53 protein-coding genes and 2 tRNA genes (2 of these 55 cut by a window edge) are annotated in these 57,671 nt (G+C 59.7%); 48 read left to right on the top strand and 7 right to left on the bottom strand.

The window, feature by feature from the left end:
• The 6 genes from plsX to ffh all read left to right on the top strand — a co-directional run.
• Positions 1-399: the end of a phosphate acyltransferase PlsX gene (gene plsX / locus DW925_RS03555; protein WP_117790379.1), read on the top strand. The gene continues 621 nt to the left of window position 1, outside the view; only the last 399 of its 1,020 coding nucleotides appear in the window; its start codon lies beyond the left edge, outside the window; it ends in the stop codon at positions 397-399.
• A gap of 124 nt (positions 400-523) precedes the next feature.
• On the top strand, positions 524-766 hold the full coding sequence (locus DW925_RS03550; RefSeq protein ID WP_006234023.1) for an acyl carrier protein: 243 nt from the start codon (positions 524-526) through the stop codon (positions 764-766).
• A 3-nt stretch (positions 767-769) separates the two neighbouring features.
• Positions 770-1,495 (top strand): ribonuclease III, encoded by a 726-nt coding sequence (gene rnc, locus DW925_RS03545; protein WP_117629289.1) that lies wholly within the window; start codon positions 770-772, stop codon positions 1,493-1,495.
• 10 nt (positions 1,496-1,505) lie between these two features.
• Positions 1,506-5,042 (top strand): chromosome segregation protein SMC, encoded by a 3,537-nt coding sequence (gene smc, locus DW925_RS03540; protein ID WP_117790378.1) that lies wholly within the window; start codon positions 1,506-1,508, stop codon positions 5,040-5,042.
• Positions 5,042-5,959: a signal recognition particle-docking protein FtsY gene (gene ftsY / locus DW925_RS03535; protein WP_117790377.1), complete on the top strand. Its 918-nt coding sequence runs from the start codon at positions 5,042-5,044 to the stop codon at positions 5,957-5,959. Before smc ends, ftsY begins: the two co-directional genes overlap by 1 nt.
• Positions 5,960-5,969: 10 nt before the next feature.
• Complete coding sequence (gene ffh, locus DW925_RS03530) at positions 5,970-7,445, top strand: signal recognition particle protein (RefSeq protein WP_117790376.1); 1,476 nt, start codon at positions 5,970-5,972, stop codon at positions 7,443-7,445.
• 120 nt (positions 7,446-7,565) lie between these two features.
• Here the strand turns inward: ffh and DW925_RS03525 are convergent, their stop codons facing one another.
• Positions 7,566-8,324, bottom strand: a complete 759-nt coding sequence (locus tag DW925_RS03525) for a DUF134 domain-containing protein (RefSeq protein ID WP_117790375.1) — start codon at positions 8,322-8,324, stop codon at positions 7,566-7,568.
• A 166-nt stretch (positions 8,325-8,490) separates the two neighbouring features.
• Between DW925_RS03525 and thyA the strand changes: the two genes are divergently transcribed.
• From thyA to DW925_RS03505, 4 genes are all read left to right on the top strand, one after another.
• Positions 8,491-9,339, top strand: a complete 849-nt coding sequence (thyA, locus tag DW925_RS03520; protein WP_117774243.1) for a thymidylate synthase — start codon at positions 8,491-8,493, stop codon at positions 9,337-9,339.
• Between the two features lie 9 nt (positions 9,340-9,348).
• Positions 9,349-9,867 (top strand): dihydrofolate reductase, encoded by a 519-nt coding sequence (locus DW925_RS03515; RefSeq protein ID WP_117774244.1) that lies wholly within the window; start codon positions 9,349-9,351, stop codon positions 9,865-9,867.
• Between the two features lie 103 nt (positions 9,868-9,970).
• Positions 9,971-10,885, top strand: coding sequence for an RNA methyltransferase (locus DW925_RS03510; protein WP_117774245.1), 915 nt, complete (start codon positions 9,971-9,973; stop codon positions 10,883-10,885).
• A 125-nt stretch (positions 10,886-11,010) separates the two neighbouring features.
• Complete coding sequence (locus tag DW925_RS03505; protein ID WP_117637755.1) at positions 11,011-12,360, top strand: MATE family efflux transporter; 1,350 nt, start codon at positions 11,011-11,013, stop codon at positions 12,358-12,360.
• 22 nt (positions 12,361-12,382) lie between these two features.
• Here DW925_RS03505 and DW925_RS03500 read toward each other — a convergent pair whose 3' ends face one another.
• On the bottom strand, positions 12,383-12,868 hold the full coding sequence (locus DW925_RS03500) for a cob(I)yrinic acid a,c-diamide adenosyltransferase (RefSeq protein ID WP_117637754.1): 486 nt from the start codon (positions 12,866-12,868) through the stop codon (positions 12,383-12,385).
• A gap of 92 nt (positions 12,869-12,960) precedes the next feature.
• Between DW925_RS03500 and ftsH the strand changes: the two genes are divergently transcribed.
• The 3 genes from ftsH (at position 12,961) to DW925_RS03480 (ending at position 15,826) form a co-directional block, all read left to right on the top strand.
• Entirely contained in the window at positions 12,961-14,853 is a 1,893-nt protein-coding gene (gene ftsH, locus DW925_RS03495; protein ID WP_198019956.1) for an ATP-dependent zinc metalloprotease FtsH, read from the top strand.
• 76 nt (positions 14,854-14,929) lie between these two features.
• Complete coding sequence (locus DW925_RS03490; protein ID WP_117564140.1) at positions 14,930-15,391, top strand: DUF523 domain-containing protein; 462 nt, start codon at positions 14,930-14,932, stop codon at positions 15,389-15,391.
• Positions 15,392-15,598: 207 nt separating this feature from the next.
• Positions 15,599-15,826, top strand: a complete 228-nt coding sequence (locus DW925_RS03480) for an integrase core domain-containing protein (protein ID WP_255413152.1) — start codon at positions 15,599-15,601, stop codon at positions 15,824-15,826.
• 115 nt (positions 15,827-15,941) lie between these two features.
• Here DW925_RS03480 and DW925_RS03475 read toward each other — a convergent pair whose 3' ends face one another.
• Both DW925_RS03475 and DW925_RS03470 read right to left on the bottom strand, forming a co-directional pair.
• Positions 15,942-16,544 (bottom strand): Type 1 glutamine amidotransferase-like domain-containing protein, encoded by a 603-nt coding sequence (locus DW925_RS03475; RefSeq protein ID WP_117790374.1) that lies wholly within the window; start codon positions 16,542-16,544, stop codon positions 15,942-15,944.
• 514 nt (positions 16,545-17,058) lie between these two features.
• Positions 17,059-18,141, bottom strand: a complete 1,083-nt coding sequence (locus DW925_RS03470; protein ID WP_117790373.1) for an iron-containing alcohol dehydrogenase family protein — start codon at positions 18,139-18,141, stop codon at positions 17,059-17,061.
• Positions 18,142-18,650: 509 nt separating this feature from the next.
• On the opposite strand from DW925_RS03470, the gene ileS reads away from it, so the two are divergent.
• The 11 genes from ileS to DW925_RS03415 all read left to right on the top strand — a co-directional run bounded on the left by ileS (position 18,651) and on the right by DW925_RS03415 (position 31,132).
• The gene (gene ileS / locus DW925_RS03465) at positions 18,651-21,428 is read left to right on the top strand and encodes an isoleucine--tRNA ligase (protein ID WP_369831906.1); all 2,778 of its coding nucleotides are present in this window, start codon (positions 18,651-18,653) and stop codon (positions 21,426-21,428) included.
• A 337-nt stretch (positions 21,429-21,765) separates the two neighbouring features.
• On the top strand, positions 21,766-22,293 hold the full coding sequence (gene lspA, locus DW925_RS03460) for a signal peptidase II (RefSeq protein WP_233540221.1): 528 nt from the start codon (positions 21,766-21,768) through the stop codon (positions 22,291-22,293).
• On the top strand, positions 22,293-23,306 hold the full coding sequence (locus DW925_RS03455; protein ID WP_117790370.1) for an RluA family pseudouridine synthase: 1,014 nt from the start codon (positions 22,293-22,295) through the stop codon (positions 23,304-23,306). Before lspA ends, DW925_RS03455 begins: the two co-directional genes overlap by 1 nt.
• 83 nt (positions 23,307-23,389) lie before the next feature.
• Positions 23,390-24,685, top strand: a complete 1,296-nt coding sequence (locus DW925_RS03450; RefSeq protein WP_117773846.1) for a glycosyltransferase family 2 protein — start codon at positions 23,390-23,392, stop codon at positions 24,683-24,685.
• Between the two features lie 80 nt (positions 24,686-24,765).
• Positions 24,766-25,188 carry a prepilin peptidase gene (locus DW925_RS03445; RefSeq protein WP_117790369.1) on the top strand — a complete coding sequence of 141 codons (423 nt, stop codon included), beginning with the start codon at positions 24,766-24,768 and terminating at the stop codon, positions 25,186-25,188.
• A 31-nt stretch (positions 25,189-25,219) separates the two neighbouring features.
• Positions 25,220-26,467: a deoxyguanosinetriphosphate triphosphohydrolase family protein gene (locus DW925_RS03440; RefSeq protein WP_117790368.1), complete on the top strand. Its 1,248-nt coding sequence runs from the start codon at positions 25,220-25,222 to the stop codon at positions 26,465-26,467.
• Between the two features lie 60 nt (positions 26,468-26,527).
• Positions 26,528-27,877, top strand: coding sequence for a replication-associated recombination protein A (locus DW925_RS03435; protein ID WP_164473304.1), 1,350 nt, complete (start codon positions 26,528-26,530; stop codon positions 27,875-27,877).
• A 95-nt stretch (positions 27,878-27,972) separates the two neighbouring features.
• Complete coding sequence (locus DW925_RS03430; RefSeq protein WP_117790366.1) at positions 27,973-28,560, top strand: hypothetical protein; 588 nt, start codon at positions 27,973-27,975, stop codon at positions 28,558-28,560.
• Positions 28,553-28,930, top strand: coding sequence for an ATP-binding protein (locus tag DW925_RS03425; RefSeq protein ID WP_117790365.1), 378 nt, complete (start codon positions 28,553-28,555; stop codon positions 28,928-28,930). Before DW925_RS03430 ends, DW925_RS03425 begins: the two co-directional genes overlap by 8 nt.
• Before the next feature lies 1 nt (position 28,931).
• Positions 28,932-29,723, top strand: coding sequence for an RNA polymerase sigma factor SigF (locus tag DW925_RS03420; protein WP_117790364.1), 792 nt, complete (start codon positions 28,932-28,934; stop codon positions 29,721-29,723).
• Positions 29,720-31,132, top strand: coding sequence for an AI-2E family transporter (locus DW925_RS03415; RefSeq protein WP_117790363.1), 1,413 nt, complete (start codon positions 29,720-29,722; stop codon positions 31,130-31,132). Before DW925_RS03420 ends, DW925_RS03415 begins: the two co-directional genes overlap by 4 nt.
• A 15-nt stretch (positions 31,133-31,147) precedes the next feature.
• Here DW925_RS03415 and DW925_RS03410 read toward each other — a convergent pair whose 3' ends face one another.
• Positions 31,148-31,585: a hypothetical protein gene (locus DW925_RS03410; RefSeq protein ID WP_117790362.1), complete on the bottom strand. Its 438-nt coding sequence runs from the start codon at positions 31,583-31,585 to the stop codon at positions 31,148-31,150.
• A gap of 194 nt (positions 31,586-31,779) precedes the next feature.
• On the opposite strand from DW925_RS03410, the gene alaS reads away from it, so the two are divergent.
• The 14 genes from alaS to DW925_RS03340 all read left to right on the top strand — a co-directional run bounded on the left by alaS (position 31,780) and on the right by DW925_RS03340 (position 44,976).
• Complete coding sequence (gene alaS / locus DW925_RS03405) at positions 31,780-34,437, top strand: alanine--tRNA ligase (protein WP_117790361.1); 2,658 nt, start codon at positions 31,780-31,782, stop codon at positions 34,435-34,437.
• A gap of 17 nt (positions 34,438-34,454) precedes the next feature.
• Positions 34,455-34,883: a Holliday junction resolvase RuvX gene (gene ruvX, locus DW925_RS03400; RefSeq protein ID WP_035138185.1), complete on the top strand. Its 429-nt coding sequence runs from the start codon at positions 34,455-34,457 to the stop codon at positions 34,881-34,883.
• Entirely contained in the window at positions 34,876-36,309 is a 1,434-nt protein-coding gene (gene mltG, locus DW925_RS03395; protein ID WP_231500808.1) for an endolytic transglycosylase MltG, read from the top strand. The genes ruvX and mltG overlap by 8 nt, the downstream gene beginning before the upstream one ends.
• Position 36,310: 1 nt before the next feature.
• Entirely contained in the window at positions 36,311-36,808 is a 498-nt protein-coding gene (locus tag DW925_RS03390; protein WP_099431674.1) for a YqeG family HAD IIIA-type phosphatase, read from the top strand.
• 8 nt (positions 36,809-36,816) lie between these two features.
• Positions 36,817-37,350, top strand: coding sequence for a shikimate kinase (locus DW925_RS03385; protein ID WP_117790359.1), 534 nt, complete (start codon positions 36,817-36,819; stop codon positions 37,348-37,350).
• The gene (locus DW925_RS03380) at positions 37,347-38,456 is read left to right on the top strand and encodes a hypothetical protein (protein ID WP_117790358.1); all 1,110 of its coding nucleotides are present in this window, start codon (positions 37,347-37,349) and stop codon (positions 38,454-38,456) included. The genes DW925_RS03385 and DW925_RS03380 overlap by 4 nt, the downstream gene beginning before the upstream one ends.
• A 132-nt stretch (positions 38,457-38,588) precedes the next feature.
• Complete coding sequence (locus DW925_RS03375) at positions 38,589-39,719, top strand: Xaa-Pro peptidase family protein (RefSeq protein WP_117790357.1); 1,131 nt, start codon at positions 38,589-38,591, stop codon at positions 39,717-39,719.
• 159 nt (positions 39,720-39,878) lie between these two features.
• Positions 39,879-40,442 carry an elongation factor P gene (efp, locus tag DW925_RS03370; RefSeq protein ID WP_006233983.1) on the top strand — a complete coding sequence of 188 codons (564 nt, stop codon included), beginning with the start codon at positions 39,879-39,881 and terminating at the stop codon, positions 40,440-40,442.
• A 24-nt stretch (positions 40,443-40,466) separates the two neighbouring features.
• The gene (locus tag DW925_RS03365; RefSeq protein WP_117790356.1) at positions 40,467-40,829 is read left to right on the top strand and encodes an Asp23/Gls24 family envelope stress response protein; all 363 of its coding nucleotides are present in this window, start codon (positions 40,467-40,469) and stop codon (positions 40,827-40,829) included.
• A gap of 3 nt (positions 40,830-40,832) precedes the next feature.
• Positions 40,833-41,420, top strand: coding sequence for a transcription antitermination factor NusB (gene nusB, locus DW925_RS03360; RefSeq protein WP_117639362.1), 588 nt, complete (start codon positions 40,833-40,835; stop codon positions 41,418-41,420).
• Between the two features lie 2 nt (positions 41,421-41,422).
• Positions 41,423-41,689: an exodeoxyribonuclease VII small subunit gene (locus DW925_RS03355; protein ID WP_089571754.1), complete on the top strand. Its 267-nt coding sequence runs from the start codon at positions 41,423-41,425 to the stop codon at positions 41,687-41,689.
• 8 nt (positions 41,690-41,697) lie between these two features.
• Positions 41,698-42,501 carry a TlyA family RNA methyltransferase gene (locus DW925_RS03350; protein WP_117790393.1) on the top strand — a complete coding sequence of 268 codons (804 nt, stop codon included), beginning with the start codon at positions 41,698-41,700 and terminating at the stop codon, positions 42,499-42,501.
• A complete protein-coding gene (locus tag DW925_RS03345; protein WP_117790355.1) occupies positions 42,498-43,358 on the top strand; it encodes an NAD(+)/NADH kinase in 861 nt (286 codons plus the stop codon). The genes DW925_RS03350 and DW925_RS03345 overlap by 4 nt, the downstream gene beginning before the upstream one ends.
• Positions 43,348-44,976 carry a DNA repair protein RecN gene (locus tag DW925_RS03340; RefSeq protein WP_117790354.1) on the top strand — a complete coding sequence of 543 codons (1,629 nt, stop codon included), beginning with the start codon at positions 43,348-43,350 and terminating at the stop codon, positions 44,974-44,976. The genes DW925_RS03345 and DW925_RS03340 overlap by 11 nt, the downstream gene beginning before the upstream one ends.
• 221 nt (positions 44,977-45,197) lie before the next feature.
• Here the strand turns inward: DW925_RS03340 and DW925_RS03335 are convergent, their stop codons facing one another.
• Positions 45,198-46,055: a MurR/RpiR family transcriptional regulator gene (locus DW925_RS03335; protein WP_117655428.1), complete on the bottom strand. Its 858-nt coding sequence runs from the start codon at positions 46,053-46,055 to the stop codon at positions 45,198-45,200.
• A 273-nt stretch (positions 46,056-46,328) separates the two neighbouring features.
• On the opposite strand from DW925_RS03335, the gene DW925_RS03330 reads away from it, so the two are divergent.
• From DW925_RS03330 to DW925_RS03285, 10 genes are all read left to right on the top strand, one after another.
• Complete coding sequence (locus DW925_RS03330) at positions 46,329-48,332, top strand: fructose-specific PTS transporter subunit EIIC (RefSeq protein WP_117790353.1); 2,004 nt, start codon at positions 46,329-46,331, stop codon at positions 48,330-48,332.
• A gap of 526 nt (positions 48,333-48,858) precedes the next feature.
• A complete protein-coding gene (locus tag DW925_RS03325) occupies positions 48,859-49,122 on the top strand; it encodes an HPr family phosphocarrier protein (RefSeq protein WP_022094575.1) in 264 nt (87 codons plus the stop codon).
• Between the two features lie 133 nt (positions 49,123-49,255).
• A complete protein-coding gene (gene ptsP, locus DW925_RS03320) occupies positions 49,256-50,959 on the top strand; it encodes a phosphoenolpyruvate--protein phosphotransferase (RefSeq protein WP_117790352.1) in 1,704 nt (567 codons plus the stop codon).
• A 74-nt stretch (positions 50,960-51,033) separates the two neighbouring features.
• The gene (locus tag DW925_RS03315) at positions 51,034-51,966 is read left to right on the top strand and encodes a 1-phosphofructokinase family hexose kinase (protein WP_055250439.1); all 933 of its coding nucleotides are present in this window, start codon (positions 51,034-51,036) and stop codon (positions 51,964-51,966) included.
• A 184-nt stretch (positions 51,967-52,150) separates the two neighbouring features.
• The gene (locus DW925_RS03310; RefSeq protein WP_117564111.1) at positions 52,151-53,083 is read left to right on the top strand and encodes a 1-phosphofructokinase family hexose kinase; all 933 of its coding nucleotides are present in this window, start codon (positions 52,151-52,153) and stop codon (positions 53,081-53,083) included.
• A gap of 164 nt (positions 53,084-53,247) precedes the next feature.
• The gene (locus DW925_RS03305) at positions 53,248-54,642 is read left to right on the top strand and encodes a CCA tRNA nucleotidyltransferase (RefSeq protein WP_117790351.1); all 1,395 of its coding nucleotides are present in this window, start codon (positions 53,248-53,250) and stop codon (positions 54,640-54,642) included.
• A 128-nt stretch (positions 54,643-54,770) separates the two neighbouring features.
• Positions 54,771-54,847, top strand: a tRNA-Glu gene (locus DW925_RS03300).
• 22 nt (positions 54,848-54,869) lie between these two features.
• Positions 54,870-54,946 (top strand) — tRNA-Glu (locus tag DW925_RS03295).
• A 150-nt stretch (positions 54,947-55,096) separates the two neighbouring features.
• On the top strand, positions 55,097-56,404 hold the full coding sequence (locus DW925_RS03290) for a lysylphosphatidylglycerol synthase transmembrane domain-containing protein (protein ID WP_117716070.1): 1,308 nt from the start codon (positions 55,097-55,099) through the stop codon (positions 56,402-56,404).
• A 116-nt stretch (positions 56,405-56,520) separates the two neighbouring features.
• Positions 56,521-57,132 carry a TetR/AcrR family transcriptional regulator gene (locus tag DW925_RS03285; protein WP_158551920.1) on the top strand — a complete coding sequence of 204 codons (612 nt, stop codon included), beginning with the start codon at positions 56,521-56,523 and terminating at the stop codon, positions 57,130-57,132.
• Positions 57,133-57,243: 111 nt separating this feature from the next.
• Here the strand turns inward: DW925_RS03285 and DW925_RS03280 are convergent, their stop codons facing one another.
• Positions 57,244-57,671 carry the 3' portion of an ABC transporter ATP-binding protein gene (locus DW925_RS03280; protein WP_117716072.1) on the bottom strand. Its footprint extends 889 nt past the window's final position, so 428 of the gene's 1,317 nt are visible here — the last part of the coding sequence; the start codon falls outside the window, past its right edge; its stop codon occupies positions 57,244-57,246.

The raw sequence follows: 57,671 nt of genomic DNA, 5'->3' as shown, positions 1-57,671 counted from the left end.
GCCGTTCCCGGCTTTGTGGGCAACTGCGAAGGCACCGACCTCACCTCGGGCAATTTCGATGTCGTCGTTGCCGATGGCATGTCGGGCAATATTGCGCTCAAGGCCACCGAGGGCGCTGCCAAGTTTTTGCTGCAGGAACTCAAGGGTGCCTTTATGGCCTCGCTCGGCACCAAGATCGCCGCGCTGTTCATCAAAAAGCAGATGCGCGAGATTAAGGCCAAGCTCTCTGGTGATGCCAAGGGCGGTGCGATTCTTTTGGGCCTGCGTGGCGTGGTCCTAATCGGCCATGGCGCCACCTCGGTCGAGGCTGTTAAAAACGGTACGCTCGCGGCGGCTGAAGCCGTGCGCGCCGGGCTGGTCGAGAATGTCGCCAACTCTATGGACGGTATCGTTTTATAAGAGCGAGTTAGAGCGCTGTTATGTGCCTCGCGGCGCACGTCGTGGGGTAGAATCAAAACCGTGTCTTGGTGCCGCCCGCGCGGTGCCAATCTTTTGGTATTCATGCACTATGAGAGGAAGCGCTATGGACCGCTCCGAAATCTTCGACAAGATCGCCGAGGTCGCTGCTGACGTTCTGGGCGTCGATGTTGCCGAAATTAGCGATGAGACCACCTTTGACGACCTCGATGCCAACTCGCTCGAGCGCCTGCAGCTGGTTACGGCTATCGAGGACGAGTTCAATCTCGAGATCGATGATGAGACCCTGCTCTCGCTCAACTCTGTCGCCGACGCCGTCGACGCTATCGAAGCTGCCAAGGAGGCCTAGGTCTTGGCTTTGTCTGAACGACTTACGCGTGCCCAGGAAATCCTGGGCCACGAGTTCAATAATAAGGTGCTGCTGCGCGCGGCGCTTACGCATCCCTCGGCGGTCGAGGGCCAGCCGGTTTCTGCCAGCTATGAGCGCCTTGAGTTCTTGGGCGATTCCATTTTGGGCGCCGTCGTCGCCCGTTCGCTCTTTGAGTCCTATCCCGAGTTTGACGAGGGTAAGCTCACCCGCTTGAAGGTGTCGCTCGTCTCGGGCGCCACGTTGTCGGAAGTGTCCCACGAGCTGGGTATCGACGACATCATCATCTTTGGTGCCTCCGAGACCGGAACGGGCGCACGCGGCCTGCATTCGGCGCTCGAGAACGTCTATGAGTCGCTCGTGGGCGCGCTATACCTGGATGCTGGTTGGGATGCCGCGGCGGAGTTTATTCACCGCACGCTTAAGCCGCACTTGGCTTCCGAGCGTGCCGAACACCCTGCGAACCCCAAGTCGTTTTTGCAGGAGTGCGTGCAGGCCGACGGCCACGAGCCTCCGGCATATAAGCTGGTCGGCTCCGAGGGCCCCGCGCATGCGCCCACCTTTACCGCCGTGGTGCTCATCGACGGTATTCGTCAAGGCCGCGGCACCGGTTCCTCCAAGAAGGAGGCCGAGGGAGCTGCCGCGCTCGAGGCGCTCGACCGTATGGGTTACACCACTAACGGCGTGATTCTTAACAAGAAGCCTGTTTAAGCGAGGAACCGTGTATCTTAAGTCCCTCACGCTCAAAGGGTTCAAGTCGTTTGCCGACCGCGCCCATATGTCATTTGAGCCGGGCCTGACCGTCATCGTCGGTCCCAACGGCTCGGGAAAATCGAACATCTCCGACTCGATTCTGTGGGTCCTGGGCGAGCAGAGCGCCAAGCAGCTGCGCGGCCAGGCCATGGAGGACGTCATCTTCTCGGGCTCGTCGGCGCGCAAGCCGGTGGGTGTGGCCGAGGTCACGCTGGTGCTCGATAACTCGGACCATATGCTGCCCGTCGACTTTGATGAAGTCGCCATCACCCGTCGCATGTATCGCTCGGGCGAGAGCGAGTACCTCATCAACTCGAGTCCGTGCCGCCTGATGGACATTCAGGACATTCTGCACGATTCGGGCCTGGGCAAGGATACGCATTCCATCATCAGTCAGGGCAAGCTCGACGCCATTTTGCAGAGCCGCCCCGAGGAGCGCCGCGCCCTCATCGAGGAAGCCGCCGGTATCTCCAAGCACAAGCGTCGCAAGGAACGTGCGCTTAAAAAGATCAAGTCGATGGACGAGCACCTGACCCGTGCCCGCGACATCAATAAGGAAATCGCCCGTCAGCTGCGCCCGCTTGAGCGTCAGGTCGATCGTGCGCGCAAGTACAAAGAGCTGTCCACGCGCGCAAACGAGCTTACGCAGATGCTGGCCGTTGACGAACTGCGTTCGCTGCAGTCGCAGTGGAACGATCTGGAGAGTCGCTCCAAGGAGGGCGCGGCCGAGCTTGAGCTTGCGCAGTACCGCCTGGGCGAGAAAGAGCGCGAGCTCGAGAAGCTCCAAGTTATGCTCGAGGAAAAAGGCCTGTTTGTGGGCGACCTGGGCGAGCAACGCCGCCATATGCAAGACGTGGTCGGACGCATTAACTCCGACATGCGCCTGCTCGAGGAAAAGGGCCACAACATGGTGTCGCGCCTGTCCGACATGCGCGGGCAGATCTCGGGCTCCGAGCATCAGCGCCGTCGCGTGGTCGAGGAGCTCGAGGATGCGCGCGCCCAGCTCGAGGAAGTGACCGGCGCGCATATGCAAGCCCAGGAGGACGTTGACGCCGTCGGACCTGCCGCCGCCGACCTCCACGAGCGTCGCGTTGCGCTCGACAATCAGATTTCGCAGCTTACGCGCGAGCAGCGCGATGTGCAGCGCGTTGCCGATGATGCTGCGCTCGAGCTCGCCAAGGTAAAGGATTCGCTTTCCAATGCCGAGGTCGAGGACAACATGTACGCCTCGCGCCTGGAGCAGATCGATGAGCAGCTCGAGGAGGTCACGGCATCGCTTGATAGCCGTCGCGACCGTGCTGAGGAGCTTGAGAGCGCTCTTGAGGCGGCTCATCAGGCCCAGATTGATGCGCGCGAGGCCACCGAGACGGCGCGCGCTGCCCTCAAGGACCTGCGTGCCCGCGAGAGCGAGGCGCGCAACAAGCTGTCTGAGGTTCGCTCGGAGCTTGCCAGCCAAAAGAAACTCGATGCCCGCATGGCTGATAGCTCGCCGCTCGTAAGCCGTCTGGTGGGCGCGCTGGGCGACGATGTTTCGGGCCGTCTGGGCGATGTGCTCGAGGCACCGCGTGAGCTCGAGGGCTTGGTCGAGCAGCTGCTTGCCGGCGATATTGATGCTCTTTTGTTTGATGACGCCGCTACGCTTGAGCGCGCCGGTCGCGCTGCCCTGGATCAGAAGAAGGCCTCGGGCGAGGCGCTGCTGGTGGCGCGCGGCGTGAGTGGCTCTGCGGCCGCCGAGGGTGCCGCCGGTACCCGTCTTGTTGACCGCCTGTCCGTGCGCGCCGGTTATGGTCCGGTTGTCGAGGCACTGCTCGGCGGCTATTACGTGGTCGATGATTTGGCCACCGCGCTGGCCGCGCCCGTCGTTGACGGTGTGACCTACGTGACGCCCGATGGTGCCCGCGTGAGCTGTGGCGGCCTGGTTCGCGTGGGGCTTGATGCCGGCGAGGCTTCGGGTGCCTTGGAGCGTAAACGTCGTATCCGCGAGCTGGAAGGCCTGGAGCCCGATCTCGCTGCCGTGTTTGAGCATGTTTCGGATCAGGTCGTCGAGGCCAATACTGCCGTTGAGGAGGCCCATGCTGCCGAGGGCGATGCTGCCGGCGAGATTGCCCGCCTTGAGGGCGAGCGTCGCTCCCTGCTGTCCGAGATCGGCCGCCTGGAGCAGAGTGCCAACAATGCCGAGGTCGAGCGGGTACGGATTTCCAAGCGCCGCGAGCAGGCTGCCGAGGCCGTACGTGCCGCACGTCCGCGCGTGGATGAACTTACCCGTTCACGTGACGAGGCCCGTGCGCAGGCGAGTGACTTGGGCTTGCAGATTGCCGAGGCCAACGACGATCTCGATCGCGTTCGGCGCGATGACTCCGAGGCCGCCGGTAAGCTCGCCGACGCTAAGGTGCGCCTGGCTCAGACGAGCGAGCGCCTGCGTTCGCTGAAGGGCCGCGTGCCCGATCTTGAGCATCGCCTTGAGGGTATCGACCGTCGTATCCGCGGGACGCGTCAGGCCTCACGCTCGCTCGAGCTGCTGCGCCTTCGCGTCGATCCCATGCATGAGCGCTATTCTGCCCTGTTGGAGCGCGCCTCGGACTGGGCTGCGCGCCTGCGCGATCAGGCATCGCTTGAGGAGGCGGACTCGGCTTCGCTTAAGAAGACCATCGAGGACGCCAAGACCGAGGTCGCCCGCGCCAAAGAGAGGGTCGATGTTGCCGCCACGACGCAAAATGAGTTCAAGGTGGCGCGCGGCAAGCTCGAGGTGCAGGTCGAGGCTGCCATCAAGGCCATCACCGCCGACGGTACCACGGTGCTCGAGGAAGCGCTCATGCTGCCGGCGCCCACCGATCGCGATGCCGCCGAGCGCGAGCTTAACCAACTCGTGCGCCAGATCAACAACCTGGGTCCTGTGAACCAGGTCGCCATGGAGGAGTACGAGCAGCTCAAGCGCCGTGCCGATTACATCGAGGAGCAGCTGGCCGATCTTGAGAGCGCGCGCAAGGCGCTTACCAAGATCACCGTGGCGATCGATCGCAAGATGCGCAAGGCGTTCCTAGTGACGTTTGAGAAGGTTGATGCGAATTTCCGCGAGATCTTCGCCATGCTTTTCCCAGGCGGTCAGGCTCACCTTGAGATGACCGATCCCGAGCATCCGGCCGAGACGGGCATTGAGGTCGTGGCGCAGCCGCGCGGCAAGCGCATCACCAAGATGATGCTCATGTCGGGTGGCGAGAAGAGCCTGACGGCGCTTGCCCTGCTCTTTGCCGTGTACCGTACGCGCACAGTGCCGTTCTATGTGCTGGACGAGGTCGAGGCGGCACTTGACGACGCCAACCTGTCCAAGCTCATCGGCGCGCTCGACGTGTTGCGTTCCGATACGCAGCTCTTGGTCATTTCGCATCAGCGCCGTACTATGGAGGACGCTGACGTTCTCTATGGCGTCTCGATGCAAGCCGACGGCGTCAGCCGCGTCGTCTCGCAAAAACTCGATCGCGAAACCGGAAAGGTCGTGAATGCATAATGGGATTCTTTGACGCTCTCTCGCGCGGACTTGAGCGCAGCCGCGAGGCCCTCAACGAGGTCTTCTACTTTGGCGGCGAGGTCGACGAGGATTTTTGGGAGGACCTTGAGGATACCCTCGTTATGGGTGACATGGGTGCCGAGGTCGCCATTCAGGTCTCCGATGATCTGCGCGAGACGGCCGCCAAGAAGAACCTCAAGACCGCCCCGCAGCTCCGTCGCGCCCTGGCTGAGCAGCTCGAGCAGCATTTTGTGCCCGCCGAGCGCGATCCGTTCTCCGACACGCCGAGCTGCGTGCTGTTTGTAGGCATTAACGGCGCCGGCAAGACCACGACGGTCGGCAAGATCGCGAGCGCCATGGCCGCCCGCGGCAAGAATGTCGTGATCGGTTCTGCCGATACCTTCCGCGCCGCTGCCATCGAGCAGCTCGATGTGTGGGGTCAGCGCGCCGGCGTCCCTGTCATCAAGCGCGATCGCGGCTCCGACCCGGCAAGTGTTTGCTACGACGTGCTCGATGAGGCCGATAAGCGCGGCAGCGACCTGGTGCTGATCGACACCGCCGGCCGCCTGCACACGAGTCCCGAGCTCATGCGCGAGCTTGCCAAGGTGGTTAACGTGACGCGTAAGCGCGCCGCCAATATGGCCGCCGACCCCATGCCCGTCTCGGTCGTGCTCGTGATCGATGCCGCCACCGGCCAGAACGGTCTGAACCAGGCGCTCGAGTTTAACGAGGCGCTGGGTCTGGACGGTATCATCATGACGAAGCTCGACGGTACGGCAAAGGGCGGCATCGCCATGGCCGTGGCCGAGAAGCTCAAGCTTCCGATTCTGCGCGTGGGCGTGGGCGAGCAGGTCGATGACCTACAGGAGTTTAACGCCAAAGATTTCTGTCGCGCCCTGGTGGGCGAGTCCAATTAAGGAGTGACTAGTGTTTGATTCTCTGAGCGATCGCCTCAATGACACATTTGACCGCCTGCGCGGCAAGGGTAAGCTGACCGAGGCCGACATCACCTCGGCCATGCGCGACATTCGCATGGCGCTGCTCGAAGCCGACGTCAACTTTAAGGTTGTCAAGGAGTTCGTCGCCAAGACCAAGGAGCGCTGCATGACCGCAGAGGTCATGGAGTCGCTGTCGCCGGCGCAAAACGTCGTCAAGATCGTGCTCGACGAGCTCACCGAGATGCTCGGCTCCACCGAGAGCAAGCTCGTCTTTAGCAACCGTATCCCCAACGTCATCATGCTCGTGGGCCTGCAGGGCTCCGGTAAGACCACGGCGGCCGTAAAGCTGGCCTACCTGCTCAAGAAGCAGGGCCGCTCGCCGCTGCTCGCCGCGTGCGACGTCTACCGTCCCGCCGCAGCCGACCAGCTGGCCACGCTCGGTGGAGAGATCGGCGTGCCGGTCTTCCGTGGCGACGGTGCACACCCGGTCGACATCGCCAAGGGCGCCATCCAGGAGGCCGTCGACCACCTGCGTGACGTGGTCATCGTCGATACCGCCGGTCGTTTGCAGGTCGACGAGCAGATGATGCAGGAAGCCGTGGACATCAAGAAGGCCGTCAAGCCCGATCAAGTGCTGATGGTCGTCGATGCCATGACCGGCCAGGATATCGTCAACGTGGTCTCGACGTTTGCCGAGCGCACCGACTTTGACGGCGTGATCATCTCCAAGCTCGACGGCGATGCCCGTGGCGGCGGCGCGCTTTCCGTGCGCCAGGTGACCGGCAAGCCCATCAAATTCGTGAGCATGGGCGAGAAGCCCGATTCGCTGGAGCCGTTCTATCCCGATCGCATGGCCAAGCGTATTCTGGGTATGGGCGACGTCGTCGGTATTATCGAGAAGGCCCAGGAGGCAGCCGATGCCGAACAGCTCGAGGCTGCCGAGCGCATGCTGCGCGAGGGCTTTACCATGAACGACATGCTCGACCAGATGAAAGCCGTCAAAAAGATGGGCGGCATGAAGGGTATCCTGGGCATGCTCCCCGGTGGCCAGCGCGCGCTCAACCAGATGGGCGGTAACCTGGACGAGGGCATCTTCGACAAGAACGAGGCCATCATCATGTCGATGACCAAGGAGGAGCGTCTGCGTCCCTCCATCATCAACGGCCAGCGTCGCGCGCGTATCGCCAAGGGCGCCGGTGTGACCCCCACCGAGGTCAATAGCCTTATGAAGCAGTGGGGCGAGATGAACAAGATGATGGGCCGCATGCGCACGATGGCCAATCAGGCACAGGCCGGCGGCAAGAAGGGCAAAAAGGGCAAGAAGGGCAAGAAGATGCGCATGCCCAATATTCCCGGTCTGGATGCCATGGGCTTGGGCGGCATGGGCGGCCTGGGAACGGGTGGTCCTAAGTCCGATATGGACCTGCTGCGCCAGATGGAAGCGCAGATGCGCAATAAGAAATAGGGCTGTAATTCCAGCTTGATATGGCAAAGGCCACTCGGAAGCTACCGGGTGGCCTCTGTTGTTGGCTTTGATAGTTGGGCTGCGTTCAGCGTCGCGCCCCGAGCTCGCGGTGCCGTGCCGTTAGTGGCAGCCGCAGCCCTCGTGGCCCTCGTGCTCGTGATGGCCGTGGCAGCTGCAGGACTCGCCATGTTCGTGGGCGTGGTCATGGCCGTGGCAGCCGCACGTGGCCTCGCCGTTCTGTGCGAGCGTTCCGGCGATAAGGGCCTCGACACAAGCGTCGCAGCTGCCCTGAGCTCCTGCGTACACCGTGATGCCGGCTTGGGCAAGCGCGTTGATGGCGCCACCGCCGATGCCGCCGCAGATGAGCGTGTCCACGCCACCGTTGGCGAGCAGGCCCGCAAGGGCACCGTGGCCGGTGCCGTCGGTGCCCACGACCTGCTCGTTGAGTACCTTGCCATCCTGAATGTCGTAGATCTTGAACTGCTCGCTGCGGCCAAAGTGCATAAAGATGTTGCCGTTGTCGTACGTGGTTGCCACCCTCATGGTGTCGACCTCCTTTGCTGGCCATGCGGCCGTCGTTGCGGTGATGGGGGAGTACGCGATATTGCCGCCCTCGATGACGAGCGCCCGCCCGTTGACCAGAGCGTTTGCCACCTTGCGATGTGCGCGGCTGCAGATGGCCGCCACGGTGGCGCGGGCGATGCCCATTTGCTGGGCGACGGCCTCCTGATTGAGGCCTTCCAGGTCGCACAGGCGCAGTACTTCGAGCTCATCGACCGTCATCTCGATGGCGTCTCCGCTGGCAAGGCCGTCGGGGGTAAAGCCGCGATATTCGGGGATGATCCCAACACGGCGTAATTTTTCGCGTCTTCCTGCCATACGTGCTCCAAATCTGACATATGTCAACAATAGAATAGCGAACGTGCGGATTTGTGCAAGGAATTTCTGGCATATGTCAGAAAATGAGGGCTTATGTTTGGGCTGTGGGGCCGCGTGCGCCTGGGCTACAATAAAAATTGCTTATAGGCGACTGACAGGAGGGTCAATGAGCAAGGCTGATCAACAGTTTGTAACCATGTGCCGCGATATTCTGGACCATGGCACCACCACCGAGGGCCAAAAGGTCCGTCCGGTGTGGGAGGATGGCACCCCTGCCTATACCATTAAAAACTTTGGCGTTACGGCGCGCTACGACCTGCGCGAGGAGTTTCCCGCGCTTACCTTGCGTCGTACGGCCCTCAAATCTGCCATGGATGAGATCCTATGGATCTATCAAAAGAAGTCCAATAACGTGCATGACCTCAACAGCCATATTTGGGACGAGTGGGCCGACGAGACCGGCTCCATCGGCAAGGCCTACGGGTATCAGATTGGCCAGAAGAGCCATTATACCGAGGGCGACTTTGACCAGATGGACCGTGTGTTGTACGACCTTGAGCATACGCCGTACAGTCGCCGCATCATGACCAACACGTACGTGTTTAGCGACCTTTCCGAGATGCACTTGTATCCGTGCGCCTACAGCGTGACGTATAACGTGACACAGCGACCGCAGGATGACAAACCGACGCTCAACATGATTCTCAACCAGCGCAGCCAGGACATTTTGGCCGCGAATAACTGGAACGTGTGCCAGTACGCCATCTTGCTGATGATGGTCGCGCAGTCGGTCGATATGATTCCCGGCGAGCTGCTGCATGTGATTGCCGATGCCCACATTTACGACCGCCATGTCGACATCGTCCGCGAACTTATCGAGCGTCCGCAGTTTGCGGCGCCCAAGGTAACGCTTAACCCTGATGTGCACGATTTCTACGCGTTTACGACCGACGACCTGATCGTCGAGGGCTACGAGCACGGCCCGCAGGTCAAGAGCATCCCCATTGCGGTATAGGTGGCAGGTATGACGTGTAAGCTTTCTGCCATCGTCGCCGTGTGTGACGACTGGGGCATTGGCTGCGAGGGCGATATGGTCGTGTCCAATCGCGCCGACATGCGCCATTTTGTGGCGTGTACCAAGGGCTGTCCGGTCATCATGGGACGCAAGACGCTGCTGAGTTTTCCCGGTGGACGTCCGCTCAAGAATCGTCGCAATATCGTGCTCACGCGCGACGAGGATTTTACGCCCGAGGGAGTCGACGTGGTGCATAGTATCGGCGAGGCGCTCGCCGCGGTTGCCGATGAGCCCGTTGCCTGGGTGATCGGCGGCGGCGATGTCTATCGGCAGTTTTTGCCGTACTGCGTGGAGGCCGAGGTCACGCATAACCACTGCGTCCATCCCGTGGACACGTACTTTCCCGACTTGGACGCCGATCCCGCGTGGGAAGTTGCGCGGCGCGAAGGGGTTGCCACGATTGCCGCGGGCGAGGGTGACGAAGGCCTCGATTATGAGTTCGTGACGTATCGTCGCGTTAGTGCTTAAATCACCTTTTGCCACGGTATTATCGGGTTGGAATGATTGAGGGGCGACGCCTGGCGTCGCCTCGTTGTATATAGATGCTGCTATTGGAAGGGTTCGGGCTGCTATGACTGATGCCGTTGAGGTGCTGCGAATCGATTCGCTCGAGGACGAGCGGCTCGATGCCTACGTGCGACTGACCGAGCGCGAGCTGCGCTGCGTGCTGGAGCCGCAAAAGGGCATCTTTATCGCCGAGAGCGCTAAGGTTATCGAGCGCGCGGTTCGCGCCGGATACGGGCCGGTGAGTTTTCTGTTGGGTGAGCGCTGGCTCGACCAGATGATGCCGCTGTTTGAGCGCCTGGTTGTGCGCGAGGGCGCGGGTCCGGTTCCTGTGTTCGTTGCCTCCATGGAGCTCATGGAGCAGCTGACGGGCTTCAATGTGACGCGCGGTGCGCTCGCGGCATTTCGTCGCCCGCGACAGATTCCGGTTGATGAGTTCTTGGGCGGCGTCGTCGAGGCGGCGGGGGAGCGCCCGGTGCGCGTGTGCGTGCTCGAGGGCATTGTCGACCATACCAATGTGGGCGCAATATTCCGCTCGGCGGCCGCGCTCAACGTCGACGGCATTTTGGTCAGTCCTACGTGTTGTGATCCGCTGTATCGTCGTTCGGCCCGCGTGAGCATGGGCACGGTGTTCCAGGTGCCCTGGACACGCATTGGCAGCGAAGCGCGCGTATGGCCGCATGATGGGCTGGCGGCGCTACACGATGCCGGCTTTTCGTGTGCCGCTATGGCGTTGACGGATGATTCGGTGTCGCTGGACGATCCCGCGCTCCAGGAGATTGACCGCCTGGCAATCTTTATGGGCACCGAGGGTGCTGGCTTGGGCGCCAAGACCATTGCAGGCTGCGACCGCGCCGTGCGTATTCCGATGGCGCATGGGGTCGATTCACTCAACGTGGCCGCGGCAAGCGCTGTTGCCTTTTGGCAGCTGTGCCCGCATGTGAGCAACGAGTACCACTACCAGCCGGGGCTGTATCACTAGGCAGATAGTTAGCACCGGGCTCTGGTTCGGGGCGTTTCGGCCGACGTCGGTCGGTGCTAAGCTGGTATTGGCTTTGGTCTTAAATTGCCGTTTTGTTGTTTGACGTACGCTGGTGGGGAGGGCGTGTGGCTAAGAAATCTACGGCTATCGATGTAACGCAGGGTGTCATTTGGCAACAGCTGCTGTCGCTGTGCGTCCCTATCTTCTTTAGCTCGTTTTTTCAGCAGGCTTACACGCTTATTGGTACGTATATCGTCGGCCAGTTTGGCGGCAAGCTCGCACTGGGTGGCATTCAGGCCACGATGGTGCTTACGGAGCTCTGCATTGGTTTTTGCGTCGGTGTTGGTGCTGGCTGTGCCGTTATTACCGGCCAGTTTTTTGGTCAGCACGATGACGAGCGCTTGAGCCTATCGGTCCATACGGCCATGACGCTCGCGCTGGTGGGCGGCATTGTCATTTCCATTCTGGGCATGGTGTTTGTCGAGCCGATGCTTGTGTTGATGAATACGCCGCATGAGCTGCTGGCCGAGGGTGTGGCGTATGCCCGTTGCTACTTTGCCGCCATGTTTGCGGCGCTGCTGCTCAATATGGGGACGGCGTTGTTGCGCGCCGTGGGCGACACGCGCGGTCCGGCGGTCATTATTGCCTCCGGCTGCTTCGTCAACGTTGCACTCGACATTCTCTTTGTCGCCGTGCTGCACATGGAAGCGCTGGGCTGCGGCATCGCGGTGGCGCTGACTATCTGCACCAATGCCACGATGATTGTGATCCGCATGATGCGCGCTCCGGGGGCGTGGCGGTTGTCGCTATCCAAACTCGGTATCGATCGCGGCATTTGCAAGAGCATGCTTTCGTGCGGTTTGCCGCTGGGCGTTCAGTCTGCGGCGTATTCGATCTCCAACGTTTTGATTCAGGTGTCGGTCAACTCGTTTGGAGCCGATGTCACGACCGCTTGGGGTCTTTCCGGTCGCCTGGACGGCATTATCTGGATGGTGACCGAGGCACTCGGCGTGTCGATCACCACGTTCTCGGCGCAGAACTTTGGTGCGCGCAATTACGAACGCATGCGAAAGGGATACCACACGTCGCTCGTGCTGTCGTTTGTGCTTATCGGTGGCCTGTCTGCCGTGCTGCTGGTATTCTCGGGCCCGCTTTCGCGTCTGTTTATCGACGATGCCGCAATTTCGGCCTACACCACGACGATTCTTCATTTCATCGCGCCGTTCTACGCGATCTTCTCGATTATCGAAAACGCGTCCGGCTCCATCCGTGGCGCTGGCGTGAGCTTCCAGCCTATGATGCTGACGATATTCGGCACGGTCGTGCTCCGCGTGGCGTGGGTGTTCGCGATTATGCCGCTCGACCCCTCGCTCGAGCATCTGCTGCTGGTCTACCCCGTAACCTGGGTAATAACCGCCACGATGTTCACCGTCTATCATCACAGCGGCAACTGGCTAGGCCGCGCCACTGCCTAGCCATTGGGGACGTCCGCAATGGCTAGTATTCGATGCCTTGGCGGGCTAGGAGGCCTTCGTCGAAGTAGTGTTTGACGGGGCGCATTTCGGTGACCAGGTCTGCCAGATCGGCGAGGGGCAGCAGACCGCGGCCGGTGAGCACGAGCTCCGTGGTGGCGGGCTTTGTCGCGATCAGCGCTTCGACATCCACGCGCGTCACAAATCCACGGCGCATGGCCTCGCCAAATTCGTCCAGAATCAGAACGTCGACTTGGCTAATCTGCTCGCGCGCCAGCTCCATGATCTGTGCGGCACAGGCTTCGGGCGTGTCGCGGTCGGCTTGTACGATGCGCAGACCTAAACGGGGCGCCGCATCATGCTCGGCGCAGTGCAGCTTCTTGGCAAACTGCAGCATAAGCACGTTAAGTCCATAGCCCGTGGCGCGCAGTGCAAGCCCCAGCGCAGCCGTCGTCTTGCCCTTGCCGTCGCCCGTGTAGATCTGAACCTTGCCGACTTCCAGTGATGCCATCTCTGTCCTTTCGTGCCCGGCGTCGGTTTATCGTCGCTCGGGTTGGGTATTCTAGAAAGCATTATCAACCCCAGTAGATGGAGTTCAAGCAGATGGAGATGGATGACAACAAACGTAGACGGAATATGATCCTCTACGTGCTCATCGCCTTCGTCGTCTACCTCGTGCTCTCGACCGTTCTGTTCCCCAACATCGGTCACACGCAGCAGATTACGAAGACCGATTACTCGACCTTTGTCAAAGCGCTCGATAAGAAGAGTGTCGACAAGGTCGAATACAATACGGACGATTACACGATTTATTACACCAAGAAGGGCGAGGACGAGAACATCGCCTACAAGACGACCGGTGTGCCAAACGATGCGGGCTTTACCGATCGCGTGCTTGAATCCGGCGCCTCGCTGGAATCTGTTGTCCCCGATAAGAACTCGGGTCTGATGACTTACTACCTGCTTACGCTCATTCTTCCCATGGCTATCTTCTTCCTCATCGGTTGGTGGCTCAATCGTCGCATGAAGAAGGCCATGGGCGATGACGGTCCGTCGATGAACTTTGGCGGCGGTGGTTTTGGCGGCGGCGGACTGGGCAAGTCCGGTGCTCGCGTTATCGCTTCCAAGGATGTGGGCGTGACCTTTAAGGACGTTGCTGGCCAGGAAGAGGCCAAGGAATCCCTTAAGGAGGTCGTCGACTTTCTGGAGAAGCCGCAGCGCTACGAGGAGATCGGCGCCAAGCTGCCGCGCGGTGCTCTTCTTGTCGGCCCTCCGGGTACCGGTAAGACCCTGCTTGCCAAGGCTGTGGCCGGCGAGGCCGGTGTTCCGTTCTTTAGCATTTCGGGCTCGGAGTTTGTTGAGATGTTTGTCGGTCGCGGCGCTGCTAAGGTGCGTGACCTGTTTAAGCAGGCCAAGGAAAAGGCCCCGTGCATCGTTTTTATCGATGAGATCGATACCATCGGCAAGAAGCGCGATGGCGGCGGCTTTAGTGGCAACGACGAGCGCGAGCAGACGCTCAACCAGCTGCTGACCGAGATGGACGGCTTCGATAACCACAAGGGTATTGTCGTTCTCGCTGCTACCAACCGACCCGACAGCCTTGACCCGGCCCTGTTGCGCCCCGGTCGTTTTGACCGCCGCATCCCCGTTGAGCTGCCCGACCTGACCGGCCGTAAGAACATCCTTGAGCTGCATGCCAAGAGCGTGAAGACTCAGCCGCCGATCGACCTGACCGCGATTGCCCGCGCCACGCCCGGTGCCTCGGGCGCCGACCTGGCCAATATCATCAACGAGGGCGCCCTGCGTGCCGTCCGCGAGGGTCGCAAGCGCGCCACGCAGGACGATTTTGAGGAGTCGGTGGAGGTCGTCATCGCCGGTCAGCAGCGCAAGTCCACGGTGCTGTCCGATCACGAGAAGCAGGTCGTTTCTTACCACGAAATCGGCCATGCCATCGTTGCCGCTCGCCAGAAGGGCTCTGCGCCGGTCACGAAGATTACCATCGTACCGCGCACGAGCGGTGCTCTGGGCTACACCATGCAGGTCGAGGAGGATGAGCGCTTCCTGACCACACGCCAGGAGGTCCTGGACAAGCTCGCCGTCTATTGCGGTGGCCGTGCAGCCGAGGAGCTCATCTTTGGTGAGATGACGACCGGCGCAGCCAACGATATCGAGCAGGCCACCAAGCTCGCCCGTAACATGGTGACGCGCTTTGGTATGTCCGATGAGTTTGGCATGATGGCACTCGGTACCGTTCAGAATGCGTACCTCAACCAGGACACGTCTCTCACCTGCGCCCCCGGTACGGCCGAGCGCGTGGACGCGATTGTCGCCAAGCTGATCGAGGATGCGCATGACCGCGCCCTGCAGATTCTCAAGGAGAACAAGTTTAAGCTCCACGAGCTGGCTCGTTATCTGTACAAGAAGGAGACGATCACGGGTGAGGAGTTTATGAATCTCCTCACGCGCGAGAACCCGCTGATGCCAAAGCAGCAGTAATACTAGTTGCACAGTGTCAATCGCCCCATTTGAGTGTCCATCTCAAATGGGGCGTTTTGCGTGGGGAGAGTTGTATATGAAGATCGTGGTAAGTGCCTGTTTGATGGGCGAGAGCTGCAAGTATAACGGGCTCGACAACTACCATCGCGAGCTGGTCGAGGCTTGCGAGCGTACGGGGACCGAGGTCCTGTTGGTATGCCCTGAGGTTTTTGGTGGCTTGCCTACACCGCGCAAGCCGTCCGAGATTGTGAACGGAGAGGTTCGTACCTGCGAGGGCGTGTCGGTTGATCGCGAGTTTCGCCAGGGTGCTCAACGTGCGCTCGATATGTGCGAGCAGGCGGGCGGCCCGTCCGAGATTGTTGCGTGCATTTTGCAGGATCGCAGTCCGTCGTGCGGCGTGGGCCATATCTACGACGGATCCTTCAGCGGCACGCTCACAACGGGTAACGGTGTCTTCGTTGACCTGCTCCTGCGCCACGGCTACCGCGTGATCCCGGCAAGCGAATTCGATCCCAGCATGCTGGAACATTGTCCATAGCACTCGAACCCAACACTTCCTCACGGGTGACCGTTTTGGCATCATCCGTGAAGTTGATATTGAGTACGACCCGGTCATCAAAGACGTAGACCGAGTTGACAGGCGCCGTACCCAGGCAGCCCCTCCCCGCGGCCCTCACGCAGGAACGCGCACACGGCCTTCCCGTCTCTTGCGCCCCTCCCGGAACTGTCCACATCAGTGTAGCCAATCCAGTCCGCCAAGGGCTGCAGCCCGGACAACGCCGCGATGGAGGGCTTCTTCGGCCTGCTCAAGAGGGAGTTCTGGCACGGCAGGGACTGGTCGGGCTGGGCCCCCGCCCGCTTCATCGAGGAGCTCGGGGCCTGGATCGGCCGCTACAATACGGAGAGGCGCAGCGATGCGCTCGGCGGCCGCACGCCGGCCGAGTTCCGCGCCGCGCTGGGAAGGGCCGCGTAGCGGTCCAAGAAATCGTCCGCAGTCCCCATTCTTGCCCCTTTGGGACAGCTTCTTGTTGGGGCGTGCCCGCCCCAAACCCTGCTAGGAATGAGTACAGCAAACTGAAATATTCAAATTAGTCTTTGCAAATTACCTTTGAACATTCACCATCAATTACAATTCCCTGACGGTTGTTAATTGGGCATAGATTCAAATCCGAAAACTCAGTCATTATCTTCTCGGTAACTTTCTTAAATGGTGCTGTAAGATAATGCGGAAGAACATAGAAATCAATCAAATTAAGCCCTGCATCATCTTCTTGTGAGTAGTCCTCCGGCTTTTCATCCATTTGCTCGATATATTGGATGCTTGGAGCGCATACAATCGCACCTGCCGATTCACCAATCATCAGTTTTCCCTTTGCCAATTCTTTCTTCAACAGCTCATCCGTTCCCGTTTTACGGAGCTGGTCTATAAGGAAAAAAGAATTTCCGCCGGTAAAATAGATCACATCCGCATCTTCAAAAAGAGACTGTATCGTTGAATAAGCCTCCGTTGAAATATCAATTTCAGTTACGATTGCTCTCAACTTTTTGAATAATTTTCGAGCCGAGCCGACATAACCGGTGTAGCCTTCACGCAGCGAAGCTGTTGGAATAAATGCGACTTTTTTATTTTCAATTTCTTCCTTTATCAGACTTCCTACACTTGAAAAGTGAGAACATAAAAACAGTTTCATCAATATTCTCCTTTATATATAAATTCTTATTTGTTGAACTAAGCCGTGTATACCATACTCTCCAATGAAAGAACGCCCTGATATAGCGAAATTTTGCCGTTTTCCTGCGTACGTGCGTACACACTCCACAGGAATTCTAAGGGGCCTGCCCCCTTAGCACACGGACTTTGGAACAAAGTCTAGTGTGTTACGCCTTGCCAGAGGTGTACAGGCTCCCGGTATGCACGTACGAAGCAATTGCCATCAATGCGCCATATAAGTGGCGATCAAGTTCGCATAAAGCGACCTTGATCCCGCAAAACAAAAGGCAGGATACCATCACCATGATGATACCCTGCCTCTGTTCGTTCCTGTTTACCGTTCCGAGTAGTCCTTCCGCAGAATTTCCGATAAACAAAAAACGTACTCGAACCCTTTCTCGTAAAGAATCGGGTTCGAGTACGAACTGAATGCTGGAGCAATAAAAAACCACCAGAAAGGTGCCTGTCCCCTTTGTGGTGGTTTTGGGCCAGTCCTAGAGCGTGTGGCCGTAAGCGTCGGCAGCCTTGATGGCGGCGGCGAACTTTTCGTCGGTGAAGGGCTCGGGGTTTCCCTGCTTCCACTCGTTGGTGGTGTGCGCGTACTCGCACAGGGCGGGGATATCGGACTCGGAAAGCCCGACCTGCTCAAGCGTCACGGGCAGTCCCATCTGCTTGTTAAAGGCTGAGTAGCGCTCAAGGTTCTCGGTATCGCCCGTATAGGCGAACAGTACCAGCACACCCAGGCTTACGACCTCGCCGTGCAGGTAGGAGCCCTCGCGCGGAATGCTGCAGGTGGCGTTGTAGAACGCATGCGCCACGCTCGAGTTGTAGTAGTAATCGTTTTGGTTGGTCAGGTTGGAGACGTAGCCCGTGTTGACCACGATATCGAGCGCGATCTGCTTGACGGCTTCGGTCGACAGGTTCTGGCGAACGTCCTCAAGACCCTGCACGCCATAGGTAAACAGCGGCTCGGAGCAGGTGTGTGCGAGCGCCAGGCCAAGACCTGCGGTGTGCTCCAGGTTGCCGGCGCTCGTGGCGTACTCGACCTCGGGCTGCTTGGACAGGGCATCGCCCACGCCCGCCCAGAAGTACTCCGCCGGAGCCTCGGCGATGATCTTGGGGTTGATGAAGATGTGCGCGGGGCGGTTGGGGTACGAATAGCCCTCGAGCGAGCCGTCGTCGTTGTAGACAACGGCAATGGCGGTCGCGGCCGAGCAGTTGGAGCAGATCGTCGGTACCGTAAAGACGATCTTCTTGAGCTCGATGGCCGCCGTCTTGACGGTGTCGAGCGCTTTGCCGCCGCCGCATGCGATAAGCACGTCAGCTTCCTGGCAGGCAGGGGAGTTTACGACCTTGGCGATATTTGCGCGCGTACTGTTGGTGCCGTAGACGCGCGTCTCCAGAATCTCGACGTCGGTACCTGCCAGCGCAGCTTCGATACCGGGAAGTGCTGCGGCCAGTGCTCGTTTACCACCAATGATGGCGACCTTGGTTGCTCCGTACTCGGCCAACGCGCCGTGCAGCTCGTCAAAGCAGTCTTCGCCAACGGTATAGTCGCTCATTCCGATCGTGCGCATAGCAATCTTCTTTCGTTCGATAAAGTGCTTACAGGTATTTTGCTCCAAGAGAAGGTCCACGGCCGCAAGAAATTTCGAACGTATAAAACCAGTGTTGAGGGTTTTTCGCCGGTGCGGAACGTGCTAGCATACTCCGTATAAGCGTTGATGGGGACGAGTAGTCGGCCGTCCGCATGCTACAGAGAGCGGGGAGCGCTGAGAACCCGTGCATGCGACCGATGAAAATCACCCCGGAGCTGCGGTCCCAACGGACGTGCCGCGTAGGTTCGTCTTAGTAGACATCGCCGAGATGGTCGTCGATACAGACCAGCCGAGTAACGGATGCGAGCGCGCGAATACGCGGGCGAGGGCATCTAAGCTGGGTGGTTAAGCGAAGAGCTTTTGCGGGCGTGCAGCCCGTTTGTGGCGCTTCGTCCCAGCTTGTAGGGACGGGCGCTTTTTTGGTGCCCAGAGGGCGTGCGCGCCCACGACATGAAAGGGGTACCGTGGCAAACGAGTACAAGCAGACGATGAATCTGCCCAAGACCGGTTTTCCCATGCGTGCCGGTCTTTCCAAGTCCGAGCCCAAGCGACTCAAGGACTGGCAGGACAACAAGGTCTACGAGCAGGTTCTGAAGAAGAACGAGGGTCACAAGAAGTTCGTGCTGCACGACGGCCCTCCGTACGCCAACGGTCCGATCCACATCGGCCACGCCATGAATAAGATCTCCAAGGACATGATCAACCGCTACTGGATGATGCAGGGCTATGAGGTTCCCTACGTCCCCGGTTGGGACTGCCATGGTCAGCCGATCGAGCACAAGGTCGAGGAGAAGCTCGGCACCGAGAAGTTCAACCAGACCTCCACGGCTAAGATCCGCGAGCTCTGCAACAAGTTCGCTGTCGAGAACATCGAGCTGCAGAAGGCCGGCTTCCGTCGTCTGGGCGTGCTCGGCGACTGGGACAACCCCTATCTGACGCTCTATCACCAGCATGATGCCGCCGACATCGAGGTCTTCAAGGCCATGTTCGATAAGGGCATGATCTATCGCGGCCACAAGCCGGTTCACTGGTGCAAGCATTGCCACACCGCACTCGCCGAGGCCGAGATCGAGTATTCCGACGAGACGAGCCCGTCCATTTTCGTGCGCTTTGAGATGACCTCCAAGCCCGCCGGCCTCGAGAACTTCGACGGCCCGGTCGACTTTATCATCTGGACGACCACGCCGTGGACCATCCCCTCCGACCAGGCCGTTTCCCTTAAGCCCGGCGCCGCCTATGTCGCCGTTGAGCACGAGGGCCGTGCCGAGGTCATGCTCGAGGACCTGGCTCCTAAGTGTTGTGAGGAGTTTGGCTGGGAGTACACCCCGGTCATGGTCGATGGCAAGCCCTACGTGGTTTCCGCCGAGACCTTCCACCACATCCACTACAAGCAGCCGATCTTTGACGGCGTTGAGGGCGTGGCGCTGCTGGCCGATTACGTCGGTGTCGATGACGGTACCGGTATCGTCCACAACTCGCCCGGCCACGGCGTCGACGACTACTTCGCCTGCCTCAAGGAGGGCATCACCGACATCTGCATGCCGGTCGATGACGACGGCAAGTTCTACACCGGCGAGGAGTTTGGCACCGGCGGCCCCTTCAGCGGCATGGATACCGATGAGGCCAACCCGCACATCATCGAGTTCCTGCGCGAGCGCGGCACCCTGGTTCTCGAGAAGAAGATCACGCACAGCTATCCGCACTGCTGGCGCTGCAAGCACCCGGTGCTCTTCCGTGCTACCGACCAGTGGTTCGTCTCGATGGACAAGACCGGTTTGCGCGAGCAGGCTGGCAAGGAGGTCCGTGAGAACGTCAAGTGGTATCCGGCTCACGCCGCCAACCGCATCGGCGCCATGGTCGAGCAGCGTCCCGACTGGTGCATCAGCCGCCAGCGCAACTGGGGCGTGCCTATCCCCAGTTACACATGCGCCGACTGCGGCGAGAAGGTCATGAACGACGCCACGCTCGACGCCGTCATTAAGCTCTTCCACGAGAAGGGCTCCGACGCCTGGTTCACCGACGCTCCTGAGAGCTATCTGGGCGAGGCCTGCGTCTGCCCCAAGTGCGGTGGCCATCACCTCAAGGCTGATAAGGACATCCTTGACGTGTGGTGGGACTCCGGCGTGTCTTGGAAGGCCGTCTGCGAGTACCGTCCCGAGCTGGAGTACCCGGCGGACGTCTACCTCGAGGGCTCTGACCAGCACCGCGGTTGGTTCCAGAGCTCGCTGCTCACCTCGGTGGGCGCCAACGGCCACGCTCCGTACAAGGCGGTCGTCTCGCAGGGCTTCACCCTCGACGGCCAGGGCCGTAAGATGTCCAAGTCACTCGGCAACGTTATCGACCCCAACAAGGTCTGTGACGAGATGGGCGCCGACATCATCCGCCTGTGGGTTGCTTCCGTCGATACCAGCTCCGACGTGTCCATCGACCACGAGATTCTTGCTCGCACGTCCGATGCCTACCGTCGTTTCCGCAACACGCTGCGCTTCCTGCTCTCCGAGCTCGAGGGTCAGTTTGAGCCCGAGACCGACGGCGTCGCCTTTGCCGACCTGCTGCCGCTCGACAAGCTCATGGTTGCCCGCCTGACCCAGGTCCAGGCCGAGGTCGACGACGCCTACGCTAGCTACGAGTTCCCGCGCGCCTACCGTGCGCTTTACGACTTTGTGGTTACCGAGCTGTCCAACGTGTATCTCGACGCCCTGAAGGACCGTCTGTACTGCGAGAAGCCCGGCTCGCTCGAGCGCCGGAGCGCCCAGACCGTGCTTGCCGAGCTCTTCTCGATGCTCATGCGCGACCTGCAGCCGATCCTGTCCTACACGGTCGACGAGGCCATGGCCTATGCACCCACCGGCTGCGTCGATCACCAGAAGTACGCCGCGCTGCTCGATTGGTATAAGTCGCCCATTACGGTCGACGAGGCCAATGAGTTTGAGGGCGTGCTTGAGGCTTCGCTCGAGCTCCGTAGCGCCGTGACCAAGGCCCTTGAGGATGCCCGCTCCGCCGGCACCTTCACTAAGAGCCAGCAGGTCCGCGTCAAGGCAGTCGTTCCCGCCGAGATGTATGCGCTGCTGACCGGCGACAAGGCCGTCGACCTGGCCGAGTTCTACATCGTCTCCGCTGTTGAACTGACCCAGGGCGAGGACCTCTCCGTTGCCATCGAGGCTGCCGAGGGCGAGTGCTGCGACCGTTGCTGGAATTACCGCACCACCGTTGGCGAGTACAACGGTCACGCTCACATTTGCAAGAGGTGTGCGAATGCCCTTTAGGTTCCGCCGTTCTACCGAACGGCGGACCTGCCGACGCTGCGCGGGCCGCATTTGGACAATCTGACGTTCAACTTCAAGGGCGCGACCAGAAGGTCAGCGCCCTTTCGTTTCACGTCACCTTGTCTCAAATGCGACCCGCTCGCTCATTTATGCTCTACCTGCGGTGTTTCCGTTCTTGGGAGATTTGTCGCTTCTTGCCTGCGTCAATGTATGATTATCTACTGCGTTAAACGTAATTCGATGTTCTTGAGGGTAGGGGATTGATTTGGGTCGTGCTGGGGATATGACGCCGCCTTTGCGTTGGCGGTTGGGTGTTGCTGGTGGGGTGGCGCTGGCTGTGCTGCTTGTTGACCAGCTGACCAAGCTTGCGGTTCGTGCCGTGGGCGACGCTTTGCATGTGACCGTCACCCCTGGTGTCATCGACTTTATGTTTGTCCGCAATATCGGTGCTGCCTTCAGCATGGGTGAGGGGCATGGTATCGCGTTTGCCGTGCTGGCGTTGGCGGTCATTATCGCTATTGTCGTGTACCTCGTTCGTGCACCTCAGCTCGCCCATCTTGAGGTTGTGGGCATGGCGATGGTTGCGGGTGGTGCTATCGGTAACGCGATCGATCGTTTGGCCTTTGGCTTCGTGACCGATTTTATTGCCACCACCTTCATTGACTTCCCCGTCTTCAATGTTGCCGATATCGGCATTACCGTGGGCGTCGTGCTCGCCCTCTTTGGCTACATGTTCTTGAGCCCCGCGGCCCGTGAGGTCGATGCGACCGCCGAGCTTAACGCCCGTGACGAGGCCCGCGCCAAGCGCAAAGCCAAGCAGCGTGGGGAGCGTGCCCGCAAGATTCGCGAAAGGAATGAGCGCTAATGGCCGACATCCATATCCTTGTTGCCGATGATGCCGCTGGTCAGCGTCTTGACGCCTATCTGGGCGCCAACGATGGATGTCCCACGCGTTCTGCCTGCGCGCATCTGATTGAGGGCGGGGCCGTAGTGGTCAATGGCGAGACCTGCTTGTCCAAAAAGTACGCCGTGCGAGCCGGTGACCGTATTTCGGTTGATTTGCCCGAGCCGCACGATCCCACCGATGTGATTCCCGAGGCCATCCCGCTCGATATCCGCTACGAGGACGACTACCTCATCGTGCTCTCCAAGCAGCGCGGCCTGGTGTGCCATCCTGCGCATGGTCATGAGAGCGGTACGCTCGCGAATGCGCTGGTCTATCACTGCGGTATCGACCATCTGGGCACCGTGCAGGGCGAGGACCGCCCCGGTATCGTGCATCGTTTGGATCGCGATACCTCGGGTCTCATGCTTGCGGCAAAGGACGACGACACCCAGCGCGCGCTCCAAAACCTTATCCGTACGCGCACGCTCGACCGCCGCTACATTACGCTCGTTCACGGGCACATCGCCATGGACGAGGGCACCATCAACACCGGTATTGCCCGTTCTACACGTGACCGTGTCAAGATGGCGGTTTCCGATGATCCTTTTGCACGCCAGGCCATCACGACCTTTAAGGTCCTTGAGCGCTTTGATTCCACGCGCTTTGATGACGGCTACACACTCGTTGAGTGTCACCTGTTTACCGGTCGCACGCATCAGATTCGCGTGCACATGCGCCACATCAACCACGCCTGCGTGGGCGATCCGCTCTACGGTAAGTGCGATGCGCGTGCCGATCAGGGTCTGACCAGGCAATTCCTCCATTCCTGGCGCGTGGCGTTCGATCATCCCGTGACGGGAGAGCGCATTGAGTGCCGCGACGAGCTGCCGTGGGATCTCGCCGCCGTCCTCGACGACTTAGCCCCGCGTTCGCTTGGTCGCACTGCTGCCGGCGACGAAATCGTACCGCAGCTCGGCCTGCTCGAAGCCTAGCCAGTATTAGGTGGTTTTTTTGAACGCCCCTAGCCTGCGGTAAGATATACGGTTGTTTACGTAACGCGTTCCTGGGAGCCTGCATGCTCGCCTTTTTACAAACCAACACACCCATCGTGATCTTCAACCAGATTGTCGTCACGCTGCTCACGGTCTGCTTCTTGTACCAGGTGGTCTTCTTTGTCATCGGTGCTCTCCGCGGCGAGGTCGCGCCTCCCAAGGCCAAAAAACTCCACCGGTATGCCTTCTTTATTGCAGCACACAACGAGGAGGCCGTTATCGCCAACCTCGTTCGCTCCATCAAGGACCAGGATTATCCGTCCGAGCTCATCGAGGTCTTTGTCGTCGCCGATGCCTGCACCGATAACACCGCGCAGCTCGCGCGCGAGGCGGGCGCTGTCGTGTACGAGCGAAACGACCTGGCCCGTAAAGGCAAGAGCTGGGTCATGGACTTTGGTTTTGACCGCATTCTTAACGAGTATCCCGATACCTTTGAGGGCTACTTTATCTTCGATGCCGACAACGTTATCTCCCGCGATTACGTCTCCAAGATGAATGACGCCTTTGACCAGGGATTCCATGTGGTCACAAGCTACCGCAACTCCAAGAACTTTGGCAGCTCGTGGATCTCGGCTGCCAACGCCACTTGGTACCTGCGCGAGGCGCGTTTCCTTAACAACGCGCGTAATATCTGCAAGACGTCCTGTGCCGTCTCGGGTTCGGGCTACCTCATCTCCGCCAGTGTTATCGAGGGTATGCACGGCTGGCAGTTCCACACGCTGACCGAGGATATTCAGTTCACCACGTTCTGCGCCATTCACGGCATTCGCATTGGCTATGCGCCGGCGGAGTTTTTTGACGAGCAACCCGTGACGTTTAAAGCGTCTTGGAAGCAGCGTATGCGCTGGACCAAGGGCTTCTACCAGGTGTTCTTTACCTACGGTAAGCATCTGGTCAAATCGACGTTTTGCTATCATCGCTTTGCCGCATATGACATGTTTATGACCATCGCTCCGGGCATGTTGCTGTCCCTGATCTCCATGCTCGCCAACGCTACCTTTCTCATCGTGGGCGGGCTTTCGCATGGCTTCTTGGCCACCGAGGTCGAGATGCAGGCTTGTGCCGCCTCGCTCATTATGACCTTCGCGATGATGTACCAGACCTTCTTTATCCTGGCGCTACTTACGACCATCTTTGAGTACAAGCACATTCATTGTGCGCAAAAGTGGCGCCTGGTGACCAACCTGTTTACCTTCCCGATCTTTATGTTCAGCTATATCCCCATCACGGTGGCAGCGCTGTTCCTAAAGGTCGACTGGGTCCCGACGCAGCACGCCGTCAACGTTACCCTCGACGAGGTCATGCAAGGCGCCAAATAACCACCATCAAAACCACCACAAAGGTGCCTGTACCTTTGTGGTGGTTTTTGCTTTTGAGCAGCTGTTCATGGAGGTGCACGATGGTCTATATCCCGTTTTGGATTTGTATCTTTGCCGGCGCGGTGATTGATGCCCGTGAGCGGCGGTTTCCCAATCAGCTTGCCGGCGCGTGTGCGGTGGCGGCGCTTGCAGGCGTTTGGCTCGACAAGGGTGTTAACACGGCGTTTGACCACGCCGGTCTTGCGGTCATCGTCTACCTTGCCCTTGTGCTTACTGAGTCACTCTGGCGTCGTGTTCGCCACGTCCCTGGCATTGGCATGGGGGACGCCAAGGCGCTCTTCGCGCTTTGCACGCTCGACCCTATGGGCGGCATCGTGGCATTTGCCGTCGCGCTCCTGGCCCTTGCCCTCTCCTGCCTCTTCACAAAATCGCGCTCCCTGCCTTTGCTGCCGTTTTTGGTGCCGATTTTTGCCATAATCGAGGTCGTGGGCTGCACATTGTAACCGATTGCGCATCCTTCTTAAGGAGCATGCCATGGCATCTAATCAAGAAACGGCCGTCATTAAGGCGCGCATGGACCGTATTCCCTCGGCGTTATCGCCCGAACTTGTCGAGCGCATTGCCGCAGATCGTGCTTCGGGCTATGTCAACCCGTACCGTTGCGACGATGACCAGGTCATCCGTCGCGTTGATCGAGCCGCAGACGAGGGCACGCTCATGCGTCCGGCCTTTATGCGCGATACCGAAAAGATTCTTCATCTGCCTGCGTATGCCCGATACGCCGGCAAAACTCAGGTCTTCAGTTTTCGCAGTAACGATGACCTGTCGCGCCGAGGCCTGCACGTGCAGCTTGTCTCGCGCATCGCGCGTGATATCGGACGTGCTCTGGGGCTCAACTGCGATCTGATCGAGGCGATTGGCTTAGGCCACGACTTGGGTCACACGCCCTTTGGCCATGCCGGCGAGCGATTCCTCAACGATATCTATCACGAGCGTACGGGTCGCTTCTTTTTCCATAACGTGCAGTCGGTCCGCGTCCTCGATGCGCTGTACGGTCGCAACGTGTCGCTTCAAACGCTCGATGGCGTGCTATGCCATAACGGCGAGTACGAGCAGCGTGTTTTTGAGCTTTCGGACATGGGTTCCTTTGACCAGTTCGACCGAACCGTCGAGGAATGCATTGCCACAGGCTATAGCGCGATTGAGCACCTGCGTCCCATGACACTCGAGGGTTGCGTGGTTCGCATCTCGGATATCCTTGCCTACGTTGGGCGCGATCGCCAGGACGCCATTGCGGCTGGCCTGCTGTCGCCCGACGCTTTTGACGACGGTCGGGGCGGCGCCTATAACAGCTGGATTCTCACGCACGCATCCATCGATATCGTTGAGCATAGCTACGGCAAACCGCGTATCGAGATGAGCGGGGACCTGTTTGAGGAGATCCGCCGGGCTAAGCGCGAGAACTACGAGAAGATCTATAGCAAGGGCGGTATCGAAGGCGACTCTGAAGCGGAACTGCGCGAGGCCTTCGAAAAGCTCTACGACCGTTGCCTGCAGGATATAAACGAGGGTGACGAGTCCTCCTACATCTTTAAGCACCACATTTCGCGTATTGAGCAGCAGCTTTCCTATTATGGCCGCACCTATGCTTGGCAGGACGACAAGGATCAGGCCGTCGTCGATTACATCGCAAGCATGACGGATGGTTATTTCTGCGAGCTGACGAGCAAATTGTTCCCAGGTCTAAAGTTTCCGCACCGCACCTATATTAACGAACGGTAGTTCGTATCCTTTCGGTATACTGTTGGTCAACAACGATTTTGATTAATGCACGGGATGGCTATGGACGACCTTTTTTCTGCTTCGACGCGCGAGCGCTCCTTTAAAAATGCGCCGCTTGCGGTGCGTATGCGCCCCAATTCGCTCGACGAGTATGTGGGCCAGCAAAAGGCCGTCGGTAAGGGCTCGTGGCTGCGCGCCGCGATTGAGCATGACGTGCTGTCGAGCGTGATTCTGTACGGCCCGGCTGGCACGGGCAAGACGACGCTGGCCCACATTATCGCCAACCATACCAAGAGCGAGTTTGTCGAGGTCAGCGCCGTGACGGGCACTGTGAAGGACCTGCGCCGCGTAATCGATGAGGCTAAGACCCGTCTGAACACCTACGACCGCCGCACCATTCTGTTTATCGATGAGATCCATCGCTTTTCGAAATCGCAGCAAGATGCCCTGCTGCATGCGGTCGAGAACCGCACCGTCATTATGATTGGCGCCACGACGGAAAACCCGTACTTTGAGGTCAACTCGGCATTGCTCTCGCGTGGGCGTGTGGTAGAGCTTGAGCACCTGAAGGACGAGGATATCGCCACGCTCATTGAGCGTGCGCTCGAGGCGCCGCAGGGTTTAAACGGTAAGTTCTCGGCCGATGAGGATACAGTCAAGACCATTTGCACGCTGGCCGCGGGTGATGCGCGCTCGGCGCTCACGACGCTCGAGCTTGCGAGTGAGATTGCCGTTACGCGTCCCGATACCGAGGGAACGCCAGCGCCGGCGGCGGGGGAACGCTATCCCATTACCGTGGATGACGTGAAGATCGCCAATCCGCGTCGTGGGTTTTCGTATGACAAAAACGGTGATATGCACTACGACATTATTAGCGCGTTCATCAAGTCCATGCGAGGCAGCGATCCCGATGCCACCATTTATTGGCTTGCGCGCATGATCGATGCGGGGGAGGATCCCAAGTTTATCGCTCGCCGCATTATGATTCAGGCTTCCGAGGATGTTGGCAACGCCGACCCGCAGGCGCTTTTGGTGGCACATGCCGCATTTAAATCTGCCGAGGTCATTGGCTATCCCGAGTGTCGCATCAACCTGGCTCAGGCTGCGCTCTATGTGTGCCTGGCGCCTAAGTCCAACGCGTGTGAGGCCTCGATCGATGCGGCGCTGGCCGATATCCACAGCAGTGGTCTTCGCGAGGTGCCCAGCTACCTGCGCGATCGTCACCGTCCCGGCAGCGACGAGTACGGTGTATACAAGTACCCGCACGATTATCCCGAAGGCTGGGTCGATCAGCGCTATTTGCCCGAGGGGTTGGAGCGCGGTGCGTTCTGGCAGCCTGCCGGCCGCGGTTGGGAAGAGTGGCGTGTGGAGCAAAGCGAGCGCGACCGTAGCGGCAACGCTCCCAAGTAGGCCATTGGCGCCTCGCGCATTCCCTTTGGGTATCTTTGCCCTTCTTTGGGGTACCATGAAAAACGTCTGTATTTCGATTCCTTCGGGAGGCTTGTATGAGTCCCATTCAAATCGCCCTGCTGGTGCTCGCCGTTGCCGGCGTGTGGGCTGTTGTCGAGCTCGCGCTCACGCTGCGCAAGACCCGCACCGTCGTCGACTCGCTCGACAAGACGGTGAGTGACCTTAACAATACGCTCGCCGAGGCACAGCCCGTGGTGGCAAAGCTCGATGGCGCCGTTGACGAGCTTACGCCGGCACTTGCCCAGGTTGAGCCGCTCCTCAAGTCGAGCAAGACTGCCGTTGATGCTCTGACGTCTAACCTCGTTGAGGTTGAGGCGGTCGTTCGCGACATCTCCGAGGTCACGGGCAGCGTGGCCGAGGCTAGCAATGCCGTATCGAGCGTGACTGATTCTGCTGCTGGCGCCGTGCAGAAGCTCTTCAATAAGGTGAAGGCTCCTGCAGCCGACGACGATCGCAAGCTCGCCGCTGCCGCCGCCGAGGCCGAGCAGCCTACTGAGCGCGTTCTGATTGACGATGACGATGCCGCTGCTGACGACGATGATGTTCAGAAGCCCGCTGCTAAGCCTGCTCAGTATTACACCTATACGCCTGCCGAGACCTCCGAGGAGTCCTGCGATGAGTAGTGAAGCAACCTGCCCCATTACGCTGAGCGTTGCCGGTGATCCGCGTCTCGCGCGCTTGGTGCGCATGACGGCCGCCAACGTCGGCGCCCTGTGCTCTATGTCCGTCGATCGCATCGAGGATATCCGCATGGCTGCCGAGGAAGCCTTCATCTTTGGGTGCACCGCGGTCGACTGCGACGACATCACGATCAATTTCGATGTGGACGAATCGCATGTGGGCATGACCTTTACCTTTGGCGACCAGGCGACCGTCGATGAAGATGACCAGGCTGCCGTGTATGCCGAGCTCATTCTTGCAAGTGTGTGCGACTCCTACGAAAAGACTACAGCGCCCCTAACGCTTTCCCTCGACCTCAAGGCGGATATCTAATATGACCGAACGTTCCCGGAGCGGCAAGACCGCTTGGGACAAGGAGAAAACCCGCGAGCTGTTTCGTCGTTATAAGGAGACCGGTGATCCGGATGCTCGCGAGCAGCTCGTCATGTCCCATATGAACCTGGTAAGGTTTCTTGCCAACAAATTTAAGAACCGCGGCGAGCCGCTCGATGACCTTTTGCAGGTCGGCTATTTGGGTCTGCTCAAGGCTATCGACCGCTTTGACCCTGAGCGCGGGCTCGAGTTCACGACATTTGCCACACCTACTATTATGGGTGAGATTAAGCGTCATTTCCGCGACAAGGGCTGGAGCGTGCGCGTGCCCCGTCGTTTGCAGGAGCTCTCGGCCAAGGTCAACCAGGCTACCGATAAGCTCACCAACGAGCTGCAGCGTTCGCCCAAGGTTGAGGAAATCGCCGAATACCTGGACGTGACCGTCGACGAGGTGCTCGAAGCCATGGAATCGTCCTCGGCTTACACCTCGGTGCCCATCGAGGCCCCCGGTGCGTCCGATTCCGATGATGCGCCTTCGATTCTCGATCGCTATGCCGACGACGACAACGAGCTCGACTTTACCGATGACCGCCTGGTAATCGAGGAAGCCATCCGCGATTTCTCGCCGCGCGAGCGCGAGGTTATCGAGCTGCGCTTCGTTAAGGGCATGACCCAGATCGAGATTGCCAAGAAGCTTGGCATCTCGCAGGTGCAGGTCTCGCGCCTGCTGCGCCGTACCCTTAAGAAGATTCAAGATAAGATTGACCCCGACGGAGTGATGATTCGTTCATGAGTGAGCACCCCCAACAAATCGACCGCACGCTTCGCGATACCCGCATTCTGACGCTGCGCATTTGGGGCGTCGTCGGCTGCATTGTCATCGCTGCCGTCATCTTTAACCTTATGGGCATCCTGGCACCGGTCATCGAGTTTCTCGCTGTCGGTTCCATCATCGCTTTTGTGATGTCTCCGATCACCAACTGGCTCGAGCATCACGGTGTCGGACGTGGCCTCGGTTCGCTCATCGCACTCATTGTGGTTGTTGCCGTGCTCGTCGGCGTCGTCTGCATCCTATCGCCTATTTTGCTCGGTCAAATCATGGAAGTCCTGAGCCGCCTGCCCGAGCAGCTTCGCGTTGCGGGTGGCGATCTCAACGAGATGCTCTCGCACGCTAAGACGCTCAACAACACGCCGCTCAAGGAGTATCTGGACGACAATCTTTCTTCGTTGGTTACCGTAGCGTCCAAGTACGTCTCGCAAATCGCTGCTGAGCTCGGCCGCGGTGTGTTTCCGCTCATTACCAACACGGCCTCGCAGCTGTTCGTCATCTTCCTGGGTCTGGTGCTTGCCTACTGGCTTGCCTGCGATTATCCCCGCATGCACCACGAGGTCTGCACCATCATCGGGCAGGAAAAGGAGACCTCGTACCGCTTTATGGTGGCCATCCTTTCGCGTTCGGTCGGCGGCTACATGCGTGGCATGGTCATCACATCGATCTGTGGCGGTTTTCTTGCCTTTATTGGTTTTACGATCATCGGCCATCCGTATGCAGCACTCATGGCTATCTTTACCGGCATTATGCACCTGGTTCCGGTTGTCGGTCCCTGGGTGAGTGCGGCGATCGCCACGGTGCTCGGCTTTATGTTCAGCCCCATGCTGGCGTTGTGGACGCTTGTCATGACCATGGTGGCTCAAAACGTCACCGATAATGTCATTTCGCCTAAGGTCATGCAGAGCTCGGTGCAGGTGCATCCCGTTATGAGCCTGACGGCTTTCGTTATCGGTTCGGCACTCATGGGTCCCATCGGCATGGTTATCGCCATTCCGCTGTGCGCGGCCCTCAAGGGCATTTTCGTCTACTACTTTGAGAACGAGACCGGTCGCCAGCTCGTGGCATACGATGGCGCCGTGTTTAAGGGCACGCCGTATCGCGATACCGAGGGCAACCCGGTCGCCGCCTACGACGCGCTTGGAGACGATACGTTCATCTATGAGTCCGAGCTCATCGGCAACGAGACCGCGCCCGAGGCCAAGGCCATGCCCAAGCCCGAACTCGATAATCCCTGGATCAAGCTTTCGGGTCTTCAGCCCGACGCGACAGGCTTTTTCAAGAACCCCTTCGCTAAGGATGACGATTCCAATACGGACGACGACACCAAAACCGGCATCGACGGTTCCATGGACGATTCGGATTCTAAATAGGCCCTGTTAGTTGAGCTACTTCTTTGCCGGTGTCGTATACGAAACCGCTATACCCGCGGCAATTGCCACGAGACAGCTCGCGATGAATCCGAACTCATACTTCAAAACGTTTGTTGCGGTCAGGGCGATAATCAACACTGTCGCAATTTGCAGAATTATCATTATTACGAAGAGATTGATTCCTTGTTTGGCCGAAGTCGCTGAGTGAGTTTGGATTTGTTGATTCAGGTTGTAGCTGACAACAAAAGCGACCAGTTCGCTTGATACGGGGCCGACTACATAGAAAAAGATTGCGTCAATGAAGCCTATGGTGTTGTAAGTTGTTTCGCCGGAAAACACAGCGTATAAAGCATATCCAAATCTTTGGTGATTCATGTATGAGTCCGAAAAGACGAAGAGCGTCAATATTGCTGCTGCCAGAAGTGCATTCAGGACAAATCGTTTGCTTTTCATCGATCGCTCCTTCCGGGTGAGTCTTATATGTAATTCTACAGCAGCCTTTTTTTCAAGGATTGCTTAGTCCTAAATAACATGCACTTTCGCTGGAGGGTCGCTGTTTGGCGGCCCTCTTTTTTGCACAGGCGCGGTGGGATGGTAATATCGTTACGTTTGAACTGTTTCGATGTGAAACCGAGGAGATTCCCTCTATGAGTGCTGACTACCCGTCAATGACTACGGCCGAGATTCGCTCCAAGTTCCTCAACTTCTTTGAGGAGCGCGGTCTTAAGCTCTATCCTTCTTCGTCCCTCGTCCCCGACGATCCTTCGCTGCTGCTTGCCAACGCCGGCATGAACCAGTTTAAGGAGTACTACCAGGGCAAGAAGACCATGAAGGAGATCGGCGCGATCTCCTGCCAGAAGTGCGTCCGCACCAACGACATCGACTGCATCGGCGAGGACGGCCGTCACCTGTCCTTCTTTGAGATGCTCGGCGACTTCTCCTTTGGCGGCGTCTCCAAGCAGCAGGCTTGCGCTTGGGCCTTTGAGCTCATCACCAAGGAGTTCAAGCTGCCGCTCGACCGCCTGTACTTCACCGTCTTTACCGAGGACGACGAGACCCATGACGTGTGGCGCTCCCTGGGCGTTGCCGAGGATCACATCTCGCGTCTGGGCGAGGACGACAACTTCTGGGCCGCTGGCCCCACCGGCCCCTGCGGTCCGTGCTCCGAGATCTACTTTGACATGGGCGAGGAGGTCGGTTGCGGCAGTCCCGACTGCAAGCCCGGCTGCGACTGCGATCGCTTCCTTGAGTTCTGGAACCTCGTGTTTACCCAGTACGACCGCCAGGAGGACGGCTCCATGCCGGAGCTGCCGCACCGCAACCTCGATACGGGCATGGGCCTGGAGCGCATGGCCGCTATCATGCAGCACAAGACCGCCAACTACGACGGCGATCTGATGCAGCACCTCATCAAGCTCGGTGAGGAGATCAGCGGCAAGACCTATGACGCCGACGATTACTCCGGCGCCAGCCGTTCCCTGCGCATCATCGCCGACCACTCCCGTGCCGTCGACTTTATGATCTCCGATGGCATCCTGCCCGGTAACGAGGGCCGCGAGTACGTCCTTCGCCGCCTGCTCCGCCGTGCCGTGTTCCACGGTCGTCTGCTGGGCATCGAGGGCGCCTTCCTGACCAAGTTTATCGACGAGGTCAACGCTCAGATGGGCGAGGCCTACCCCGAGCTGCTCAAGAACGTCGCCCTCGTCAAGGGCATTGTCGCCTCCGAGGAGGAGCGCTTCTCCACGACGCTCGACAACGGTCGCGTCTATCTGGACGAGGCTCTGTCAGCGCTTGCCGAGGGTGCTGTGCTTCCGGGCGATGTCGCCTTTAAGCTGCACGACACCTTTGGTTTCCCCATCGACCTGACCGTCGAGATCGCCGGCGTCGCTGGCCACGATGTCGACATGGACGGCTTCACCGCCTGCATGGAGGACCAGAAGGCCCGCGCTCGTGCCAATGCCAAGGGCGATGCCTGGGGCAGCTTCAACGACGTGTGGGTTGAGCTTTCGGACAAGGTTGCCGCGACCGAGTTCGACGGCTATGACAACGATGTGATCGAGGGTGCCAAGGTTGTCGCCATCGTGCGCAACGGCGAGTCTGTCGAGTCCGCTGCCGCCGGCGAGGACGTCGAGGTCGTGCTCGACCGCACCCCGTTCTACGCCGAGATGGGTGGCCAGCAGGGCGATGCTGGCGAGCTTTCCGCCGAGGGCGTCGCGCTGACCATTTCCGATACCAAGAACCACAACGGCCTGTATGCTCACGTTGCCCACGTCGCCGAGGGTACGCTGACCGTCGGTGCTACCGTGACCGCCGCGCTCGACGCCGAGCGCCGTGGCTTCCTGCGCCGCAACCACACCGCCACCCACCTGCTCGACGCTGCGCTTAAGCAGGTCCTGGGCGAGCATGTCTCCCAGGCTGGCTCGCTGGTGACGCCCGAGCACCTGCGCTTTGACTTCACGCACTTCGAGGCCCTGTCCTCCGAGCAGCTCAAGGCTGTCGAGGACCTGGTTAACCAGCAGATCTTCGCCTCCAAGCCGGTCGTGACCCGCGTCATGGGCATCGACGAGGCCAAGGCCGCCGGTGCTGTCGCCCTGTTTGGCGAGAAGTATGGCGACGTCGTCCGCGTTGTCTCCGTGGGCGCCGAGGACCAGCCGTTCTCCCGTGAGCTCTGCGGTGGCACCCATGCCGCCAACACCGCCGAGATCGGCCTGTTCAAGATCATTTCCGAGTCCTCTACGGGCTCCAACGTCCGCCGTATTGAGGCCGTGACCTCTAAGGGTGCTCTCGACTACATGGCCGACCGTCTGGCGCTCGTCGACGCCGCCGCTGCTGCGCTCAAGTGCCGCGTGGATGAGGTTCCCGCCCGCGTGGAGAACCTGCAGGCCGAGCTGCGCGAGACTTCCAACAAGCTCAAGAAGGCACTGACCGGTGGCTCCTCCGACGCTATCTCCAGCGCCATCGAGGGCGCCGTCGAGCTCGACGGCTACAAGCTCGTCGTCGCTGAGCTCCAGGGCCTTGAGGCTGCCGACCTGCGCAACGTCTGGGATACCGTGCACCAGAAGGTCGCCGGTCCTGTCGCCTGCGTCGTCGCCAGCGTGACCGAGAAGGGCACCCCGGCCCTGCTCGCCGCCGGCTCCGATGACGCCGTCAAGGCCGGTTTCCACGCCGGTAACGTGATCAAGCAGATCGCGGGCCTGGTCGACGGTCGCGGTGGCGGCCGTCCCAACATGGCCCAGGCCGGTGGCAAGAACGCCGCCGGCATCGCCGATGCCCTCGCGGCCGCTAAGACCGCGCTCGGCGCCTAAGAATCTAGGTAGTCGCTGTGGTCGCGCTTGCGCTGGACATAGGGGAGACCAGGATCGGCATCGCCGTCTCGAGCCGTGATGGCAAGATGGCGATGCCTGTCAAGGTGCTCCCGGCTGCAGAGGTCACCGGTATGGCCAAGACGTTCCGCTACCTGGTTGAGGACTATGAGCCCGATATCCTGGTAAGTGGGCGTCCCCTGACCATGGCCGGTGAGCCCGGTCCCCAGGCCGAGCGCGTTGCCGCTGTTGCGCAAAAGATTGCCGACGAGCTCGATCTTCCGTTGGAGTTTGAGGACGAGCGCCTGTCCTCGCAAGAGGCAAAGCGTATCCTGCGCGAGCAGGGCCTCAACGAAAAGCAGATGAGGGGCAAGATTGACATGATTGCCGCCAGCCTGTTTTTGCAGACGTGGCTTGATCGTAAAAACGAGGAGGTTTCGCATGCCTAGCGCTTCCGATCCGCGCCAGCCGAATTGTACACGTCAGTCGGCGTCGCGCCCTGCCCAGCCTGGCCAGCGTCCGGCACAGCCGACCCAGCGCGCAGCTCAGTCTGCCGCGCGCCCGGTGCAGTCCTCCTCTCGTTCGGCCCAACCTGTTCAACGGACGGGTCAGCAGCCTTCTGCTCGTTCGGTTCAGTATCCGGCTTCTCACGCGGCTCAGCAGCCCACTGCTCGTTCGGCTCAGCCTGCAGGCGGTGCTCGCTTTAAGCAACAGGCACCTACCCAGCGAACGCAGGCCCCCCAATCGCATTCGCATCACGCTCGCGGGTCGCATGGCGTTGCTCCGGCGACTCGCTCGAGCTACAACACGCATGCTCGTCGCGGTGCTCAAAAGAAGAGTTCTCCGGTTCCTATGATCATCGGCGTTGTGGTGGCCGTAATCGCGCTTGCTACTATCGCTTTCTTTGTCGTACCTGCCGTTAAGGGCTTCTTTGCCGGTGAGGATGCGAAAGTCGCTGCTGGCCAGCAAGTTACGGTGACCATTCCCGACGGTGCTTCGGGCGATACGATCGCCTCGATTCTCTCCGAGAACCATATCGTCGAAAATCCCAAGGATTACTACGCGGCGGTGAAAAAGCTTAACGCCGATATGTCGCTTAAGCCTGGCACCTACTCGTTCACCACACTCATGGATGCGACCAAGGTTGTTCAGCAGCTCATGGAAGGCCCCAACGCGGGCTCCAATGCGCTGACTATCCCTGAGGGTCTGACAGTCGATCAAGTCGCCGACCGCGTGGCCCAGGCCTACGACAGCATCTCTAAGGAAGACTTCCTCAACCAGGCCAAGGCCTCCAACTACGTGGACGACTATAGCTTCCTTAAGGGCGCCGCCAACGACTCGCTCGAGGGTTTTTTGTTCCCCAAGACCTATTCGTTGGGTGATTCGCCGACGGCCGATGACGTGATTCGCGCCATGCTCGATCAGTTTAAGACCGAGTACAAGTCGCTTGACTTTGCGAGCTGCGAAGCCAAGATCAAGGAGCGCTACGGTGTGGAGATGTCCGACTACGACATCGTCAACTTGGCCTCTATCGTTGAGCGCGAGGGCCTCAACGCCGATCAACGTGCACACGTGGCCTCGGTCTTCTACAACCGCCTTGCCGGCAAGCTCGACGGTCTGCGCTATCTCAACAGCGATGCGACCATGATGTATGTCACCGGTGGCGAGGTTACCGCCGACGACCTGCAGAGCGATAGCCCGTATAACACCTATAAGCACGAGGGCCTGCCACCCACGCCCATCTGCTCTCCGTCGCTCGAGGCACTCAAGGCCACGCTTGAGCCAACCGACTCCGATGACCTGTATTTCTACATTACGCAGGACGAGGAGTACTTCTCGCAAACCTACGAAGAGCATCAACTGTCTTGGAATTAGCATGAGGATTTTTAGCCCCAAACGATACGTTGCCTCGGTCGATCGCATCGACCTTGATACCCTGTGGGCCGACGGCAAACGCGCCATTCTGCTCGATCGCGATAACACTCTGGTTCCGCGCGACACCGAGCAGGTTCCCGCCGCGGTTTCCGCTTGGCTCGATACCGCCCGCGCCAAAGGCTTTAAGCTGTGCATGGTGTCCAACAACTGGCATCGCGATCAGGTCATGAGCTCTGCACGCGAGCTGGGACTCGAGGCCATCAGCCACGCCATGAAGCCCGCCCCGTTTGCCTTGAAGGCGGGTCTTAAGCGCCTTGGCGCCACGGCAGACGAGGCGGTGCTGATCGGCGATCAGCTGTACACGGACGTGTGGAGCGGTAACTTTGCCGGCGTTGACACTATTCTGGTCAAGCCGCAGGCAACCCAGGACCTGTGGTACACGCAGATCTTCCGTATCTTTGAGCGCCGGGCCCTGCGCGACCTTCCCTGCGAGGAATAGGTTTCGCCATGTCTCAGCACATCAAACACGGCTGCGACCATATCTTCTTTATCGGCTTTTTGGGCGCGGGCAAATCGACGCTCGCGCGCAACGTCGGCACTATGTTCAAGCGGCGTTTTATCGATACCGATCGTTTGGTTGTGCGTCGATGTGGCAAGTCGGTTACCGAGATATTTGAGACCGAGGGCGAGGATCGTTTTCGCGAGCTTGAGACCTCGGCACTCCGTTCGCTTCAAAGCGAGCGCAGCCTGCTGGTGTCGTGCGGGGGTGGCATCGTCGAGACGCCGGTGAACATTGAGCTGATGCATGAGATGGGTATATGCGTGTACCTCGAAGGCGACTTTGAGGACTCGTTGCGCCAGATTCGCCGCTCCGATACCCGGCCCGATTTCCGCTCGCCCGAGCACGCTGCGTGCCTGTTTGAGCATCGCCGTCCGCTGTATCGCCAGGCCGCCGATATTACCCTTGATATTCGCAACAAGTCCTTCGAGGACGTTTCCTACCTTTGTGCCGAGATGCTTTTGGAGCGTGGACTGCTATGATTCGCCGTCAACTTATCAATTTCCAAAACCGCAGTGTCGATGTCCGCGTTGGATTGGGCGCGTTCGAGGAGCTGTCGCGCATGTTTGCCTCGGCCGTGGGCAAGCCTAAGCGCGCGATGGTGGTTTGGAACGACGCTACATCCGAGCGTTTTGGCGAGGTCGTCGAGCATGCGCTGGTCGACGCCGGTTTTGCCGTGTCGCTGCTCGTCCTCGAGGTTTCTCCTGCCGGTGCTACGCTGGCCGATGCCGATACCGTCTTTGGCGCCCTGTCGGCTAACGGCATTACCTGCGACGATCTCGTTGTCGCTGTCGGTGACACGGCGACCTGCTCGGTCGTTTGTTGGTGTGCCAATCAGTGGTGCGGTCGCACCGAGTGCGCCTTGCTGCCGACGACGTTCGACGCCATGCTCACGGTTGCGACGACCATGAAGCCGCTTGTCGCCTCGTCGACGAATGCGCTTCCCGCTATCGCGTTCCGTCCCGAGCCGGGCTTGGTCGTGTGCGACCTCGACCTTGTTCGCGAGGCGGACCCCGAGGACCTCAAGCTCGGCTATGCGGTACTTGTTGGCACCATGCTTTCGAGCAGCAAGTCCCGCTGGAATCAGTTTACTGAGACCGTCCCCGAGATTCTCGCGGGCGAGGAGGTCGCGCTCGTCAATGCCGTTCAGTGGTCTCAGACTGCCCGTAAGGACGTACTGATGGCCACGAACCCGAGCGCCCGCCATGCGCTCGATTTTGGCAAGATGGGGGAGCGTACCCTGCGCGCCTGCCTGGGTAAAGCCGCGGCGCAGGTTCCTGCCTACCAGCTGCTGTCTGAGGGCATGCGCTTTGAGGCGCGCTTAGCACATGATGCCTGCGACTTTGATATCGATTACGTCTTTGAGGTCGATGACTGCCTGGAGGACTTTGGTATCGAGGAGCTTGCCTTCGATCTGGAGCCTGCCTCATATATCGAGGAGTTCCGCAGGCAGCAGTTTGACCGCTCGAACCGTAGTATGTTGCCGCTGCCCGCGGCACTCGGCGCCATTCGTCTAACGAGCGTTGAGGACGAGGTCCTCGACCGCCATGCTCACGCCTACTTGGCTTCTCGCAAAGAACTTCTCTAGGATTTATTGACATACATCGTCTTTCGTATCATGTTGAGGGGCGGGTTTCCAATCGGTTGCGAATCGCGCGCGATTCCGTCGTTCGGTTGAGACCCGTTCCGTCTTTATAGAGACAACAAGAAAGGAATCTGCATGTCAGAGTTTGCTGCCGGTCCTGCCGGTCGTATCGAGCGTGTCCGTGTCCTGATGGCTGAGCGCGGCTACGACGCTATCGTGGTTCGTGACGAGGCCAATCTTCGTTGGCTTACGGGCGTGAAGGGCGTCTTCGATTACACCTTCGAGTTCCCGCACGCGGCGTTTATTACGGCTGACCAGTGCCTGTTCCATACCGACTCGCGCTACCTCAACAGCTTTGAGGAGAACACGCCCGCCGGCAGCCCCTGGGTCTACGACATGGACGAGGGCACCATCCCCGGTTGGGTCGCCGGCAAGATCGCGGCCAACAAGTGCCGCGTCTGCGCTGTCGAGGACGACATGCAGATCAACTTCTACCAGGGTATTCAGCGTGGCCTGGAGGATCGTTCCGTCGCCTGCATGCTGCCGCTGATGCATGACGACATTCGCAAGATGCGCGCCATCAAGGACGCCGAGGAAATCGAGCTCATGCGCCATGCGCAGTCGATCACCGACGCCGCCTTCCAGCATATGCTCGGCTTTATTAAGCCCGGTATGACCGAGAAGCAGGTTCGCAACGAGCTCGAGAACTTTATGTTCGCCAACGGCGCCGACAGCCTGGCCTTCGGCTCCATCGTGGCATGCGGCTCCAACACCGCCAACCCGCATGCCGTCCCGAGTGATCGCGTGATCGAGAAGGGCGACTTCGTCCTCATGGATTACGGCGCGGGCTACTGCGATTATCGTTCCGACATGACGCGCACCGTCGTGATGGGCGAGCCCACCCAGGAGCAGCTCGACCTGTACGCGCTCGTACGCCGCACCCACGAGGAGTGCGTCGCCGCTATCCATCCGGGCGTCGAGGGCAACGACATTTTCAAGCTTTCCAAGAAGATCATCGGCGATGCCGGTTATGGCGATTACTACAACCATGGTCTGGGCCACGGCGTCGGTATCGACATCCACGAGCTGCCCAACTTTAACCGCAGCAAGAATATCATCGAGGTTGGCTCGGTTATCACCATGGAGCCCGGTGTCTACCTGCCCGGCGTGGGCGGCGTGCGCCTGGAGGACTACGGCGTGGTCACCGAGAACGGCTACGAGCCCTTCACCAAGACGCCGCATGACCTCCACGTCATCGATTGCTAGCTCATTTCGATAGATTTTTGAGGCGGGGCGTTCGGATAGATTCGGACGCCCCGCGTTCTCTTTTTATGCGCTCGCTGCAGGCGCCGTCTGCAAGTGTATAATTTTGGTCGTATGTAATTTGGACGCTTGTGCGTTCTGCCCATAACAAGAAAGGTCGCTATGCCTACCATTTCTACCGCCGACTTCAAGAACGGCCTCGGTCTCCGCATTAAGGACAAGGTCTACACCATCGTCGAGTTCCAGCATGTCAAGCCGGGCAAGGGTGGCGCATTTGTGCGCTACAAGACCCGCGACATCAAGAGCGGCCGCGTCGTCGAGAACACCTGCAACGCCGGCACCAAGTTCGAGAGCGTCATGCTCACCACCCGTGAGTTCCAGTACCTCTACAACGATGGCACCGACTACATCTTCATGGACAACGAGTCTTACGAGCAGGTTCCCGTTCCCGAGGACATGGTGGGCGAGAATTCCAAGTGGCTGCGCGAGAACGACATCTGCCAGCTGCTCTTCGCCGACGATGAGCTCATGGGCGTGACCCCGCCGATGTTCATCGAGACCACCATCGTCCAGACCGACCCGGGCTTTAAGGGCGACACCGTCCAGGGTTCCACCAAGCCGGCCACGATCGACACCGGCGCTGTCATCCAGGTCCCCATGTACCTCAACGAGGGCGAGGTCATCAAGGTTGACACCCGCGACGGCAAGTTCGTCTCCCGCGTCTAGCAACCAACTCTTCTAGGAGGACTCATGCCCCAGGAAATCAAGATTGACGGCATCGGCATTTCGCCCGATGTTCTGACCGCCATCGTCTCGCGCGCCGTGTCGGATGTCGAGGGCATCGCCTCCGTTGGCGTCAAGGACCTTGCCACCAACCTTGTCTCCATGATGCTCTCGTCCAAGGCCCCGGCTTCCGAGCCGGCGGTCGAGGCCGAGGTCGTCGGCGACAAGCTCGCACTCACCGTGCGTGTCGTGGTGTTCTTTGGCTATCCGTTCAAGAAACTCGCCGAGGCCGTTCGCGCAGCCGTGGTCGCCGCCATCGATGCCCAGGTGGGCGTCGAGGTCGACCGCGTTGACGTTTGCATCGACGGTCTCGTTTTCCCCAAGGAGTAACCTTTGAGCCTTAAGGTTTATCGCGGGCGCACGCTTGCCCGCAGTCAGGCGCTGCAGCTGCTGTTCCAGGCCGAGGCCACGGACAGCCCGCTCGAGCGCGTCCTCGAGGGCGATTTCCTGATCTCGAAGGGTCCCCTCGACCCCTATGCGCTGGAGCTTTGCCGTGGTGCCTACGAGCATATCGATCGCATCGACTGTGCCCTGCGCGCCGTCGCCAAGAACTGGGATCTTATGCGCATGCCCGGCGCCGACCGCAACCTGCTGCGTATCGCCGTCTACGAGATGCGCTTCCTCACCGACGAGGAGGTCTCGGACGCTATTGTTATCAACGAGGCCGTCGAAATCGCTAAGGCTTATGGCACCGACCAGTCCGCATCGTTTGTCAACGGCGTGCTGGGCAAGATCGCTCGCAGCGAGGAGCTGCCGGGCGAGGACCTGTACCAAGAGCTGCTGGCCGAGGATCGCGCTCGCGAGGAGGCGCAGGCTGCCGAGGCGGCCGCAAAGGTCGCTGCCGCTCAGGCTGCCGCCGGTGTACTTGCCGAGGATCCGGACGCTGCTGAGGCCGTCGAGGCCGACTCCGTCGAGGAGTAGCCATGCCAGAGGGTTCCGTCCGTAACTTCGATGAGATCTCGGATCGCCTGGACCAGATCATCGCCACCGTTCGCTCCAAGGATACGTCCCTGGAGCGATCGCTCGATTTGTTTGACGAGGCGATTGAGCTTGGCTCCCGTGCGGTCGATATGGTCGACAAGTTTGAGCTGACGCCGCGTGAGGCCGACAAGCTCGAGCAGGAATACGATGAGGATGCGGCAAACGAGTCCCAAGATAGGCAGGCTGCATCCCCGGATACGAATGGTTGATGGCATTCATGAAACGCGTGCGTCTCGATGACGAACTGATTTCACAGGGCATCTGCGCCGATCGCGCGGATGCCCTTCGCACTCTTATGGCCGGCTTGGTCTCGAGCGGCGGTGAGCGTTTGACCTCTCCGGGGCTCAAGGTGACGCCGGGCCTGCCGCTGCACGTTAAGGGGCGCATTCCGTACGTTGGGCGCGGCGGCCTTAAGCTTGAGGGTGCGCTCGATGCGTTTTGTATCGATCCCACGGGCCTTGCCTGCCTGGACGTAGGCTGCTCTACCGGCGGCTTTACCGATTGCCTGCTCAAGCGCGGTGCCGCCACGGTCGTTTCGGTCGACGTGGGTCGTGCCCAGTTTGATTGGTCGCTGCGCCAAGACGATCGCGTGACGCTCCATGAGCGCACCAACGTGACGCAGCTGCCCGAGCTTGGCTACGGCGGCGTTATCGACCTGGCCGTGTGCGATGTGTCGTTTACGAGTATCGCGAATATCATCGACGCGGTGCTGGCGTGCCTGGCGCCTTCGGGCTCGTTTTGCACGCTCGTAAAGCCGCAGTTTGAGGCTCCGGCAGCGCTGGTGGGCGAGGGCGGTATCGTGACAGATCCTGCCGTCCGCCGCGATACGCTCGTGGCGGCGATTGAGCTCTTTGCCGCCAAGGGCCTGTTCCCACTTGACGTGTGCGTGTCGCCCATCCATGGTGCCAAGGGCAACGTGGAGTTTTTCCTGTACGGCACGAGGTTTGCCCCCGGTGAGCGCTCGAATGACGAGCTGCAAGCCCAGGTATCGGCTTTGAGCGAGAAAGCGGCAACGCTATGAAGGTCTTTCTGGTTCCCAATTACTACAAGCAAGAGGCGGTCGAGAGCGGCCTGATGCTCGAGCTCTGGCTGACGCGCCAGGGCTACGAGGTCGCATGGGCGGCCGATCAGCGCTCGAAGATTCGGAGCACGCCCGATGTCGACGATGCCGGCCTGGTCATTACGCTCGGCGGCGACGGCACGCTGCTGCGCGCCGCCCGCATTCTCAACTACCGTGAGATTCCCATTTTGGGTCTTTCCTATGGTCATTTGGGTTTTTTGACCGCAGCGAGTCCCGAGGAACGCGATATTTTGCAGGTTGTGAGCGATGCCCTGTCCGGTGAGCTCCATGTGAGCCGCCGCGCCACCATCGCCGCAGACATCGTTTCCGTGCGTGAGGACGGCACGAAGGACGTCGTGCGTTCGTTCGCCCTCAACGACATGGCGCTCACACGTGGGCCCTTGTCCGATATGGTCGAGTTCGACATCACCGTGTCGGGCCACCATATCGATCGCTTGCGCGGTGACGGTGTCGTCGTGTCGACGGCGACCGGCTCTACGGGCTATGCGCTTTCAGCCGGTGGTCCCATCGTAAGCCCCGATTACACGGGTATGGTTTGCGTGCCTATCGCGCCGCATACTATTCAGGCCCGTGCCTTTTTGACCTCGCCGAGCGATGTCGTCGAGATCTTTATGTCCGATGACCGCCCGAGTGTGCCGGCTATTGCCATCGACGGGCAGTTTATTACCTGCGATGGCACCGTCGAGAGCGTGGCCGTGCGCCGCGGTCCCGGCGATGTGCTGCTGCTCGACTATGGCCCTGAGAGCTTCTACAACTCGGTAAGCCGCGTGTTCTACGGAGTTCGCCATGATCGATGAGCTGCAGGTTTCCAACATCGCGCTCATTCGCGAGGCGACGTTGGTGCCGAGTGCCGGCTTGACTGTCCTGACCGGCGAGACCGGCGCCGGCAAGACTGCGCTGCTCTCGGCGCTTAAGCTCATTTTGGGCGAACGCGCGGATTCTTCGACCGTGCGCGAGGGCGAGGCGCTTGCGAGCGTCGAGGCGCGCCTGTTCGATGGCCCGCACGACGAGGAGGGCTTCACCGTGCAGCGCAGCCTTTCTGCCGAGGGCCGCAGCCGCGTCAAGATTGATGGTCGCATTGCCAGCGTGCGCGAGCTTTCCGAGCGCGTCGGCGTGATGATGGATCTGTGCGGCCAGCATGAACACCAGCGCCTGCTCGATCCGTCACATCATGTTGCCATGGTCGATGCCTGGGCTGGGCGCGCGGCGCTCGAGGCGCTGGAAAAGTACCGTGCCTGCTTTAAGGCGTCGCGTGCGGCTGCCAAGGAGGTCCGTCGCGTAGAGGAGGCGTCGCGTGCGCAGGGGAGTCGCGTCGAGGAGGCGCGCTTCGCTCTGGAGCGTATCGCCGAGGTCGACCCCAAGCCGGGTGAGTATGAGGAGCTCGAGGAGCTGCTGCCGCGCTCCGAGCATGCCGAGGTGCTGGTGGCGACGGCCAACGACGCCCATGCATCGCTTACTTCCGAAGGGGGAGCGCTCGATGCCGTGAACGGCGCTGTGGCAGAACTGTCGCGCATGGCGACCGTCGATCGCAAACTGGGTGACATCGCCGACGCACTTTCGGACACCTGCATCTCACTCGAGGATTGCGCCAATGAGCTGCGTGCTTATCGCGATGGTGTTGCGTTCGATCCTCGCGAGCTCGCTCGCATGCGAGAGCGGTATTCCGACCTTAAGGGACTTCTGCGGCAGTGGGGTCCCACCATGGACGATGTATTTGCCATGCGTGACCGCTCGCGGGAGTTGTTATCGCTGGTGGACGATGGTGACGAGCAGATTAGGAAGGCACGCGAGGCACTCGGCGCGGCGGAGCACGAACTGTTCGCCGCTGCCAAGGCGCTTAAGCGCGCACGCAATACGGCAGCCCCGCGTTTTTGTCACGAGGTGGGTCGTCAGATGGCACGCCTCGAGATGGGCGGCGCTGAGCTGGTCTGGGAGTCCCGCGATCTCCCTCGCGCTGAGTGGACACCCGCGGGCCCTTCGAGCTACGAGCTTCTGTATCGCAGCGGTGCCGGCCTCACACCGCGCCCTCTGCGCCGCATCGCCTCGGGCGGTGAGCTGAGCCGCGTCATGCTGGCGAGCAAGGTGGTCCTGGGTAATGCGGACGGCGTCGACACGCTGGTATTTGACGAGGTCGATGCCGGTGTCGGTGGTTCCACGGCTCGTGCTCTTGCTGGCGTGCTGGCCGATCTTGCCGCCACGCATCAGGTCATCGTCGTAACCCACCTGGCGCAGGTCGCCGTCATGGCCGACAAACACTACGTGGTCAGTAAAGAGCCCGGCGATGTTCCCCAGACGCACTTGGACGAGGTGACCGGCGATGCCCGTACCGCCGAGGTCGCCCGCATGTTGAGCGGCGATCAGTCCGAGGCAAGTCTAGCGCATGCCAGACAGATGCTGGAAGAAGCGCACGCTTAGGCCGAGCCGCCACATGTATGTCCGACCCTGCCGCCACGAAACCGGCCCATCTACTACGTTTAATAGGCTATCGTCAACCACGCCAAGAATTGCAAAAAGAAAACCGCAGGTAGAACGCCTGCGGTTTTCTCTATTTTCGGTATGTGGTTGGGCTATACGGATAAAACGTAGTAGATGGGCCCGTTTCGTGGCTGGTGCTGTTTGTCGGCTCCCCAAAATGTCTACTCCACGACCTTGTCCGGTTGGATGAGCTCCTCGTAGTAGCTGATGTGCTCTCGGGCGTCCTCGATTTCGGGCAGCAGGAAGTTGTAGATAACCTCGATGATCATCGTGGCGCTCATCTTGGAGAATGCGAAGTCGCCCGTTGTCAGCAGCGCCTCGTGATTGACGGTATTAAAGGTGTAGTCGGCTAGGCGCGCAAGCGGAGACTTGCTGTCGCTGCTGATGACGACTACGGTAGCACCGCAGTCTCGAGCTGCTTTTGCCATGCGATTCAGTCGGCGCGACTTGCCAGAGTTCGAGATCAGCACGATAACGTCGCCGGGGCGCAATGTGAGCGCGAAACCAATCGAGGTCTCGCTGATGGTGCTTGCCATGCAGCGAAGGCCCAGCTGCGAAAACTTAAACGTCGCGTCGAGCGCGACGGCATTGGTGTTGCCAACGGCCGCGAACTCAATAACGCCGGCATTCTTAAGCGCGTGCACAACTGCGGTCAAAGTGTCGTGATCAATGCCGTCGATGGTCGCATTAAGCTCGCTCACCTTGGCGGCCAAGATATTTTTAAGACTCTGTTCCATGTTGTCGAGCGAAACCTCGTCGGTCAGGCCCTCGTTGCGCTGGCTCTCCAAGTCGCGTGCCAACGAAAACTGAAAGCTGCGGAAGCTGCCAAAGCCCAGCTTGCGGCAAAAGCGCGAAACCGTCGCCTCGGACGTGGCGGCGGCTCGTGAGAGCTGGGCGGCCGTCAGGCGCGGCGCCTCGGACTGGTGCTCCAATATATAGTCGACAATGCGCTGCTCGGATCCACTATATCCCTGATGAGTGCTAATAAGGGAGAGCGCGCTCTTGCTGCTATCGGTCATGGATGGCTCCTGGTTGGCATGAAATATAGGACTCGTTTTTCAATGCCATAGTATACGGGCATTTTCAATTACAAGATACACCTTGCCGTTTCAAGTGTTGATGGTAAACTTTCACCTACCGTTTACGGTTATGAAAGAACCTTTCACCGGAGAATTGGGACATTTTCCTTTCCGCGAAAGCGCTGGGTTGGTATCTTTCAGTTGTGGAAAAGCGCGCAAGGACGCGTGTGTAGGGGAGCGCCTGCGGGCGCAAAACTTAAAAAGGAGGGACACATGGCTAAGTTTGACATCATCGCCGCCACCGGTTGCCCGACCGGTATCGCGCACACCTTCATGGCGAAGGAGGCGCTAGAGAAGGCAGCTGCCGAGCGCGGTCTGACCATTAAGGTCGAGACCCATGGCCAGGTCGGTGTCGAGAACGAGCTCACCAAGAGCGAGATCGCTGGTGCCAAGGCCGTTGTCGTCGCAGCCGATAAGGATGTCCAGGCTGAGCGTTTCGCCGGTAAGCCCATGGTTTCCGTCGGCGTTTCCAAGGCCCTGTCCGTCGAGGCCGCCGGAAAGCTGATCGACCGTGCGCTCGCCGCCAAGGGCGACGACACGGTTGCCGCTGCCGCCGATGTCGAGGACGAGGTCGAGGAGAAAGAGTCCATCGGCCACGTCATCTACAAGCACCTCATGAATGGCGTCAGCCACATGCTGGTCTTCGTCGTCGCCGGTGGTGTTCTGACCGCCGTTTCGTTCCTGTGGGGCATCACGTCCTTCGATTCGACGGCTGCCGACTACAACAGCTTTGCCGCTATGCTCAAGATTATCGGCGGCACCGCCATGAACCTCATGGTTCCGGTGCTTTCCGCCTACATCGCCGAGTCCATCGGCAAGCGCCCGGCGCTCGTCCCCGGCTTCGTCGCCGGTATGATCGCCATCCAGGGCCTGCCCGTTAACGCCGAGACCGGTATGATTGACGCCGGTGGTGCCGGCGTGGGCTTCGGTTTCCTGGGCGGCATCGTCGGCGGCTTCCTCGCTGGCTATGTCATCCTGCTGCTCGAGAAGGTCTTTGCCGGTCTGCCCAAGAACCTGGACGGCCTCAAGGCAATCTTTTTGTACCCGCTGTTCTCGACCGCCATCGTCGGTCTGGTCATGCTCGGCATTTCCGGCCCCATGGCTGCCATCAACACCGCCATGATGGACTTCCTCAAGGGCCTGTCTGCCTCTGGCGCCGTTGTCCTGGGTCTTGCCATCGGCTGCATGTGCGCCTTTGACATGGGCGGCCCGGTCAACAAGGCTGCTTACGTCACCGGTACCGCCATGCTCACCGAGGCTCTGGCTGCCGGTGTCGGCACCGACACCTACAACTTCGGCACCAACTTCATGGCTGCCGTCTCTGCCGCCTGCATCGTTCCGCCGCTGATCACCACCTTCGCCGTCATCGTCGGCAAGAAGTACTTCAGCCAGGAGGACCATGACGCCGGTGTCGTCAACCTCATCCTTGGTTGCACCCACATCACCGAGGGCGCCATTCCGTTTATGACCAAGAACATCTGGCCCGTCATGCCCATCATGATGCTCGGTTCCTCCATCGCTTCGATCCTAACCATTATGTTCAACGTCCACGATCCGGCGCCCCACGGTGGCTTCCTGGTCCTGCCCGTTGTCGAGAACGGTCCGCTGTGGGTCCTCGCGATTCTCATCGGCGCTGTGGTTGGTGGCATCCTGTTCGTCGCCTTCAAGAAGTATGACTTCGAGAAGAACCAGAAGGCCGCTCCTGCAGCCAAGCCGGTTGAGGCCCCCAAGGCCGCTGCTGTCGAGTCCCCTAAGGCCGAGGCTGCCGACTTCGTGAAGGTCGAGAACGTCTTTGTCGCCGAGGATTTCGCTTCTCGTGACGAGGCCCTGAGCTTTGTCTCCAACCAGGCCGTCAAGGCCGGTATCGCCGGCGACGCCGACGCCGTGATGAACGCCTTCCTGGCCCGCGAGGCCGAGGGCACCACGGGCATGATGGAGGGCTTTGCCATCCCGCATGCCAAGTCCGACGCCATTACCGAGGCCGCTGTCATCGTCGTCAAGGACGAGTCCGGCGTGACCGGTTGGGACACCATGGACGGCGCTCCCGTCAACGTGGCCATCGCGCTGCTCATCCCGGGTGCACAGGCTGGCACCACGCACCTCAAGATCCTGTCCAAGGTCGCCGAGGCACTCATGGACCAGGACTTCCGTGCCACCGTCAAGGGTTCCACCGACGCCGCCGAGATCGCCAAGACGATCAACGCCCGTCTGGTCTAATCCACCAGTCAGCGAATAATATCGCCCCTTGTAACAAAGGCGGAGACCCTCTCAAGGGCCTCCGCCTTTTTCATCCCCTTCTTCTAAGTTGCGGTGAGATAAGGACTGTTTAACCGTTTCAACCCACAATTCAGTCCCTATCTCACCGCAAGTTAGAAGAAGGGGATAGCGCAGCCTGTCTATCGGATCGTCCGTGCGGACAAATATTCAGCCAGAATTCCGTTCCCACGATATTGCTCTGGACCGAACGAGTTTCCGCAGCTCGCCTGCCGGGCGGGGCGGTTAAGTTTGTCGCGAGTTCCGCACGCAAAGGAAAGCACTTAATGTGCTTTCCGTCTTGCGCAGGACTGTAGAGCAGCAAACTTAACCGCCCCGCCCGGCAGGCGAGCGTGCAGGAACGACATCTGTCCAACAATTCGTGCGAAACACAATGAAAAACCGTTTGATGTGAGTTAATATAAACAACGTCGTGAATCTGACTCCTGCCGCATGCATGACAGGGGTTAAACACAAAAAGGAGTCAATTATGGTTTCTGAGAAGGCTACCCTCGTCAATCCGCAGGGTCTTCACATGCGTCCGGCTGGCCTCTTCGCCTCCACCATGGGCAAGTACGCCTGCGACGTGACGGTCGTCACCCCCGAGAAGGAGGTCAACGGCAAGTCCCCGATGGCCCTCATGGCTGCTGGCATCCCCTGCGGTACCGAGGTCGAGGTCAAGTGCGACGGCGCCGATGAGGCCGAGGCTCTGGCTGCTGCCATCGAGCTCATCAAGAGCGGTCTTGGCGAGTAGAACTCAAACGGGTCGCATGTTGAACAATTAAGTTCATACTTGGGGGCGCAGTGACCTGTATCAAGGTAGCTGCGCTCTTTTGTCATGGATATGGCAAAACGCTTTATCACATGGCACGGAGAGAGGAATGGGAATGTATCAGGGAGTCAACGCATCCGAGGGCATCGGAATCGGCACCGTTATGGTCGCCGTCGATCCCGACTTGACGTTTGAACCGCACGAGGTCGCTGATTCGGCAGCAGAGAAGGAGCGCTATCAGACCGCTCTTTCGGTCTTCTGCGAGAAGACCCAGGCTCAGGCCGACCACATGAAGGAGACGGTGGGCGAGGCCGAGGCCGAGATCATGAGCGGACATATTGTCCTGGCTCAGGACCCGGGCATGACCGACGCCATCAACGCCGCCATTGACGGTGGCACCTGCGCCGAGCAGGCGCTCATGGACACCTCGACCATGTTCGAGAACATGTTCCTGTCCATGGACGACGAGATGTTCCGTCTGCGCGCGGCCGACATCGCCGACATCCGCACCGGTATTCTGGCCGAGCTGCTGGGCAAGGAGGTCGTCGACCTCTCCGTCCTGCCCGAGAACACCGTCGTTGTCGTGCACGACCTTACGCCGTCCATGACCGCCACGATCGATAAGGCCCACGTTGCCGGTATCGTCACCGAGACCGGTGGCCGCACGTCGCACTCCGCGATCATCGCGCGTGCCCTCGAGATCCCGGCTGTCCTTTCGGTTTCCAACAGCTGCACCGCACTGCGCAACGGCATGACTGTCGTCGTCGACGGTGGCAAGGGTGTTGTCGAGGCCGATCCCGACGAGGAGACGCTCGCTGCCTACACCGCCAAGGCCGAGGCCTTCGCTGCCGAGAAGGCAGCCCTCGAGGCCTTCCGCGGCAAGCCTTCTGTGACTGCCGACGGCATCAAGAAGATCATCGCCTGCAACATCGGTAACCCCGATGACGTGCCCAACGCGCTCGATCACGATGCCGAGGCCATTGGTCTGTTCCGCTCCGAGTTCCTGTTCATGGACTCCGCTGAGCTTCCTTCCGAGGAGGAGCAGTTCAACGCCTACCGCAAGGTCGCCAGCGCGCTCAAGGGGGCTCCGGTCATCATCCGCACGCTCGATGTGGGTGGCGACAAGGAGATCCCCTACCTGCACATGGTCAAGGAAGAGAACCCCTTCATGGGCTTCCGCGCCGTGCGTTACTGCCTGGCCAATCCCGACCAGTACAAGGTTCAGCTCCGCGCCCTGCTGCGCGCCAGCGCCTTTGGTGACGTCAAGATCATGATTCCGCTCGTCACCTGCGTCGAGGAGGTCGTGGCCGTCAAGGAGCTCGTCGAGCAGTGCAAGGCCGAGCTGACCGAAGAAGGTCGCAAGTTCAACGAGAACATCGAGGTCGGCATTATGGTCGAGACGCCTGCCGCTTCGCTGCTCGCTGACCGTCTGGCCGAGGTCGCCGACTTCTTCTCTATCGGCACCAACGACCTGATCGGCTACACCATGTGCGCCGACCGTGGCAACGACACCATCTCCAACCTGTACCAGGTGTACTATCCCGCCGTGCTCCGCTCGCTCAAGAACATCATCGAGAGCGGCGTGAAGGTCGGTATCATGGTCGGCATGTGCGGCGAGGCCGCTGCCGATCCGCTGCTTGAGCCGCTGCTGATCAGCTGGGGCCTGGAGGAGTTCTCGATGAGCGCTCCGTCCATCCTGCGCGCCCGCAAGACCATCAGCCAGTGGACCAAGGCCGAGTGTGACGAGCTCGCCGAGAAGGCGCTCGCCTGCAACACTGCCGCCGAGGTCAAGGCGCTGCTCGAGTCTGCTGCTCGCTAATTTGGTATCAGAGGTAACCGCGTGGTTGGAATGGGCCGGCCACGCGGCCCTCACATATACAGGGGGTACTGTAAATGTTCTACACGCTAACCGCTAACCCGGCTGTCGACATGACGGTTTCGAGCTCTCCGCTCGAGCCCGATGAGAACGTCCGCACCGGCTCGGCCAGCTACACGGCTAACGGCAAGGGCCTCGACGTGTCCTTCGCCTTTAAGAAAATGGGCGTCGACACCGTCGCGCTCGGCTTCTTCGCCGGCTTCACGGGCAAGTTTATCGTCGAGGAGGTCATGAACCTGGGTTGCCTGTGCCGCCCGGTCTGGACCGACGGTATCACGCGTATCAATACCTACGTCAACGATGGCCAGCACGAGTACGGCATCCTCAACCCCGGTGCTCCTATTACGCCGCAGCACCAGGAGGAGCTCTACAACATCCTGGACACCGCGGGCGATCTTGAGTGCCTGATCGTCTCCGGTTCCGTGCCTCCCAAAGCTACGCCCGACTTCCTGGCTCAGGTCATGGAGCACGCTCAGGCCCGTGGCGCCGACGTCGTCCTGGACCTGTCTTCCGACAAGCTCAAGGAGCTCGCTCACAAGAAGCCGCTGCTCATCAAGCCGAACCATCATGAGATGAAGGCCATCTTCGGCGTGCCGGTCGACACCGACGACGAGGTCCGAGTTGCCATGAAGCTGGCTCACGAGGCCGGCGTCCAGAACGTGCTGCTCACCCGTGGTAGCCGTGGCGACGCTTACTTCTCCAACGGCGAGGACATCTGGTACGCCAAGCGTGAGTTCAACATCAAGCTGGTCTCTTCCGTCTGCGCCGGCGACTGCACCCTCGCTGCGTTCCTGCACAAGTGGTACAGGGATCGCGACAACGTCGAGGAGGCCATGAAGCTCGCTATGGCCACCGGCGCCAACGTCGCTGAGTCCGTCGGCATCGGCGACTTCGGTCACGTTGACGAGTACAGCAAGCGTGTTGCCGTCCGTAAGCTCGATCGCAAGTAAGCGAAACGCGACAAACTCGTGCGCATACGGCGTCCCGGTTTCGACCGGGGCGCCGTTTTTTTGTCCCACTCGAACCTCGGAGCCGCGCTTCACGCGTTCCACACCGTTCACCGAGTTGTTGTAGCCTTTTGCCGAAGCGTGGAATATACTTTCATTAACACGTTGCTTCGTGAAAGGAACATTCATGATTTACACGCTTACTGCAAATCCCGCTATTGACTACAACATCTCCTGCGATGGCCTGTCCGCCAACACCGTCACCCGCACCCGTAACGCTGTCTACACCCCCAACGGCAAGGGTCTCAACGTTTCTTTTACGCTCGACCACTACGGCGTCGACACCACGATCCTTGGATTCTTCGCCGGCTTCTCGGGCGAGTTCATCGTTAAGGGCGCCGAGGCCCTTGGCGTGCCCGTCAAGCCTGTGTGGACTGACGGTATCACGCGTGTCAACGTGTTCCTCAACGCCGGTCCCGACACCGAGTACAACATGGTTAATGCCGGTGCCGCCATTAACGAAGCCAACGAGCAAGAGATGTTTGAGCTCATCGATTCGCTTGACGACATGACCTGCCTGGTCATTAGCGGCTCGCTGCCCCCCAACACCTCCGAGGGCTTCCTTGCCGAGGTCCTGCGTCGCGTGAAGGCGAAAGGCGCCGAGTTCGTGCTCGATATCTCGAGCCATCAGCTGGCCGACCTCATTGCTATGGAGCCGCTCCTCATTAAGCCCAACGACGACGAGCTGCTCGACATCTTTGGCATTAAGGTGAGCGGTGGCGACGACGAGTCCGTCAAGGGCGCTATGGCCGAGCTTCATGCCAAGGGCGCCAAGAACGTGCTGCTGACCCTGGGTGGCGCTGGAGCGTACTTCTCTAACGGCGAGCACATCTGGTTTGCCAACCGTACCTTTGAGGTCAAGCTGCTGTCGACCGTCTGCGCCGGTGACTCTTCGCTGGCCGCCTTCCTGTCCGTGTGGCACGACGCCCCCGAGCGCGTCGAGGACGCCCTGCGCCTCTCGATGGCCACCGGCGCCAACGTGGTCGAGTGCCCTGGTCTGGGCGACTTTGCCAAGGTCGATGAGTATCAGAAGGGCATCGCCATTCGTCAGGTCTGCTAGTTCCGGCACCTTGCCTGAATAGTTCGATTATTTCGCATCCGTCTCAGACCAAGACGGATGCGTTTTTGTTTATCGGACTTGCGTGTGCAGTGGAGGCCTTTTCTTGTTAGACTTCTTGCAGACGCAATCGATAGCCAATTTGATAGTCGCAGGAGGCCATAGGCATGTGCAATGTTTCGCTCAACGGTACGCAGCCGACCGATGCCTCCATCCGTGTCCTGCGTGCGCTTGAGGCAGCCGGTCTTGAGGCTTGGTACGTAGGCGGTTGGGTACGTGATGCCCTGATGGGGCGCCCCAGCCACGATGTTGACATGTGCTGCAGCGGCCTGTGGCAGGAGTCCAAAGCGGCGCTCGAGGCGGCTGATGTTGCCGTGGTTGAGTCGGGCATCAAATTTGGCGGCATCACGGCTATTTGCGATGGCGAGCGTATTGAGGTCACCACGTACCGCCTGGATGGTTTTTATACCGACGGTCGTCATCCCCAGAGCGTGGAGCGTGCGGCGTCGCTTGAGGACGATCTGGCGCGTCGTGACTTTACCGTTAACGCTATGGCCTGGCATCCCGAGCGCGGTCTTGTCGACCGCTACGATGGCCAGGGCGACCTGAAGCGTAAGCTCGTCCGCGCTGTTGGAGATCCCAAGCGTCGTTTTAACGAGGACGCGCTTCGCATGCTGCGCGCGGTGCGTTTTGCCTGCCGTCTGGATTTTATGATCGAGCCTAGGACCAAACAGGCACTTGCCGAGTGCGCGCCGCTGCTCGATGCTGTGGCGCGCGAGCGCGTGGGCATTGAGCTCGAGGGCATCCTTTCGACGGGCCACGGGGGAGACGCGATGCTGCGCTACCCCGAGCTTGTTTGCGCCGCCGTGCCCGAGCTCGCGTCCGCTCGCGGGTTTGATCAGCGCAGTGTCTATCATGCGTTTAACGTCTACGAGCATATCGCCCGCGTGCTGACGGTGGCAGGGGAGCTGGCGCTGTGCGATGGCGTGGCGCCTTCGCCGAGCTTAATGTGGGCAGCGTTTTTGCATGACGTCTCCAAGCCCGATTGCTTTACGGTCGATCACGCCGGCAGCGGCCACTTCTACGGTCATCCCGAGCTCGGCGCCAAGAAGGCGCGCGTCATTATGGATCGCCTGGCGCTCTCGCACGATTTGGTGCGCGATGTGTGCCTGCTCATCAAATACCATGACAAGCCGCTGCGCCCCGAGCGCTCCTGCCTGCTCAATATGATGCGCGCGCTTTCGGGCGAGGGCGTCGACACGCCGCGTCTGATGGACGAGCTCATGGATCTTAAGCGTGCTGACACACTTGGTAAGGCCCCGTCGTGCTTCTATTACGTCGAGACGATTGAGGAGATGCGCGCGATGGCGCACGAGCTGCTGAAGGCGGGGGAGCCCTATACGCTCAAGATGCTCGCCATTAACGGCGGCGACCTGATCCGCGCCGGTGTGAAGCCGGGGCCCGAGCTAGGCCAGCTACTCAACTCCGCCCTCGACGCCGTGATCGAAGACAACATTTCCAACGAGCGCGAAGCTCTTTTGGTCCATCTCAACTTGAATTAGCTACCCAGTTTACCTGCGCGTTCCATAACCTGCCGACAATTTTTTCGGCAATTTGGAATTTCTTCTTGCGCTGATGTTTTTTGTCCCGTAATATATGTCCTCACAGCACGGCAGTGCAGATGTCATGTGGCCCGTTCGTCTAGCGGTTTAGGACGCCGCCCTCTCAAGGCGGAGATCACCAGTTCGAATCTGGTACGGGCTACCACTTCTTTTCTGCTGAGGTCTATGGCCCGTTCGTCTAGCGGTTTAGGACGCCGCCCTCTCAAGGCGGAGATCACCAGTTCGAATCTGGTACGGGCTACCACGCATCTGATACCCGGTCTTCCCATGGAAGGCCGGGTTTTTTATTTTCAAACAACCGTCTGCAATTCCCGTTTGAACCAGAGCTTTGCGTTCTGCCTATGGCCCTTACGGGTACAATAACCAAGATATTTTGACTGTTAGAAGGAGTCTCATGACGGAGTCCTCTCAGCATACGTCTAAGCCCCAGGTCGAGGTTGAGGCCTCGGGCGGAGATGACAATAAGAGCGCACGCCGCGGCGCCATCTTTATCGGCGTCGTGCTGGTGGGTTATATCGTCTATCTGGTGGTAACCGGGCAGATGGGGCAGTTCTGGGCCGCTATGTCGAGCGTCCAGGCGCCATGGCTCGTTATCGCGTGTCTTTGCATGTTCATGTATCTGTTCTTTGGCATTGTGGCCTATGCGATCGCCGTTTGGCTCGACCCTTATTCGCCCGTCGGCATTCGCGACCTGATCTCGGTCGAGGCGAGCGGTATCTTCTTTGGCAACCTGACGCCCATGATGATGGGCTCTACGCCCGCCCAGATTTACCGCCTGACCAAGGCAGGCCAAAATGTCGGCGAGGCCGGTGCCACGCAGTTCACGCGCTTTATCGTGTATCAGTTTGGCCTCGTTGCCTGGGGCGCCATTCTGCTGCTTGCCCGAATGCCGTTTTTCGCCGAGCGCTATGGCGACATGACGCTGCTGTGCGTCTTTAGCTTTGGCGGTCACTGCTGCATTCTGCTTGGCATCTTTGCCGTCGCGCTCATGCCTAAGACCGTCACGCGCGTCGCGCACTGCATTATCAATTGGCTCGAGCGAATGGGCGTCTCGGCCACCAAGATTGAGGACTGGCGTACGTTTGTCGACGGCGAAATCTACTCTTTCTCCGAGAAGTTCAAGCTTTCAGCCGGCCACTTTTCGTCCATGCTGCTCACGGTGGTCATCACCATGATGCAGCTCGCGTTTTTCTACCTCGTGCCGTATTTCCTGATGCTTGCCTTTGGCCACCACGAGGTCGACTTTTTCTCGGTCATGGCCGCGAGCGCCTTTGTCCAGCTGTTGAGCTCTGCGGTCCCCTTGCCCGGTGGAACTGGTGGCGCTGAGGGCGGCTTTGCATTGTTCTTGGGTCATTTCTTTGGGTCGGCTTCGACCGCCGGCTATCTGCTGTGGCGCCTCATTACGTTTATTGCGCCGACCATTTTGGCTGCGCCCCTGTTGGGCCTTAAGAGCGCCCACAACGAGAGCATCCATGCGCGCTGGGATCGCGTGATGCGCAAACTCGGCCGCACGCCTCAGACGCCCTCTGCGCCCACTAAGCCGCACCCCACGAATGCTGTTACCGTTGATCCCAAGAAGCACGCTCAGAAGGCTTCTGGGACCGCTAAGCCGGCTCATAAAGCCTATGTGCGCCAGACAGGCGACGGTATTCGCGTATCTCCGTCGGCACTCAATAAGAAGAAGCACCCTAAGTCGCAGTAGGGCAGTCGTGCGTTCTTCATATTGCCGGGCTTTTTTGTGCCGGATGGGGGATAATCCTCTTACGTAGATTATCTCTCATCTGTTGATGTATGCCCGCATATCGAAGGGACACGCCCATGGCCACCAGCAAACCGCGTATTGATCGCCGCATCGTTCGCAGCCGCAATGCCATCCTTTCCGCTTTCGAGCGCCTGCTCATGGAAAAGCCGCTGGCAGACATTACGGTGAGTGCCATCGCGCGCGAGGCCAATGTCGACCGCAAGACCTTTTACGTTCACTTTGGTACGGTCGACGGCCTGCTCGATGCCATTGCCGTCGATGTGGTGGAGATGATTGTCGACTCGGTCGAGAAAACGCTTGCTTCAATGGACGGTGACACCAACGAGCGCGCCCTGGGAGCGGCGGCGACCTTCTTTAAAACCGTTAACGAGGCGTTATGCAACAACCTGGTGCTCAATCGTCAGCTGATCGAGAACATTCCGCTCGATGATTTTATGGCTCGTCTTCGTGCACCTCTCGAGCACGAGATTGCCGAGCGCAATCTGCTGCCCCAAGGCCTTAAGGATGAGATGTTCGACTACTATCTGGCGTTTTTGCTGTCAGGCATTATCGGTATCTATCGCACGTGGGCGCTGTCTGACGGCTCGGTTCCTATTGAGCGCGTCTCTGAGGTCGCCAACGACCTGACTCTCAATGGCCTGTCGAGTCTGGAATCTCGCTTGGATTAGGCCTAATTGGGCTCGTCGGCGTGGAAATTCCTGTTCATGAAGTTCTCCGGCGCCTTGTAGACCTCGCCGCGTAGGAGCTGTAGCCTGAGGATCCTTAAAAGAAAGTCCAGTTTATCCTTCCCACTCCAATTGGGAATCCTCCGATGCGCCTTCGCACGCTTGCATGACCTCGATACCATGCGATCGTGCGAACTCGACGAGCTCTACGTTGCGGGCGTTTATGGTGCCGAAGGCGGCGGGGCACACGATAAGACGCGCGCAGTGGACGAGGAGCTCTTTGGCGCGGGCTATGGTTTTATCCCCGATCGGCTCGAAGGCGCGCTCGGCCACGCATTCCGCCGCTAGGTCGCGCGCAAGCTCGCAGTCGATGTCCCCTTCGTGCAGAACGCCCGCGTAGAACGCCTTGCCCTGCCGGATGAGCTGGCGAAACACAGCCGACCCCGTACCTGCGCCGGCGATGACGAACGTGTGCGCATCGCCGTGCGGGCGTCCAATTTCCACGCTGCCGAAGCGCTCGTTGAAGGTGCCATGCTGAAGGC

It is taken from the genome of Collinsella sp. AM43-1, assembly GCF_003467925.1.
Classification (GTDB): domain Bacteria; phylum Actinomycetota; class Coriobacteriia; order Coriobacteriales; family Coriobacteriaceae; genus Collinsella.
The sequence above is the reverse complement of the archived record's forward strand: the minus strand, read 5'-3'. Positions and strand labels throughout refer to the sequence as shown.

Excerpts from the sequence above, each read along its gene's own strand:
- DW925_RS03550 (WP_006234023.1), top strand. The coding sequence starts at position 524 with ATGGACCGCTCCGAAATCTTCGACAAGATCGCCGAGGTCGCTGCTGAC.
- ftsY (WP_117790377.1), top strand. The coding sequence starts at position 5,042 with ATGGGATTCTTTGACGCTCTCTCGCGCGGACTTGAGCGCAGCCGCGAG.
- DW925_RS03525 (WP_117790375.1), bottom strand. The coding sequence starts at position 8,324 with ATGGCAGGAAGACGCGAAAAATTACGCCGTGTTGGGATCATCCCCGAA.
- thyA (WP_117774243.1), top strand. The coding sequence starts at position 8,491 with ATGAGCAAGGCTGATCAACAGTTTGTAACCATGTGCCGCGATATTCTG.
- DW925_RS03515 (WP_117774244.1), top strand. The coding sequence starts at position 9,349 with ATGACGTGTAAGCTTTCTGCCATCGTCGCCGTGTGTGACGACTGGGGC.
- DW925_RS03510 (WP_117774245.1), top strand. The coding sequence starts at position 9,971 with ATGACTGATGCCGTTGAGGTGCTGCGAATCGATTCGCTCGAGGACGAG.
- DW925_RS03500 (WP_117637754.1), bottom strand. The coding sequence starts at position 12,868 with ATGGCATCACTGGAAGTCGGCAAGGTTCAGATCTACACGGGCGACGGC.
- ftsH (WP_198019956.1), top strand. The coding sequence starts at position 12,961 with ATGGAGATGGATGACAACAAACGTAGACGGAATATGATCCTCTACGTG.
- DW925_RS03490 (WP_117564140.1), top strand. The coding sequence starts at position 14,930 with ATGAAGATCGTGGTAAGTGCCTGTTTGATGGGCGAGAGCTGCAAGTAT.
- DW925_RS03475 (WP_117790374.1), bottom strand. The coding sequence starts at position 16,544 with ATGAAACTGTTTTTATGTTCTCACTTTTCAAGTGTAGGAAGTCTGATA.
- DW925_RS03470 (WP_117790373.1), bottom strand. The coding sequence starts at position 18,141 with ATGCGCACGATCGGAATGAGCGACTATACCGTTGGCGAAGACTGCTTT.
- ileS (WP_369831906.1), top strand. The coding sequence starts at position 18,651 with ATGAATCTGCCCAAGACCGGTTTTCCCATGCGTGCCGGTCTTTCCAAG.
- DW925_RS03455 (WP_117790370.1), top strand. The coding sequence starts at position 22,293 with ATGGCCGACATCCATATCCTTGTTGCCGATGATGCCGCTGGTCAGCGT.
- DW925_RS03450 (WP_117773846.1), top strand. The coding sequence starts at position 23,390 with ATGCTCGCCTTTTTACAAACCAACACACCCATCGTGATCTTCAACCAG.
- DW925_RS03445 (WP_117790369.1), top strand. The coding sequence starts at position 24,766 with ATGGTCTATATCCCGTTTTGGATTTGTATCTTTGCCGGCGCGGTGATT.
- DW925_RS03440 (WP_117790368.1), top strand. The coding sequence starts at position 25,220 with ATGGCATCTAATCAAGAAACGGCCGTCATTAAGGCGCGCATGGACCGT.
- DW925_RS03435 (WP_164473304.1), top strand. The coding sequence starts at position 26,528 with ATGGACGACCTTTTTTCTGCTTCGACGCGCGAGCGCTCCTTTAAAAAT.
- DW925_RS03430 (WP_117790366.1), top strand. The coding sequence starts at position 27,973 with ATGAGTCCCATTCAAATCGCCCTGCTGGTGCTCGCCGTTGCCGGCGTG.
- DW925_RS03425 (WP_117790365.1), top strand. The coding sequence starts at position 28,553 with ATGAGTAGTGAAGCAACCTGCCCCATTACGCTGAGCGTTGCCGGTGAT.
- DW925_RS03420 (WP_117790364.1), top strand. The coding sequence starts at position 28,932 with ATGACCGAACGTTCCCGGAGCGGCAAGACCGCTTGGGACAAGGAGAAA.
- DW925_RS03415 (WP_117790363.1), top strand. The coding sequence starts at position 29,720 with ATGAGTGAGCACCCCCAACAAATCGACCGCACGCTTCGCGATACCCGC.
- DW925_RS03410 (WP_117790362.1), bottom strand. The coding sequence starts at position 31,585 with ATGAAAAGCAAACGATTTGTCCTGAATGCACTTCTGGCAGCAGCAATA.
- alaS (WP_117790361.1), top strand. The coding sequence starts at position 31,780 with ATGAGTGCTGACTACCCGTCAATGACTACGGCCGAGATTCGCTCCAAG.
- mltG (WP_231500808.1), top strand. The coding sequence starts at position 34,876 with ATGCCTAGCGCTTCCGATCCGCGCCAGCCGAATTGTACACGTCAGTCG.
- DW925_RS03390 (WP_099431674.1), top strand. The coding sequence starts at position 36,311 with ATGAGGATTTTTAGCCCCAAACGATACGTTGCCTCGGTCGATCGCATC.
- DW925_RS03385 (WP_117790359.1), top strand. The coding sequence starts at position 36,817 with ATGTCTCAGCACATCAAACACGGCTGCGACCATATCTTCTTTATCGGC.
- DW925_RS03380 (WP_117790358.1), top strand. The coding sequence starts at position 37,347 with ATGATTCGCCGTCAACTTATCAATTTCCAAAACCGCAGTGTCGATGTC.
- DW925_RS03375 (WP_117790357.1), top strand. The coding sequence starts at position 38,589 with ATGTCAGAGTTTGCTGCCGGTCCTGCCGGTCGTATCGAGCGTGTCCGT.
- efp (WP_006233983.1), top strand. The coding sequence starts at position 39,879 with ATGCCTACCATTTCTACCGCCGACTTCAAGAACGGCCTCGGTCTCCGC.
- DW925_RS03365 (WP_117790356.1), top strand. The coding sequence starts at position 40,467 with ATGCCCCAGGAAATCAAGATTGACGGCATCGGCATTTCGCCCGATGTT.
- DW925_RS03355 (WP_089571754.1), top strand. The coding sequence starts at position 41,423 with ATGCCAGAGGGTTCCGTCCGTAACTTCGATGAGATCTCGGATCGCCTG.
- DW925_RS03350 (WP_117790393.1), top strand. The coding sequence starts at position 41,698 with ATGAAACGCGTGCGTCTCGATGACGAACTGATTTCACAGGGCATCTGC.
- DW925_RS03345 (WP_117790355.1), top strand. The coding sequence starts at position 42,498 with ATGAAGGTCTTTCTGGTTCCCAATTACTACAAGCAAGAGGCGGTCGAG.
- DW925_RS03340 (WP_117790354.1), top strand. The coding sequence starts at position 43,348 with ATGATCGATGAGCTGCAGGTTTCCAACATCGCGCTCATTCGCGAGGCG.
- DW925_RS03335 (WP_117655428.1), bottom strand. The coding sequence starts at position 46,055 with ATGACCGATAGCAGCAAGAGCGCGCTCTCCCTTATTAGCACTCATCAG.
- DW925_RS03330 (WP_117790353.1), top strand. The coding sequence starts at position 46,329 with ATGGCTAAGTTTGACATCATCGCCGCCACCGGTTGCCCGACCGGTATC.
- DW925_RS03325 (WP_022094575.1), top strand. The coding sequence starts at position 48,859 with ATGGTTTCTGAGAAGGCTACCCTCGTCAATCCGCAGGGTCTTCACATG.
- ptsP (WP_117790352.1), top strand. The coding sequence starts at position 49,256 with ATGTATCAGGGAGTCAACGCATCCGAGGGCATCGGAATCGGCACCGTT.
- DW925_RS03315 (WP_055250439.1), top strand. The coding sequence starts at position 51,034 with ATGTTCTACACGCTAACCGCTAACCCGGCTGTCGACATGACGGTTTCG.
- DW925_RS03310 (WP_117564111.1), top strand. The coding sequence starts at position 52,151 with ATGATTTACACGCTTACTGCAAATCCCGCTATTGACTACAACATCTCC.
- DW925_RS03305 (WP_117790351.1), top strand. The coding sequence starts at position 53,248 with ATGTGCAATGTTTCGCTCAACGGTACGCAGCCGACCGATGCCTCCATC.
- DW925_RS03290 (WP_117716070.1), top strand. The coding sequence starts at position 55,097 with ATGACGGAGTCCTCTCAGCATACGTCTAAGCCCCAGGTCGAGGTTGAG.
- DW925_RS03285 (WP_158551920.1), top strand. The coding sequence starts at position 56,521 with ATGGCCACCAGCAAACCGCGTATTGATCGCCGCATCGTTCGCAGCCGC.